Annotated in this window: 40 protein-coding genes, 1 rRNA gene, 1 pseudogene and 2 riboswitches (1 of these 44 running past the window's edge); of the genes and pseudogenes, 30 read left to right on the forward strand and 12 right to left on the reverse strand. The window is 47.0% G+C overall.

Going from position 1 to position 57,671, the window contains the following annotated elements; genetic code table 11:
- Positions 1–136 precede the first annotated feature (136 nt).
- From rrf to EL84_RS10775, 4 genes are all read left to right on the forward strand, one after another.
- A 5S ribosomal RNA gene (gene rrf / locus EL84_RS10760) occupies positions 137–253 on the forward strand.
- 198 nt (positions 254–451) lie between these two features.
- Complete coding sequence (locus EL84_RS10765) at positions 452–1,075, forward strand: deoxynucleoside kinase (protein WP_047841693.1); 624 nt, start codon at positions 452–454, stop codon at positions 1,073–1,075.
- Positions 1,072–1,728, forward strand: coding sequence for a deoxynucleoside kinase (locus EL84_RS10770; protein ID WP_036672670.1), 657 nt, complete (start codon positions 1,072–1,074; stop codon positions 1,726–1,728). Before EL84_RS10765 ends, EL84_RS10770 begins: the two co-directional genes overlap by 4 nt.
- 328 nt (positions 1,729–2,056) lie before the next feature.
- A complete protein-coding gene (locus EL84_RS10775; protein ID WP_053061447.1) occupies positions 2,057–2,539 on the forward strand; it encodes a hypothetical protein in 483 nt (160 codons plus the stop codon).
- Positions 2,540–3,099: 560 nt separating this feature from the next.
- Here EL84_RS10775 and EL84_RS10780 read toward each other — a convergent pair.
- The 7 genes from EL84_RS10780 to EL84_RS10810 all read right to left on the reverse strand — a co-directional run bounded on the left by EL84_RS10780 (position 3,100) and on the right by EL84_RS10810 (position 9,433).
- Positions 3,100–3,843, reverse strand: a complete 744-nt coding sequence (locus EL84_RS10780; RefSeq protein ID WP_047841695.1) for a MerR family transcriptional regulator — start codon at positions 3,841–3,843, stop codon at positions 3,100–3,102.
- 312 nt (positions 3,844–4,155) lie between these two features.
- Positions 4,156–4,821, reverse strand: a complete 666-nt coding sequence (thiE, locus tag EL84_RS10785) for a thiamine phosphate synthase (RefSeq protein WP_047841696.1) — start codon at positions 4,819–4,821, stop codon at positions 4,156–4,158.
- Positions 4,821–5,633 (reverse strand): bifunctional hydroxymethylpyrimidine kinase/phosphomethylpyrimidine kinase, encoded by an 813-nt coding sequence (gene thiD / locus EL84_RS10790; RefSeq protein ID WP_047841697.1) that lies wholly within the window; start codon positions 5,631–5,633, stop codon positions 4,821–4,823. Before thiD ends, thiE begins: the two co-directional genes overlap by 1 nt.
- Positions 5,630–6,442 carry a hydroxyethylthiazole kinase gene (gene thiM, locus EL84_RS10795; RefSeq protein ID WP_047841698.1) on the reverse strand — a complete coding sequence of 271 codons (813 nt, stop codon included), beginning with the start codon at positions 6,440–6,442 and terminating at the stop codon, positions 5,630–5,632. Before thiM ends, thiD begins: the two co-directional genes overlap by 4 nt.
- Positions 6,443–6,607: 165 nt before the next feature.
- Positions 6,608–7,681, reverse strand: a complete 1,074-nt coding sequence (locus EL84_RS10800) for an ABC transporter substrate-binding protein (RefSeq protein ID WP_047841699.1) — start codon at positions 7,679–7,681, stop codon at positions 6,608–6,610.
- Positions 7,682–7,848: 167 nt separating this feature from the next.
- Entirely contained in the window at positions 7,849–8,679 is an 831-nt protein-coding gene (locus EL84_RS10805; RefSeq protein WP_047841700.1) for an ABC transporter permease, read from the reverse strand.
- On the reverse strand, positions 8,669–9,433 hold the full coding sequence (locus EL84_RS10810; RefSeq protein ID WP_047841701.1) for an ABC transporter ATP-binding protein: 765 nt from the start codon (positions 9,431–9,433) through the stop codon (positions 8,669–8,671). The genes EL84_RS10805 and EL84_RS10810 overlap by 11 nt, the downstream gene beginning before the upstream one ends.
- Before the next feature lie 158 nt (positions 9,434–9,591).
- Positions 9,592–9,694: riboswitch (TPP riboswitch) on the reverse strand.
- A 217-nt stretch (positions 9,695–9,911) separates the two neighbouring features.
- On the opposite strand from EL84_RS10810, the gene EL84_RS10815 reads away from it, so the two are divergent.
- From EL84_RS10815 to EL84_RS10825, 3 genes are all read left to right on the forward strand, one after another.
- Complete coding sequence (locus EL84_RS10815; RefSeq protein WP_036606150.1) at positions 9,912–10,787, forward strand: radical SAM/SPASM domain-containing protein; 876 nt, start codon at positions 9,912–9,914, stop codon at positions 10,785–10,787.
- 265 nt (positions 10,788–11,052) lie between these two features.
- Positions 11,053–13,887, forward strand: coding sequence for an S-layer homology domain-containing protein (locus EL84_RS10820; protein WP_047841702.1), 2,835 nt, complete (start codon positions 11,053–11,055; stop codon positions 13,885–13,887).
- 339 nt (positions 13,888–14,226) lie between these two features.
- Complete coding sequence (locus tag EL84_RS10825) at positions 14,227–14,895, forward strand: pectate lyase (RefSeq protein WP_036606151.1); 669 nt, start codon at positions 14,227–14,229, stop codon at positions 14,893–14,895.
- A 180-nt stretch (positions 14,896–15,075) separates the two neighbouring features.
- Here the strand turns inward: EL84_RS10825 and EL84_RS10830 are convergent, their stop codons facing one another.
- Positions 15,076–16,029 (reverse strand): copper amine oxidase N-terminal domain-containing protein, encoded by a 954-nt coding sequence (locus EL84_RS10830; RefSeq protein WP_047841703.1) that lies wholly within the window; start codon positions 16,027–16,029, stop codon positions 15,076–15,078.
- Between the two features lie 165 nt (positions 16,030–16,194).
- A riboswitch (TPP riboswitch) is annotated at positions 16,195–16,305 on the forward strand.
- Between the two features lie 229 nt (positions 16,306–16,534).
- On the opposite strand from EL84_RS10830, the gene EL84_RS10835 reads away from it, so the two are divergent.
- The 10 genes from EL84_RS10835 to EL84_RS30795 all read left to right on the forward strand — a co-directional run bounded on the left by EL84_RS10835 (position 16,535) and on the right by EL84_RS30795 (position 30,607).
- The gene (locus tag EL84_RS10835; RefSeq protein WP_036672660.1) at positions 16,535–17,128 is read left to right on the forward strand and encodes an ECF transporter S component; all 594 of its coding nucleotides are present in this window, start codon (positions 16,535–16,537) and stop codon (positions 17,126–17,128) included.
- Positions 17,129–18,700 carry an ABC transporter ATP-binding protein gene (locus EL84_RS10840; RefSeq protein WP_047841704.1) on the forward strand — a complete coding sequence of 524 codons (1,572 nt, stop codon included), beginning with the start codon at positions 17,129–17,131 and terminating at the stop codon, positions 18,698–18,700.
- Positions 18,675–19,469, forward strand: coding sequence for an energy-coupling factor transporter transmembrane component T family protein (locus tag EL84_RS10845; RefSeq protein WP_047841705.1), 795 nt, complete (start codon positions 18,675–18,677; stop codon positions 19,467–19,469). Before EL84_RS10840 ends, EL84_RS10845 begins: the two co-directional genes overlap by 26 nt.
- Before the next feature lie 101 nt (positions 19,470–19,570).
- Positions 19,571–21,874 (forward strand): PQQ-binding-like beta-propeller repeat protein, encoded by a 2,304-nt coding sequence (locus EL84_RS10850; protein ID WP_047841706.1) that lies wholly within the window; start codon positions 19,571–19,573, stop codon positions 21,872–21,874.
- Between the two features lie 131 nt (positions 21,875–22,005).
- Positions 22,006–22,815 (forward strand): methionine ABC transporter ATP-binding protein, encoded by an 810-nt coding sequence (locus EL84_RS10855; protein WP_053061448.1) that lies wholly within the window; start codon positions 22,006–22,008, stop codon positions 22,813–22,815.
- Positions 22,812–23,483 carry a methionine ABC transporter permease gene (locus tag EL84_RS10860; RefSeq protein ID WP_047841707.1) on the forward strand — a complete coding sequence of 224 codons (672 nt, stop codon included), beginning with the start codon at positions 22,812–22,814 and terminating at the stop codon, positions 23,481–23,483. The genes EL84_RS10855 and EL84_RS10860 overlap by 4 nt, the downstream gene beginning before the upstream one ends.
- Before the next feature lie 46 nt (positions 23,484–23,529).
- Positions 23,530–24,387 carry a MetQ/NlpA family ABC transporter substrate-binding protein gene (locus tag EL84_RS10865; protein ID WP_082219176.1) on the forward strand — a complete coding sequence of 286 codons (858 nt, stop codon included), beginning with the start codon at positions 23,530–23,532 and terminating at the stop codon, positions 24,385–24,387.
- 424 nt (positions 24,388–24,811) lie between these two features.
- Positions 24,812–26,809: a methyl-accepting chemotaxis protein gene (locus EL84_RS10870; RefSeq protein WP_082218972.1), complete on the forward strand. Its 1,998-nt coding sequence runs from the start codon at positions 24,812–24,814 to the stop codon at positions 26,807–26,809.
- A 71-nt stretch (positions 26,810–26,880) separates the two neighbouring features.
- Positions 26,881–27,186, forward strand: a complete 306-nt coding sequence (locus EL84_RS10875) for a PAS domain-containing protein (RefSeq protein ID WP_036672654.1) — start codon at positions 26,881–26,883, stop codon at positions 27,184–27,186.
- Between the two features lie 178 nt (positions 27,187–27,364).
- A complete protein-coding gene (locus EL84_RS30795; protein WP_053061449.1) occupies positions 27,365–30,607 on the forward strand; it encodes a response regulator in 3,243 nt (1,080 codons plus the stop codon).
- A 21-nt stretch (positions 30,608–30,628) separates the two neighbouring features.
- Here the strand turns inward: EL84_RS30795 and EL84_RS10885 are convergent, their stop codons facing one another.
- The gene (locus tag EL84_RS10885; RefSeq protein WP_047841709.1) at positions 30,629–31,303 is read right to left on the reverse strand and encodes a response regulator transcription factor; all 675 of its coding nucleotides are present in this window, start codon (positions 31,301–31,303) and stop codon (positions 30,629–30,631) included.
- 134 nt (positions 31,304–31,437) lie between these two features.
- Positions 31,438–32,301 (reverse strand): helix-turn-helix transcriptional regulator, encoded by an 864-nt coding sequence (locus EL84_RS10890; RefSeq protein ID WP_047844096.1) that lies wholly within the window; start codon positions 32,299–32,301, stop codon positions 31,438–31,440.
- Positions 32,302–32,439: 138 nt separating this feature from the next.
- Between EL84_RS10890 and fabF the strand changes: the two genes are divergently transcribed.
- On the forward strand, positions 32,440–33,678 hold the full coding sequence (fabF, locus tag EL84_RS10895; RefSeq protein ID WP_047841710.1) for a beta-ketoacyl-ACP synthase II: 1,239 nt from the start codon (positions 32,440–32,442) through the stop codon (positions 33,676–33,678).
- Positions 33,679–33,801: 123 nt separating this feature from the next.
- Here the strand turns inward: fabF and EL84_RS10900 are convergent, their stop codons facing one another.
- On the reverse strand, positions 33,802–35,031 hold the full coding sequence (locus tag EL84_RS10900; protein ID WP_047844097.1) for a nitrate/nitrite transporter: 1,230 nt from the start codon (positions 35,029–35,031) through the stop codon (positions 33,802–33,804).
- A 426-nt stretch (positions 35,032–35,457) separates the two neighbouring features.
- On the opposite strand from EL84_RS10900, the gene nirB reads away from it, so the two are divergent.
- The 8 genes from nirB to EL84_RS10940 all read left to right on the forward strand — a co-directional run bounded on the left by nirB (position 35,458) and on the right by EL84_RS10940 (position 52,222).
- Positions 35,458–37,572, forward strand: coding sequence for a nitrite reductase large subunit NirB (gene nirB / locus EL84_RS10905; RefSeq protein WP_047841711.1), 2,115 nt, complete (start codon positions 35,458–35,460; stop codon positions 37,570–37,572).
- Positions 37,573–37,593: 21 nt separating this feature from the next.
- Entirely contained in the window at positions 37,594–39,726 is a 2,133-nt protein-coding gene (nasC, locus tag EL84_RS10910; RefSeq protein ID WP_047844098.1) for an assimilatory nitrate reductase catalytic subunit NasC, read from the forward strand.
- A gap of 342 nt (positions 39,727–40,068) precedes the next feature.
- On the forward strand, positions 40,069–40,488 hold the full coding sequence (locus EL84_RS10915; RefSeq protein ID WP_047841712.1) for a hypothetical protein: 420 nt from the start codon (positions 40,069–40,071) through the stop codon (positions 40,486–40,488).
- Positions 40,489–40,512: 24 nt separating this feature from the next.
- Complete coding sequence (locus EL84_RS10920; RefSeq protein ID WP_047841713.1) at positions 40,513–45,483, forward strand: DUF4132 domain-containing protein; 4,971 nt, start codon at positions 40,513–40,515, stop codon at positions 45,481–45,483.
- 661 nt (positions 45,484–46,144) lie between these two features.
- Complete coding sequence (locus EL84_RS10925; protein ID WP_047841714.1) at positions 46,145–48,856, forward strand: beta-glucosidase; 2,712 nt, start codon at positions 46,145–46,147, stop codon at positions 48,854–48,856.
- 142 nt (positions 48,857–48,998) lie between these two features.
- The gene (locus tag EL84_RS10930; protein ID WP_047841715.1) at positions 48,999–50,570 is read left to right on the forward strand and encodes a glycoside hydrolase family 30 protein; all 1,572 of its coding nucleotides are present in this window, start codon (positions 48,999–49,001) and stop codon (positions 50,568–50,570) included.
- A 154-nt stretch (positions 50,571–50,724) separates the two neighbouring features.
- On the forward strand, positions 50,725–51,189 hold the full coding sequence (locus tag EL84_RS10935; RefSeq protein WP_047841716.1) for an acetyltransferase: 465 nt from the start codon (positions 50,725–50,727) through the stop codon (positions 51,187–51,189).
- A gap of 46 nt (positions 51,190–51,235) precedes the next feature.
- Entirely contained in the window at positions 51,236–52,222 is a 987-nt protein-coding gene (locus EL84_RS10940; protein WP_036606168.1) for a WXG100 family type VII secretion target, read from the forward strand.
- A gap of 263 nt (positions 52,223–52,485) precedes the next feature.
- Here the strand turns inward: EL84_RS10940 and EL84_RS32520 are convergent.
- Positions 52,486–52,646: pseudogene (locus EL84_RS32520) on the reverse strand (transporter); the annotation flags it as partial.
- Positions 52,647–53,229: 583 nt separating this feature from the next.
- Between EL84_RS32520 and EL84_RS10950 the strand changes: the two are divergent.
- The 4 genes in view from EL84_RS10950 to EL84_RS10965 are tightly spaced (at most 30 nt apart) and all read left to right on the forward strand, a layout consistent with a single transcriptional unit that may run on beyond the window.
- The gene (locus EL84_RS10950) at positions 53,230–53,784 is read left to right on the forward strand and encodes a hypothetical protein (protein ID WP_053061450.1); all 555 of its coding nucleotides are present in this window, start codon (positions 53,230–53,232) and stop codon (positions 53,782–53,784) included.
- Positions 53,785–53,814: 30 nt separating this feature from the next.
- Positions 53,815–54,423, forward strand: coding sequence for a hypothetical protein (locus EL84_RS10955; RefSeq protein ID WP_047841718.1), 609 nt, complete (start codon positions 53,815–53,817; stop codon positions 54,421–54,423).
- Between the two features lie 3 nt (positions 54,424–54,426).
- Entirely contained in the window at positions 54,427–56,814 is a 2,388-nt protein-coding gene (locus tag EL84_RS10960; protein WP_047841719.1) for a discoidin domain-containing protein, read from the forward strand.
- 17 nt (positions 56,815–56,831) lie between these two features.
- Positions 56,832–57,671, forward strand: the start of a protein-coding gene (locus tag EL84_RS10965; RefSeq protein ID WP_152682995.1) for a hypothetical protein. The gene runs 1,557 nt beyond the window's last position; 840 of the gene's 2,397 nt are visible here — the first part of the coding sequence; its start codon is at positions 56,832–56,834; its stop codon lies off the right edge, out of view.

The raw sequence follows: 57,671 nt of genomic DNA on the forward strand, positions 1-57,671 counted from the left end.
GGGGGTGGAAGTGCAGCAATGCATGGAGCTGACCAGTACTAATCGGTCGAGGGCTTATCCAATAGCAAGTTGTAATTCGCATGTTTCGTTTCGAATCTAGTTTTCAGAGAACGATCTCTGAAATGTAAGCTACGCGTTTGGTGGCGATGGCGGAGGGGTTCCACACGTACCCATCCCGAACACGACCGTTAAGCCCTCTAGCGCCGATGGTACTTGGACCGCAGGGTCCTGGGAGAGTAGGACGCCGCCAAGCAACAGGAAGACACACTTGATGATATCGAGTGTGTCTTTTTTATTTTAATGTAATTCATTTAATGTATTCCTTAGTTCAGATTTGACTTGTTATATACATAAAATACTGGCGTTCCAATCCTTAAAGCTGTGATACAATAGGTGAGGTCTATATAGAAAACGGAAACACGCATAAGTACGAGGAGGAACAGTGAACACGATGAAATCAGCCCCGTTTATTGCCGTGGAAGGTCCAATCGGAGCGGGGAAAACAACGCTGGCAACGATGCTTTCCCATGAATTGAATCTTCCGTTAGTTAAAGAAATCGTAGAAGAGAATCCATTTCTGGCTTCCTTTTATCAGGATATCGACGAGTGGAGTTTCCAATTGGAAATGTTTTTTCTGTGTAATCGGTTTAAACAACTGGAAGACACGGGCGTTCATTATGTAGAGCAGAATACCCCAGTCATTTCAGACTATCATATCTATAAAAATATGATTTTTGCCGATCGTACCTTAAAGGGAACGAAACGGGATAAATATCGTCAAATCTATCATCTGTTAACAGATGATCTGCCAAAGCCCAATCTGGTGCTTTATATTGAAGCTGAACTCGATACGTTGATGTACCGCATTAACAAGCGTGGACGCTCATTTGAGCAGGACATGGACCCGGCATATATGGAACAACTCATTGCTGATTACAAAACAGGCATGGACTATCTGGCAAATAGCTCAAATCCGCCAGTAATCATTAAGGTCAATGCAGAGCAACTCGACTTTGTGGAACATCCTGAACACTTCAGGCAAATTGTTAATCACGTAAAGGAGTATATCATATGAATAACTATGGCATTCCAACGAATGCATTAATTACGGTAGCAGGTACGGTTGGAGTGGGTAAATCCACGTTAACGGCTGCTCTTGCACAGCGTTTGAATTTCAAGACTTCTCTGGAACAAGTCGATCATAATCCATATTTGGAGAAGTTCTATCATGACTTTGAGCGTTGGAGCTTCCATCTGCAGATTTATTTCCTGGCAGAGCGATTCAAGGAACAGAAAAAGATTTTTGAACTGGGTGGCGGATTCGTACAGGATCGTTCTATCTATGAAGATACGGGCATTTTTGCACAAATGCATGCAGATCAAGGAACCATGTCTGCTACAGATTTCGAGACATACAGCAGTTTATTTGAAGCGATGGTAATGACACCGTATTTCCCACATCCAGACGTGCTGATCTATCTGGAAGGCAGTCTGCCTTCGATTTTAAACCGTATTACGGAACGCGGACGCGAGATGGAGATTCAGACGGACCGTTCGTACTGGGAACACATGCACGAGCGCTATTCCGTGTGGATTGATCAGTTTACAGCTTGCCCTGTGCTGCGTCTGAACATTGATGAGTATGATGTGCATGATCCGGCATCGGTGGATGCCATTTTGGCACAGATTGCAGCTGTCATTCAGCCTTCCAAGGAAGTGCAAAGGTAAGATAGAGAGAGCTTTTCAATGTAGTTTTCTCGGTTACATTGGTTATATCTATGATACAGATATGGACAACATCCCTTCTACGGCTATTATGCTGTTGGAGGGATGTTTTTTTATGTGCCAAGGGAATGATGATGAGATGAATGTAGACAAAACTAAAATGATATATTCGAGTGAATAAGGGAAAGGATGTTTTATATATCTTTTCTATTATATAAATACATGATCACCAAAAGTAGAAAAATGTTGAATAATAGGACATTTTGTGGTTTCATAGGAAAGGTGAATTCTGGAAAAGAAGCATATGCATGACTCAGGAGGGAAAGACAACGTGGAAGAGAAACAAGGAGTTAAAATCGGTATGCCGATCATTGGTGGCTTAATTGCAGCCATTCTGGGAGGCATCGTATGGGCAGCTATTGCTGCAATGACCGATTATGAGGTGGGATTAATTGCGATTTTGATTGGAGCGCTCACAGGTTACGCAGTTGTGTTGTTCTCCAATAAACAAATTGCGACGGTACATAAGATTATTGCCGTACTGTTTGCACTTGTCGGCATTTTGTTGGGGAAATATCTGACGGTGGTTTATTTTACTTCCGAACTGTTTGGTGATGTAGGCGTGATGGAACTTGTGTTTGATAGCGAGATGATCAGTGCGTTTGTGGAAACCTTCCAGGAGTACTTCAGTCAACCGATTGATTTGTTATTCATCGTGCTTGCGATTGTGTCTGCATGGCAGATTCCTGGCCGGATGGCGAGAACCAGTCTAGCTACGGATGCATCTTCATCGGATCACGCACCAAGAGCTTAATCGGATAGACAGTGGACGCTTGGCAGTAAAATGAAGAACGTTTGACAGAAGAAACTTAATGCTCATCATCCTAAGCATCTGGTGAAACGATTATATCGAAGGGCTGGGAGCAGAAGAAAAACGTAGTAAAGAGCATCTACTTTAAAAGATATTTATAAAGTACTCAGAGTGAGCAGCAGTTAGGCTTGTTCACATTGCGGCTGAGATACTTACATACATAGGGACGATACGCCTGAGGGTGTACGTCCCTTTTGTGTATACACCAGGTAGGGGGATATTGCTCATAACTTTTGCAACAATTCGGATCGATTTAAATTACTTACCACATAACCCTAGTAAATATCCAGCATGTTCATAAGGTTATTTACAAGAAAGATATGTTCACCCCAAAAGGTAGGTTCAGTTATCCGAAGGGTCGTTTACTGCGAATAAAGCTGATGACGAGAGATTACTTTTATCACTAGAGGACAGAGCTCTAAGTTCAAGACTATCGTTTACAGTACACATCTGAGGACAATGAGAATTGAATAATACTGTATGTGGTCGAAGACAGGGCTATATTATTTGTTTTGGTCAGCAAATACAGCCATGGCATCTCTCATAAATACTGCCAAACCATCGCCAAACTGATCAATATTGCGTGTGAAGCGTTCATCGTCCACGTACATCTGACCAAGTCCTCTGAAGGCTTCAGGCGAGTAGCTTCCCATCTGATTCAGCCAGGTGTACCATTCTTGAATACCGGCCTGTGCCTCGGCAGATGCTGGTTCTGTGTGACGAAGTGCGGCTAGACGCTTGTAGATTTCGTTCATTTGATTGGATAGAGCCTCTTGCTCTGTGGTTGATTTACTGTGCAGCTTCTGATTTGCGTGATCGACGGCATGGTCTCCCCAACGGTCCCGCGCTTCTTGTTCATACGGATTCTGGCTAAAATCAAATCCTTCGAATTGTTCTTTGGCTGTCATTTTAATTTCTCCTCTCACGTGTAAAACCGTTCTATCAATGGTAGCAATCATCTGGTCCAAGCGTTGGCGCTTCTCCAGTAGTATAAGTCGATGCATTTTAAGTGCTTCTTCCGGATTGAAGGAGGGGTTGGTTATAATGCTTTTGATCTCCTTCAGAGAGAAGTCGAGTTCCTTGAAAAACAATATTTGCTGCAACCGTTCCAGGTTGGCATCTGAATATAATCGATATCCGGCAGAAGTTACTTCGTCCGGTGTTAACAATCCGATCTCATCATAGTGATGCAGTGTGCGCACACTGATTGAGGCAAGTTCGGCAACTTCTTTTACCTTCATGGCCATGTGTGAAACCTCCTTACAACACCGATTGTACAGTGTCACGTTACGTGAGAGTCAACCGTTGAAAATGAAAAAACAAGATGCGAGCATGGAAGCTGCATCTTGATCATGGATTGATGACAGGATGTGACTGGATTATTATAACATTCAGTCACTGTAGGGGAGCGGCTGTGCTTCTATGTCGAAGACATGGGTTGCTGCCGCGCCGCGGGGGTGTTTTGAGGCTCCTCTGTTATGGAGAGGAGCGTGAGCAGTTGTGGGTTGCACCATGTATTCGGTGCAGCCCACGGGGCTGGCAGTGCAGGGAGAGCAGGGCTACGCCTGCATCCCGCGCACTGCCGCAGCGAACTGCGCAGCCGCTGCGCGCACGTCGGCCGCGCCCGCGATGGCGGAGATGACGGCTACGCCGTCGGCTCCAGCCGCCATCACGGCGGCCGTGGTATCGGGCGTAATGCCGCCGATACCCACAATCGGAACTGCGATGCCTGCGGCGCGCAGTTCCGCCACCACTGCGGGGCCCAGCACAGCGTGGGCATCCGCTTTGGAGGGCGTCGGGTACATGGGCCCGACGCCAAGGTAGTCGGCGCCCGCCTGCACGGCACGGCGCGCCTCATCCACAGAGTGGGCGGATACGCCAAGCATCCGCCCATCTCCAATGCGGGCGCGTACCAGCGCCGCGTCCGCATCTTCCTGGCCGACATGCACGCCGTCGGCCTCCACTGCTACAGCCAGCTCCACATCATCGTTCACGATGAACGGGACCCCGTGCTGGCTGCACACCTCGCGAAGCCGCATCGCAAGCGTGATGCGAGCTTCGCCAACCAGGGCGCCAGTTCCCTTTTCACGAAACTGGAACAGCGTAATGCCGCCAGCAATGGCCTGGCGCAGCACTTCCACAGGGTTTTGCGTTGTATTGACGCTGCCCATCACCAAATACACCTGCATCGCGCGTCGTACCGCTTCTGCATCCCAAGGGCGCATCACTGCTCACCCCGCTGTCTGCGCTGATACGCAAAATGATTCGTCGGCCCATGTCCGGCCCCAATCCCGAGCTCATCTTCAATGGCTGCCTGAATGAATGCTCGCGCGGTCGTGACGGCAGCCAGAACAGGTGAACCTTTGGCTAACTCTGCGGTGATGGCAGCAGAGTATGTGCACCCCGTTCCGTGTGTATGACGTGTTACCACACGAACATTCTCCAGATAATGAAAAGACTGCCCATCGTAGAGCACATCCACGATCATGCCACTTCCTTCATCATGACCACCTTTGACCAAAGCATACGTTGAGCCCATCTGTACAATCCGTCTTGCGGCTTCTTCCCGCTGGCTCAGATTGGTGATAGACATCCCGGTAAGCAGTTCCGCTTCCGGAATATTGGGTGTTGTGATCAGGGCATGGGGCAACAGATCCGTAACCAACGCCTTTACAGCTTCCTGCTGGAGAAGGGGGGCGCCACCTTTGGCTACCATCACAGGGTCGATGACCAGATTTGACCAACGGTATTGCTGCCATTTCTCAGCCACTAGACGAATAATCTCGGCACTATATAACATGCCGGTCTTCGTTGCGGTTGGTTGAAAGTCTTCGCCGGTCGAGTCCAATTGCTGGGCAATGCCATCGTAAGGGATGGGAAAAACGCCCTGCACACCTGTTGTATTTTGGGCAGCAATAGCGGTAATAACCGTCATACCGTATACCCCAAGCTCCTGAAATGTTTTCAGATCGGCTTGAATGCCTGCACCGCCCCCGTTATCAGAGCCTGCAATGGTTAGCGCTTGAGCAATGCTCATACTGCACCTCCACGGGTCTGACGGATCTGTGCGCGTTCTGCCAAGAGATCAGGTGTCACTTGTGCCAGTTGATTCAACAACTCAATCTGGAAGCTGCCGGGTCCCAGGTGAGCCGTACGCTCTGCTGCCAGTTCAGCCGCTACACCATAAAAAGCGAGCGCTTCAACAACGCTGCCTAGAAGATCGGCTCCTGATTCCGCTATGGCTGTAAAAGCACCAATCACCGAACTGAGCAGACAGCCAGCACCTGTGACCTGAGTGAGCAGGGCATGACCATTACTCGTGAGAAATGTGGATTGTCCATCAGTAATGATATCTTCTTTTCCGGTAATGACCACGACACAGCCAAGTTTATGCGCTGCCCGCTCCGCAATGCCGATTCGGTCGCCCTCACCTGATCCTGCATCCACACCTTTAATACTCCAGCTCTCACCGATGACATTGGCGACTTCCGCCACATTACCGCGCAGTACCGTAAGACGAATTTCACGAACGAGCATCTGCACGGTTTCTGTACGATAGGCGGTTGCGCCTGCGCCAACGGGATCAAGCACTACAGGTACGTGATGCGCATTAGCCGATTGGCCAGCCAGACGGATCGCCTGAACGACTTTGTTATCGAGAGTACCAATGTTGAGTACTACAGCTCCTGACATCTTGGCGACATCAGCGACCTCTTCATGAGCATAGGCCATAAAAGGGGACGCACCGAGTGCAAGCAGACCATTGGCAGTGAAGGGAGCCACGACAAGGTTGGTAATGTTATGGACGAGCGGATTTTGCGTACGAACACGTTCCAAATAAGACATATAGTTTCCTCCTTGTTTTGAAGTAACACCATCGGTAGAAGACCGGTATGAAGGGTCACTCAGCAGAATAATAGGATATGAGTCTCCTTGTTGAGTTGGGGCGCAGAGTCTAACAACAGCCAGATCATTAATGCGGGAAAAGCAGAAACGTAAAATCTAAATCAGTTACTCTCCTTGCAGAGTAATAAAAGCATCCTCGGCTTTCACCGATTCAGGAATCAACTCCTGTTCAACGAGCCATGCACGTACATTTTCCCACGATTCCATTTCCTGCCGACCAAACGGTTGGCCTTCTTCATTCATGAGTGGCAGTAAAATAGCCAGGCTTTTGGTTTCGATCTCCGGGTCAAGCGGTGATGTTTCATTCTCATGAGCGAGCAGAATATTCAAGGCTTCTTTTGGATGCTCAGTCACATATTTTTGTCCTTCCTGGACCGCTTTGACGAACCGGGTAAGTTGGTCTCTTTTCGCTTTAATGCCAGCTTCACTCGCAGTCAGGACCAATTCATAATAATCAGGCACGCCATAATCGGTGGGGTTAATTGATTTCATGGCATATCCTTCTTTCTCCAAAATCAATTGTTCATGGTTAATGAAACCACCCATAATTGCATCCGCCTGTCCGGAAGCCAGCGAAGGAATCAGATCGAACCCAACGTCAACCAGATTCATGTTGTCGGGATTGCCGCCATCCTTGCTAATCATCGTGCGTACCATCGCTTCGTACAGAGGAATGGAGGAATAACCAACAGTCTTTTCTTCAAGATCTTTGGGTGAACTTACGTTGCCATTCGCTTCGGTCAACAGATGCACAAGCGGGTGCCGAACAACAGCAGCAATGGAACGTACAGGAATGTTCTCGCCACGCGCGAGCAAGATTTGGGGCTGATAACTTAGGGCCAGATCAATTTTTCCGGCAGCAACAAGTTTGAGCGAATCATTGGTATCCGCAGGCATCTGAATATCGAGATCCAGACCTTGGTCTGCAAAGTATCCTTTTTCCTGAGCCACATAGATGAAGGAGTGTACTGCATTCGGGTACCAGTCGAGCATGATAGACAGTTTATCTTTGGTGTCTGATGCTGGTTCGGTTGCAGACGGATCTGTTTGCTGTACATTAGTTGCAGAGTCTGTTGTTGGCTTGTTTTTGCTAGTATTCATGGTGCTGCATCCGCTAATGATCAGGAAAAGGCTAATGAGCATGATGGGAAGCAGGGAGTATATACCTTTGTTATTCATAAATGAAGTTCCTCATTTCATCGTTTTGATTTGTAGAAAATGGGCAACAGCATGTTAACGACAATGTGACAATGAACTGATTGAAGATGTTGCTGAAATTGTGCATAAGATAAGTTTTGTTTTGAAGATTGTAACTACTGTATTTACATCTAATTTCTGTCTAAGTATTATCCAACCTTTCTTTTGCCTCCATGACGATGACGCCGTATGCTAAACCGTTTCTCCAGCCAGGTAATCAGTACAAACAAAACGATCCCAAGCAGGGATAACAGCAAAATGGCGGCAAACATCGCATCCGTGTTCATGTTGCTGGACATACGACGGCTGAAGTACCCTAGACCTTTGCTACCACCAAGCCATTCGCCAATCGTTGCCCCAACCACGCAGTACACCACAGACATCTTTAGCCCCGAGAAAAAAGAGGGAAGTGCCAGCGGAACCTGGAGTTTGCAAAAAATATCCCACTTGTTGGCGCCCATGGTGAGCAGTAGTTCACGCTGCTCCGGATCGCCTTGGCGGAGTCCATCGTAGGTACTGACCACAATGGGGAAGAATGCGATTAAAAATACCACCGCGACTTTGCTCCACAACGTGTAACCAAACCACAAGATAAATACGGGGGACAAGGCGATCAGCGGGATGGTCTGACTAATTACAATGAAGGGATATAGGGCCTTTTCAATCGACCGATTCATATGCATGCCTGTTGCCAGCGTAATTCCAGTCACTATGGACAAGCCAAAACCAACAATAACCTCCATAAAGGTAGCAGGCAGATGGATGGTCAACAGCAGACGACGATGTTCAACCAGTGAGCCTATGATGGCCTTGGGTGCAGGAATGATGAAGGAGGGCACCCAACCCATACGCACACTCACTTCCCAGATCGCCAGTAATAAGAACATGAGCATAATAAACAAACCATATTGGGAAAACCATTTCGAGAGCCACTTCGAACACCACGTCCAGACGCTAACCTCAGCTCTATCATTTTGCATGCAATTGTTCCTCCAGTTGTTGCCTCATCTGCACGAGAGCCAGTTCGTAGATCATGTCCGAATGCCTTGGGCGTGGTAAAGGAACCGTCATCTCCCGCAACTGCTGACCTTGCCCCCCTGGAGTTAACAGAATGATACGGTCACTTAACAGCAGGGCTTCTTCAATGTCATGTGTAATGAACAGCACGGTTTGTCCAAAGTCCTCCCACAGCTCCAACAACCAGCGATGCATTTCTCGTTTGGTTAAGGCGTCGAGTGCACCGAAGGGTTCATCCAGTAACATGAGCTGCCCGCCTGTAAGCAAGGTACGCAGCAATGCCACCCGCTGCCGCATGCCGCCGGATAACTCATCCGGGTAGGCCTGCTCATAACCTGACAGGCCGAACCTTGCCAACCCAGCTAGGATGTTTGCCCGTAACTTGTCCCAGTCCTGTCGGCCTGGTGCAAGCTCGGCAGGCAGCATGCAGTTCTCCATGACGGTACGCCAGGATAACAGCAGATCTTTCTGCGGCATATAGGCGATTCGTCCGAGCCGTTGTCCTTGCGGTACATCAGCTATATCGATGGTGCCAACGGTTGGCTCATGCAAGCCTGCGAGCAGCTTGAAGAGCGTGCTTTTACCTGACCCGCTGGAGCCAATGAGCGAGACAAATTCTCCTTGTTGGACCTGAAGCGACACATTGGCGAGCACGGGTGAATCCTTTTTTTCAGGAAAAGCGAAGCTAACGTTCTCAATGGTTACATGGTTGTTCATCTGATCCTCACCCCCTTGATGTCAGACTGCTGGAATAACAACGGCATCCTATACTCTGCAAAAGGAACAAAAAAGACCCACCCATTTCCGGAGAAATGAGTGGGTCTGTAAGTTAAATCCGCAATTTATCTTCACATACATGAAAAAAATCCGCTTACTAAAAGGCCGCTCCACTTCCCTCCGCTGGTATGATCCAGATCAGGTTCAAAGGGTCCGAATAGTCATATTCGTCTCAGCCGCAAGGCTCCCCTAGTGCAAAAGTTCAAGATATGCAGTTGTGTGTTCAGCATATATCACTTGAACATGAACTGTAAAGAGGCAGCATGATGGATTTCTTGAGATGAGCGTGGAGTCAGACCCGAACAACTGAACAATTTACCTGGGCTCCCTAACCCGATATAATAGTGGTGGCGCATATTGGCCGGATCACAAATGCAGGCGGGATTGTTCTCCCTCCGAAGCAGAATGGGGACCCGAGTTGAAAACGTTCAAAAAAGTATATATTGAGATCACGAGTATCTGCAATCTGGCATGCAGCTTCTGTCCGCAGACACAGCGTGCCAAAGGATTCATTGACCCTGAAGTCTTCAACAATATACTGGATCAAGTTAAACCACACACCAATCATATTTATCTACATGTCAAAGGCGAACCCTTGTTGCATCCCAAAATAGATCTGTTGCTCGATTCCGCACATGAAAAGGGACTCAAGGTGAACATTACAACGAATGGTACACTGTTACCCAAGACTCAGCATAAATTGCTTGGCAAACCAGCGCTGCGGCAGATGAATTTCTCTCTGCACAGCTTCGATGGGCATGAAGGTTCAACAGACCGTGACGGATACCTGCGTCATATTTTGTCCTTTGTACACGAGGCCGTTAAGCACAATGTCATCATCTCATTTCGGTTGTGGAATCTGACACAGGATAACTTCACAAATGCTCAGATGAATCGAAATCGGGAGACCCTTGAAGTATTGGAACGTGAATTCAATCTGGATTTCCGCATTGAGGAAAAAGTAGTTCCAGGCAGCGGGGTCAAAATTGCCCCGAATGTATACCTGAATCAGGACCATGAGTTCCAGTGGCCAAGTCTGGATGCACCTGAAGATGACGGTAAAGGCTTTTGCCATGCACTTCGCGGTCAGGCAGCTGTGCTTGTAGATGGAACGGTGGTTCCATGCTGTCTCGATGGCGAGGGTGTGATTAACCTGGGTAATGTGCACGAGAAGTCATTCTCGGAGATTATTGAGGGTGAGCGAGCGAACAATCTGGTATATGGCTTCTCCAAACGCGAAGCTGTGGAAGAGTTGTGTCGAAAGTGCGGTTATCGTCAGAGATTTGGAGCCTAGAATATATAAATTTACTTAAAAACGAACCTACCGAAAATATTTGTTTCGGTAGGTTCGTTTTGTCTTTATTGCGAAATTATTTAGATAATAAGAATTGAAATCAATTCAGGATAAAAACTTTTTTGTAAAATCATAGTTTATTAATCTTGTTTTTATGAATTTGCATGGTATTATTATCCTATTGATTAGGAGGTGTATTAGTTCTAAAGATTCATATATTAGTGGATTTACCTACCAGAAGCCTACTGAGGAGTGTGTTTTAGTTTTGAATTCAAAATGGAAAAAGTTTAATCACAAACTATCGTTAATGCTTTCTACGTCGCTGATTGTTTCTATGTTATCTATCAATTTATCTGTATCGGCAGAAGTGGCTACATCTAAAACTTCTTTTACTGATATTGATAATTCGTATGCCAAAACGGAAATAACCAAATTAGTAGAACAAGGAATACTCACAGGATTTACTGATGGGACATTTAAACCTTCCGATTCGGTAACACGAGCTCAATTAGCAAAAATTATGGTCGGTGCGCTTAATTTAAAGCCTGATAATGTCGAAGCAAGTCAATTCAGAGATGTAAAGGAAGATCAATGGTATGCCGGATATGTAGGTGCACTTGTCAAATCTGGAATTGCTCAAGGTACCTCCAAAGATAGCTTTTCGCCTAATAAAAAAGTGACAAGAGAAGAGTTGGCTGTATTTTTTGTTAGAGCCTTTGGTTGGGACAATCAAGATGTAACGAGTCAAACATCCAAACCACAACTCTCCGATTTGGGTCAAGTATCCAACTGGGCGAAAGATTCTGTAACACTAGCCTATCAATCTGGTTTTATCAAAGGATTAGTCCAAAAAGATGGAACAGTAAAATTTAATCCATCAGGCATAGCAGATCGACAGGCGCTAGCTAGACTTGCATATGAGTTTGTGATAAATAAGTCTACATATGATAGTTACATGGCTCCTACCAAGACAGAGATTGATACTGAAGATTCAAATGAAGTAAAACCTGAAACAACAAAACCTTCTGAAGGTAACAGTAAGGGAAATAGCGGTAGCAGCTCCGGAGATAAAGGGAACGGAAGTAACAATGGTGGAAATAGTGGAGGCGGGGAACAAGCCCCTAGTAATAATCTCTCTGCTCCAGGTACATATACTCTTGGTAATGTAACTGGAAATGTAACCATCAGTTCTCAAGGTGTCGTTCTAAAAAACACCAAAATAAATGGTAAGCTAAAGATACTTGAGTCCGTAGGAAATGGTGACGTGACTCTTGATAATGTTAATGTCACGGGAACTACTGAGATTCAAGGCGGAGGACCAAATAGTATTCATGCAGTGGACTCGATTCTTGCAACAGTGATTGTTGACAAAGCGGACGGCAGTATTCGTTTGGTCCTTGAAGGTGGAAGTGATGTTCAGCAGATTGAGATTAGATCTGGTGCAATCGTACAGAATGGCTCCACAGGTGATGTCGGACCGATTGAAATAGCAGAGTCGATTCCCCATAATTCTTCGGTAGTGCTCAGTGGAAGCTTCGACTCTGTTATGGTTCATGCAGAGCAAGTTTCAGTGGAATTTGGAGGTAACTCCACCATTGGTAATCTCGAAGTGTTCCAAGATGCATTGAACACCGTGTTTAAAATTAACCATGGTGCTGTAGTGAATCGCGCTATATTAAATGCAATTGTACAATTTTCTGGAGCTGGAACGTTATCCTCGGCTCTGGTCAATGCAGAAGGCATCGATTTCAGTCAACTTAGTCAACTCCCAACTATTGAGGCAGATCCTACAGTTACTAGTGTAGTTTACGCTCCTCAAGTAACAGAGTTGTCGGCAATTGATTCGACCCGTCAGATCGTATTCACGGGGATCGCTTCCCCAGCGAAGAAAGATATCACTTCATTTGCAAGATGGGATGTTGAGAATAGCGCTATTGCCACTGTTGACTCAGGAAAGATTCAAGCTAAAAGCAACGGTACGACAGTGGTAAAAGCCAAATACGGAAACTTCGAAATCAATGTTCCAGTAACCGTTGCAGTCTATAACGAAGGAACAGTCTATCCGACACTCAAAGGGATTCAAGTTACAAATGGAAGTGCAAAGTTGAATTTTTCTGAGGGTTTGGATGTTTCTGAACTGACTGCAAATGATTTCATAGTTCGTGCCTATTTTGATGGGGCAGAACAACAATTGAATAACTTGCAGTACCGCAATGGCGAATTTACTTTTGATGCTATTGATAGCTATGGAGCTACACTGTACATCACTGTGGAGTCAGATGTTAATAAAACACATTTTGCAGGAAGCCAAAGTGGTGCAATCAAACTTACAGGATTCGGTGGTCACATCAAGGATGTAGCTGGAGCACCGGTTGCAGATTTAAGTATTTCGTTTAGAAAAGGCTTGGATAACAAAACAGGTGAAATTGTCGGTACTGTCAAAACGAATACTCAAGGAAACTACTATATCAATCTTCCCCCAGGCATCTACACAGGTGAACTTGGAGGTGGAGATACAAAATATATTACAACTTATCTCATTGGTGTCTCGGCAGTAAATGTGGAGAATAAACGTGAGAATCAAACTGCTATTGAAATACCTACACAAGATGAAACACGCTTCGTGTTAACTTGGGGTAAAGATCCAGTGGATCTGGATTCACACCTCGTAGGTCCAGCAGGTGATGAGGGAATGTTCCATACGTACTACTCTGATAAACAATATTATAATAATGGCGAACTTATGGTTGATTTGGATTTGGATGATGTAACGTCTTATGGACCTGAAACGACAACCATTCGTCATTTACTTCCTGGAACGTATACATTCTATGTTCATCATTTTTCTGGATCAAGCACAATCAAGAAATCTGGTGCAAAAATTGATGTTTTCCATGGTGCTGTAGCTACTCCAAGTGCAACGTATACTGTAGCAGATGCCAGTGGTAATGAAATATACTGGGTCGTTCTCAGAATGATCGTTTCTGAAGAGGGCGTGGTTACTTATGAAACAGTAAATGAATTTACCAATGTTGACCCACTGACTTTACTTCAACCATCGGATGAAATTAACGAAGATGAATTGGAACCTCTAGAATAAATAGAGGATTTAGATTAGTTTTAAATGTATCATGTAGAAACCCTGTCTTAAAAAGACTAAGGGTTTCTTTTTTTCGTGTCTAAATCTTTTGGAGGCTTAAATAGAGCATATCCGAAGTTGATATCGGTACATTACAAGTAGATCGATAACGTTAAGCATGCTGAAACATCAGGCTCTATGCCGGAAAATACAAACGTGATCTAATGATTATTCTAGTTACCTTCCTTATTTGGTAGGATTAGGTTGTGGGTCGGACAGAGGTGCACCTCTGACGAACTTCCAGTACAAGCCCAGGCTGTACACTACCAAAAAACGAGAGAATAAGGGAGGAATAAAGTTATGAAAAAAATGTTGACGTTGTTACTGTCCGCTGGTTTGGTTGCTTCTATATTTGGTGCAGTTCCGGCTGCGGCTGCGCCTACGGTTGTAAATTCAACTATTGTTGTTCCAAAGGGCACGACCTATGATGGTCAAGGCAAAACATTTGTAGCTAATCCTTCCACACTGGGCGACGGATCTCAAGCAGAAAATCAGAAGCCAGTCTTCCGTCTGGAGGCAGGGGCTACGCTCAAAAATGTAAATATCGGATCACCAGCTGCTGATGGTGTTCACTGTTATGGCAACTGTAATATATCGAATGTGGTCTGGCAAGACGTGGGCGAGGATGCACTGACATTGAAGTCTGCCGGAACGGTTAACATTACCGGTGGGGCAGCGTATAAGGCTTATGATAAAGTGTTCCAGATGAATGCAGCTGGAACAATTAACATCAAAAATTTCCGTGCAGATGATATTGGCAAACTGGTTCGCCAAAATGGTGGAACTTCCTTCGCAGTTAACATGACGCTGGATAACTCCAACATTTCCAATGTGAAAGATTCGATTATGCGTACAGACAGCAGTACATCACAAGGCAAAATTACGAATACCCGATATTCCAAAGTACCAACGTTGTTCAAGGGGTTTGCTTCAGGAAAAACGAGCCAGTCTGGGAACACGCAATATTAGACAGGAGATTGAATCGCCGGAGTTGGTAAAAGTTTAAGCTCCGCTTGTAATTTGAAGTTAAAATATAACGCCAAAAAGAGCGTCCCAAGGTCATTGCCACAATGCCTTTGAGGGCGCTCTTTGTAATGCAGATGTGATAATATATTTCTGCTGAGCAATGTCTTATAGAGGATGCTCAGACTATTTCTCTCCCGGAACTTCAACGATGACTTTGCCTTTCTCGGGGACAACAGAACCGGTATCAATAGAGCCCAATTTGTTCATGATCTCGTAAGAGGTTTCTTCAAGCATGCGAGAGTACTTGAATGATACGAGTGTTTGACCTGTTACGGAAGGACGAGTCCCTGCTTCAGCAACGGCTTTGTTTTTAATAAAGAACAGGTCACCGATGGTTCCGGCATTTTTGCTGATGTTAGCCTGCCATTGTAACAGTGCACTTCCATTTTTAAGGATATAATAACTGATCAGATCGTTATCCTCAACAACGAAGAAACGATCTTTTTTACCTTGCTCAAAGATGTATTCAATGGATGAATCCACCGGACCCAAAGGATTGCGAATGTCCAGACGTGCTTGTCCCAGTTCAGAGAAGCGTGGCAGATGCAGTGCGGCTTCACGCGCCACAGTCAGATCGGAACTGTTATATTCTTTTACAATCGTAGCATCGGTAGTGTAAATGTAGGCTTCCTTGGCCTTCTGGTTCCACTGCACCTTGGCACCAAAAGCTTCACCGATGGCACGGAGCGGAAGCATCGCTTTACCATTCACCAGAATCGGCGCTGAGGATAATGTCGCATTCTGACCGTTTTTCTTCATTGTTTTGCTGTTAGGTGTAAGGACATACTTATCGCTGCCTGTGCTAATGCTGATCTCTTTTGTTTTGTTATTGTAACCAAACGTATAGTTGCCGAGGAATTGAAGCTCCGTCAATGCCACGTACGTAATACCCTGCCGTATGACAACATCATATTGAGCTTGAACATTGTTAATATAAGTTGTCGGTTTAGGTTTAGTTGTTGCGGCTTCCGCCACAGTGGATGAGAGTAAGGCAGGTGCCGTGCCTGCGGTGAGTATCGAAGCGGCAAGGACCATTTTCCATGTTTTAAGCTGCCAAACAGAATTGTAATCTTTCATCACTATCAATCTCCCTTCTAATGTTTAAGACGGACTACATAACCTAAATGTTTCATATTATGGAAAGTGAACCATCAGATACGTTCCCCTGTTACCCCAGATGAAGCATGATGATTTTTCTAGGGATTGCCACAAATACCCATCTGATGTACATTAGAAGCAATGAAATAAGTGAACCGGGAGCTCAATGAAGTTGGGCTGAGAGAGTGGCCTTGTGCTGCTGACCGTACATCTGATCTGGGTAATGCCAGCGTAGAGAACATGGATTTGCGATATGTAAGGGTGAATTGTGGGAATGAACGTGGATGAACAACAGACCTCTTTGAACTGTGGTGGTGTATCTGCCAGGGCGGAGGGGTGCTGGTTAATATTCCGTATTTTCGACATCCATCCAATACATCATTGTGAAGATTGTCCACTGTGCGTGAGGCCTGCCCGGAACCGGGGAGGCTTTTTCGTTTATTTTTACAACCCCCACAGGGAACAAAGGAAGGACGTAGAGAACATGGCAACAACAGCAGGCAACAAGCGATTGAAACTAACGGATATTCTGGTAACCATCGTGATCGCAGTAGTGTTTGGGGTGATTTACAAGATATGGGGACCTACATATGACTTGATGAAACCATTTGGCGTTCATGCGGAGCAGATGATCTACGGCATGTGGTTTATGGCGGGCACGTTTGCTTTTGTTATCATTCGTAAACCAGGTGTGGCTATTCTTGCCGAAGTTGCGGCTTCAACGGTAAGTGCTTTTCTGGGTAGTGAATGGGGCATGTCCACACTTGTATACGGTCTGTTGCAAGGATTGGGAGCCGAGATATTCTTCGCCGCATTTTTGTATCGTAAAACCAATCTGTTTGTCACCTGTCTTGCAGCCATAGGAGCTGCAGCGGCTTCGCTTTTGCTGGATTATCAGTACGGGTATATTGATTCACTCTCGGCGTGGAATTATACGCTATTTATCGGATTCCGCTTCATTGGAAGTATTCTGATTGCTGGAGTGTTTGCTTATTATCTTGCCAAAGCATTGGAACTAACCGGTGTAACGCGTTCACTCAGACCGGTATCCAAACAAGATTATGAGGCACTGGATTAGATGAACGGGGAAGGGAATTCGCAAGCGGTAAGTGTCACCAATCTAAGATGCAAGTTCCCAGGAGAGAAAGCCTTGGTATTTCAAGGCTTGTCTCTTTCTGTGCGTCAAGGAGAGAAAGTGCTGTTGCTTGGCCCGAGTGGCTCCGGTAAATCGACGTTATTGCAAATTTTGAGCGGTTTAATTCCACGTTCGGTTGAGATTCCGATGAAATGTGATGATATTCAGGTTCCCGCCAAAGCAGGAGTGGTCTTTCAAGATCCGGATACCCAGTTCTGTATGTCCTTTACGGATGAAGAGATCGCATTTGTTCTGGAAAACCGAAATATTCCGCGTGAAGAGATGCCTGCTCTGATTGAATATTATCTGAAACAAGTGGGGTTATCCTTTGAACAGAATCGTGTATTGATCCAGTCCATGTCTCAGGGGATGAAGCAGCGTCTTGCGATTGCTTCGATGCTTGCCATGGACCCGGAGGTATTTTTTTTGGATGAACCCACTGCACTGCTGGATGATGAGGGGACTTCCCAGGTATGGGATACCGTCAAACGGATCGCCAGTGACAAAACGATAATCATCGTTGAACACAAAATAAACAAGATTGTGGATATGGTCGACCGCATCATTGTGTTATCACCTGAAGGAAAGATTGTGGCGGATGGGCCAGCACAGCAGGTATTTACAGATGAACGGGGCAAGCTGAAGGCTTATGGAATCTGGTATCCGGGTGTGTGGGATGAGCACGAGCAGGCAGCTAAGGAAGAAGAGGGAAGTACTTCTGGAGAGCTTCAAGTGTGTGTGGACCACGGCATCTCAAGTTTGGAAGCACAGCAATTTTCTGGCTTATCCGATACACCGGGTATATCCCTCATCTCTCACGTCTCATCCTTATCACCTGTATCACCCGGCTATCAGCCTGCACTGGACTTGCAGCAGTTCACCGGATGGCGTGGGAAAACACCCTTCATTCAGGTAGAACAGGCCAAAGTATGGCATGGGGATTGGATTGGTATTGTCGGAACTAATGGAGCTGGCAAGAGTTCATTGTTGTTATCTCTGATGAATATCCTGAAAACAACAGGTCATTATGAGGTGGAAGGTCAGCCTTCTGGCAAAACGGAGCAGCTTGCAGATCGAATTGCGTTTGTATTTCAGAACCCGGAGTTTCAATTTGTGACCAACACGGTCGCGGAAGAAGTGGAATTCTCATTGCTGGGGGGCAGGCATACAACGGAAGAAAGACTTGTCAGGACTGATCATATGTTGAATCAATTTGGACTAATCGACCTGTCCGAGCGTCATCCCTACCAATTATCGATGGGGCAGAAACGACGCTTAAGCGTTGCCTCTGCACTGGTGAGAGAGCAGCGAATACTGCTGTTGGATGAACCTACTTTTGGACAGGATGCCCGCAATACGTTTGCCATGTTAGCACAACTGGAGCAATTGCGGAGAGAGGGAACAGCTATTGTTATGGTTACCCATGATCGTGAAATTGTAAAAAGATATTGCACCCGAATCTGGACGGTAGATGAGGGGAGGTTAACTGATGCAACTGTCGTTTCCTCACCGTGAAACCTGGCTTCATAACGTCAACCCGGGATTAAAGATGATCATTCTGACGATGATGTTTGTCATCGTTATCCTCATTCACAATCTGAATGTAATGGCCAACGTTGCGTTGGCGATGATGCTGTTACTGTGCTGGACAGGTCATCCGTGGTACAGATTGATGCTGTACGCATCACCATTCATTCTGGTGTTTATCTCCACGTCTACAGGCATGATGATGTTTGGTAAGGGCGAGACCACATGGTATAAGTGGGGATTGATCCACATAACCGAAGAGAGTTTCTATCGAGGTCTACACTTGGGTTTTCGCTCGTTGAGCATGGCAGCGGCTGGCTTGCTGTTTGGACTGACAACGAAGCCGGTAAGGCTGTTTTATTCCCTGATGCAGCAGTGGAAGCTTCCCGCAAAATATGCCTATAGCTTTCTGGCCGCGATGCGCATGATCCCGATTTTGCTGGATGAATTCCAGACGCTCCGTTATGCGATTCGTATACGTGGAACAAGGCAGCGGGGTTCTCGCTGGAACGTGTATGGTACGCTCAAGCGTTACGCTATTCCGCTGCTGGCACAGAGTATTCGCCGTGCACAGCGAATGGCGGTAGCGATGGAAGCGAAAGGGTTCACAGATGGCGCGAGCCGCACGTATTACATTCAGATTGGCTATTCGCGAGCTGATCTGTGGTTTGTATTTTATTATATCCTCACCTTAACAGCTGCTTATTACATCGGGGTTACCTTTCCTTATCATGCTGCGATGGTGGACGTAAGGTAATATTGGGAGATAGATAGAAATATATTGAGGTAAACGGTAACTTTTTCCTTTTTTCTGCGTCTCTATTGGAAATAACTTCTAATGAATGGGGATGAACGAGAGTGAAGACGGGTCCTGACTGGCAGAGAACGGGGTACAAATGGATTACCATGACTGGATTATCAGCTGTGCTGTTGACGGGCTGGATGCTGCTGGATTCCAAAATGGTCGCCCTTGAAGGACAAGCTTCGGCTACAACGCCACAAGCATTGGGGGCAAGTTCCCAAGTCTTAACTGCAAAGTTAGCTTACAAACAAGGAGACACCGTTACGCTTATTAATGACATCCCTCTGTTCAAAAACAGAAGGGACGGCAGTGTGGCTGCTGACCAGATGGGGATTGAATACTATACAACAAAAGACGAAAAGTATACGTTGGCCTCGGTTCGAGGTGAGTGGGTGCAACTTAAGTCAACCGAGCATGGAGACTTTTGGCTGCCAAGTTGGTATGCCCTGAAGGAGAGCAGAAGCATGACGGAAACAGCTCCCCAAAGCTTCACACTCCAATCAGGCAGCAAGCTGTATCTGGCTCCGGATAGTTCTACAACTTGGTCTTTTGAGAAAGCGCTAACAGATAAGGCTGTTATTGTTGCAAAGTGGAAAGGCTGGTATGGGGTCTCCATTGCCCCACGAGTCTGGAATAAAGAATCCTTCACCTATCGGCCAGGACTCTTCTGGATCAAGGCACAGGCTATAGAACAGCGGATGAATGTGGCGGATGGTTGGTTCCAACGGGATGCATCGCTGCCAACTTCGGTTATACGCCATCTGACAGATATTAAGCTGAACAAGGCAACCACCTCCAAACAAGTGGCTGGGTGGTTACGCGAGCCGGATTGGAAAGAGAGTTCAAGCAATCTAAATTTCACGGGTTATTCAATGAGTATTGGACAGACCTGGAGATATGAGCGGGAAGATGCGCAATTTTTGGTCACATTCAACAAGAATGGCAGACTGGTCAGAACACGCTGGAATTTAGCACAGGATAATCGAAATGCTGTCGTTTCCGATTGGAACATCAGTCGGGCGGATGAATATGGGTTCACAACAAAAATCTATGGCACAACACTGCCAACGACAATCCCTTGGAAACCGGTATGGACCAACCAGGGGGATATTAACTACACTTTTTTACAAGCAGCCACGGATGATGTGCTCATGATGAAAGGGGATGACGGTGGATTTAGCGGGGATTACTACGAAGGTTCCATATATGCCCTTGACCGACATTCCGGCCAGCAATTATGGGAGATCAACGGGGGTTTTGGAAGACAGCAGGCAGAGATGGATGCAGAGCGCAAATACGTTACAATCTACACCGATTATGACCCTGATAAGAAAAAATACGTGGATCGTATTCGTCATCTGAACTTGAAGAACGGAAAGGTCACGTGGACGTACACTCCTAAGCAAAATTTTAGACTAAATGGCATCACCGCTGCGAAGAACGTTGTGGTTGTGGATAACCCGGTTGTTGAGAGCTCAAGCAACAGTTGGTTAACGGTTCTGGACAGTGCAAACGGAAAAACATTGTGGACGCGAAAACTGGCTACGGGTTATGAATTATTGAACAAGAGTGCAGATGACCCCTATGTGTTGTATTGGGAAAAGAATAAGCTGGTTGCAGTCGATCCGCAATCGAATCGAACCGTATGGAGCTTAAAGGGCAAACGATCCACCATAGAACAATTTTGGAATGATCCATATACTGGTGGAATTGAACGTCTTGATCCCTTTACAACCACGAATGCTGAAAGATGGTTATCACTAGATAATCAGTGGCTTCTGCTTGATCTGAACACGGGGAAAAAGCTTGCCCAATTCCCTGCTCGGGTAGGACAGAGATTTGAGGAGCTGAATGATGGCATGTTGTTGATCCGTGAGAACAAAAACGGCGATCATTACGGCGAATATGAAGATTTTACAACCACCCTGTATGATGCCAAGACAGGCAAAACACGCTGGACGATCAAGGGCAAGATTGAACGAGGACTGGTGGAAGAGGATCAGTTGTATGTGATTAAGAACGGTTATCCAGCGGCTGTGGATTATAAAACGGGGGAGACGCGTTGGAATGCCAAAGATACGATTGCAACACTAAGGCATCCGACGAATCAGGGAAGTTATCTGGTCATTGATGATCAGTTGCTGTTGCCCATGGACGAAAATCTTCTCGTGATGAATAAAAAGAATGGAGCACTGTTAGGTCGTGTACATGACGTTGTGATGGGAAACCCGGAGCACCGGGACCGGGATGCGAAGAATGGAATGATTAACCGGATCGGTAATGAAGTGTATGTGGGTTCGTCCAACGGACGTTTTCGTGTATATGAAGCCAGCCGCCTGCAGGAGGCAATCTCACCTTAAAAGCTTGTCTCGTAAGGGATGTTGATTTATTATAAATGAACAGGCTTGCTCGCGCTCCGGTTATCGGCTGTGCGGGCTTTCTTCATGTGTTCTTGAAGAACCATGCATGATCATTCACGGGAGGACTCTCCATGATCTCATTATATGGTGTAAGCAAACGTTATAACGAGCGCGGTTCCCGTGCAGATCAGGGATTCGAAGCATTAAGCTCGGTGTCCCTCGAAGTGGGACAAGGAGAAATACATGGCATCATCGGATCAAGTGGTGCAGGCAAATCCACGCTTCTGCGGATGCTCAACGGATTGGAAAAACCGGATGATGGTGAAGTTGTTGTGAATGGGCAGCACTTGACCCAGATGAATGAACAGAGTCTGCGTCAGGCACGAAGATCCATTGGCATGATCTTTCAACACTTCAATCTTGTCAGTAACCGAACGGTGAGTGGCAATGTCTGCATGCCATTGGAGCTTGCGGGTATGCCCCGTGCGCAGCGAGTTGAACGTGGACTTGAGGTGCTGCGGTTTGTTGGACTGGAAGACAAGGCGGGTCAATATCCTGCTCAGCTTAGCGGAGGACAGAAGCAGCGTGTGGCGATTGCACGAGCGCTGGCCAGTCGTCCGGATGTGCTGCTCTGTGATGAACCGACCTCTTCGCTTGATCCACAGACCACGAACGGTATCCTGGATGTGCTGCGTCATATCAATGAAACGCTGGGCGTGACCATTGTTGTAGTAACGCATGAGATGGAAGTGGCTCGCAGACTATGTCACAGGATATCCGTCATGAAGGATGGGCGACTCGTTCGTACGTTGTCTAAAGCGGAAGTGAGCAGTATCCCTGCTCCGCAGCCTGATCTGCTGACCTCCTTGCTTGCGGGTGACGAATACGGGATGACAGGTTCGTCTCTGTTCCGTCAGGCAGAACAGGAGGACAAGTCATGAGGTTACCTGAGTCTGTGCTGAAATATCAGCATGAGATATGGCAGGCGATCGGAGAGACTTTTGTCATGGTGGGTATCTCCATTGCGGCAGCTGTTCTGATCGGGTTACCTCTGGGTACACTGCTGTACTTATTCCGGAGAGGACAACGGTATCAGAATCAAACGCTGTCCTTTGTACTTGGCAGTGTCGTTAACATCGTTCGTTCGTTTCCGTTCTTACTGCTGGTTGTATTCATGATTCCATTCACACGGATTGTTGTGGGAACGTCCATAGGTACGCTGGCGGCAACCGTGCCACTCTCGGTCATTGCAATTGCCTACTACGCCAGACTGGTGGAACAAGCGTTGTTGGATGTACCGAGGGGAGTGGTTGAAGCGGCTGCTTCCATGGGGGCATCGACGATGCAACTTGTGGTGAAATTCTTGTACGTGGAGGCACGATCTGGTCTTGTACTGGGACTCACGACAGCTACGATTAGCTTCATCTCCTACTCGACGGTGATGGGCATTGTAGGTGGCGGCGGGGTTGGCGATTTTGCCATTCGCTACGGTTATCAGCGCTTCGAAACGGAGATTATGGTATTTACGATCATCATTATGATTATCCTGGTACAGATGATCCAATTCACAGGCAGCAGACTGTCCCACTGGCTGGATCGCAGATCCTGAACGGTTGGACCGTGCATTATTACGAATAACCAATACAGATTATACGATGAGGGGTAGACATGAAATGAAAATGAAAATGATGCTTATGTTGCTTGCAGTAATGCTGGTTGTAGCTGCTTGTGGCAAAAAAGAAGAAACACCTGCGGCTGAAGGAACAAAAGAAGATACACAAGCTGCACAAGAAGTTACGCTGAAGGTAGCCACGTTGATTCCACCGATGACAGATGTGCTCGATATTGTTAAACCGCTATTGAAGGAAGATGGCGTTAACCTGGAAGTTGTTGTGTTATCAGATAACGTACAGCCGAATACGGCACTGGCGAACAAGGAAGTGGATGCAAATTTCTTCCAACACGTGCCTTACATGACCCAGTATAATGAAGCGAACAATGCCAATCTGGTGGCTGTACAGCCTATCTATAATGCCATTTATGGCGGCTACTCCAAAAAGTACAAAACGATTGAGGAATTGCCAGAAGGTGCAACGATTGCAATTGCAAACGATCCTTCCAACATTGGTCGCTCTCTTGTGATGCTGGAGCAGAACGGATTGATTAAGCTGAAAGAGGGTGTAGGTTTTAACGCCACACAGGCAGACATCACCGAGAATACAAAGAACTTCAAGTTTGAGGAAGTGGACTTGTTGATGCTGGCTCGCATGATGGATGATGCTGATCTGGTAGCCATGACTCCGGCATATGCCAGTCCGCTCGGTCTTACACCGAAAAAGGATGCATTGTTAACCGAGAAGGATGATTCCCATTTTGCAATCACCATGGTTGCCCGTGAGGATAACAAGGACTCCGAAGCGATCCAGAAGCTGGCCAAACGCATGGCGGGTCCAGAGGTCAAAGCCTTCTTCGAAGAGAAATATGCAGATATCGCGATCCCGGCATTTAAATAGAGAATACGTTGGTCCAATGTAAATAACCTTTAGATCTGAGCGATAACGCTTGGATCTTTTTTTTGTCGTCCGCGTGCTTATTAACAAGTATTTAGAAAGTTAACAATTTGGTCATATCCCCGGAACACTTTATTTAATAGTTTTTTCGTATAATTTGTTTGAAAATAGTTCTTTTGGATTATAAATTAAGAGATTTGTTCGAGTTTTTTAGTGTAAAGAGTGTTTTTCACAAGAAGTGAGACCTAGTTTTTTGAAAAGATGGTTTACAATCTATGAGAGCTATACAAGAGCTATATAAGTTGTATGAATCATTCAGCGATTGGAAGGTTGTTCTGTCATCGGAGTGGCAAGTGTAAATAATCACTAGTTCAACTTATAAGTAGATCAAGTAAAACTAAAATTAATCTGGAAGAGGTAGAGAAATTTGTCCCGAAAAAATAGCAAATCGACCTGGTTCAACAAGATGCATAAGAACTTTAAGACCAAGCTGGTGGTGTCCTTTATTGCTTTCCTGGCCATTCCTTCGTTCAGTATTGGAGTTTTATCGTATAACAGTGCAAAAGATGAAGTGGAGAAGCAAATTTTACATAGTGCGATGGAAAATGTGAACCTTGCCAGTGCAACGATAGATCTTTCAGTCAATGCCAAGCGGAATCACATTGAATATTATGCGAATACACTTGCAGAGCAATTACGACAAGAAGATGCCGAGGTTCGGGTTGTGAACGAATTGAAGGGGTATGCCGCACAGAACAAAGATATCATCACCATAGGTGTAGGCACAGAGGCAGGTGTGTATCTGATGTCCTCTGATGCGGAGATGCCTGAAGATTACGATCCGCGAACAAGACCATGGTACACAGAAGCGATGGGTACTCCACAGCAGGTCATTGTTACAGACCCTTATGTTTCTGCCGAGACAAAAGAGATTACCATTACGATTGCGAAGGCACTGGCAGACCAATCTGGTGTGGTCCAATTGGATCTCAATCTGGCGGACATTAGTCAATTGGTTAGCGGAATTAAAGTAGGAGAAAAGGGACATCTGATTCTGCTGGATGCCAGCGAAAAGTATATCTATCATCCGACGATGGAACCTGGAACAGATGCAACAGAAGATTTTTGGACACAAGTGTATACGAATGAATCCGGTAACTTCAACTATACCTATGATCAGGTTGATAAGGTCATGTATTACGCCACGAATGCATCCACGGGATGGAAGGTTGCAGGTACGATGTTCTCTTCTGAAGTAGAGGATGCCGCTGCGCCTATTCTGAATCGAACGATTATGGTGATCGTTTCCTGTCTTGTCATCGGAATTTTGATCATCTGGCTCGTTATGCGATCGATTGTTAAACCGATTCGTCAATTGAAGGATCAGGCGATTCAGGTGAGCGAAGGAGATCTAACCCAGACCATTACAAGCACAAGTAATGATGAAATAGGTGAACTGAGTGAGGCTTTTGGCAAAATGCAGAGCAATCTGCGTGTGTTGATTCAAAATGTGGAGAACAGCGCCAGTCAGGTAGTCATCTCATCGGATGAAATGACTCAGAGTGCGGAGTCAACCAGTGTAGCCAGTGAGCAGGTAGCGCGAGCCATTCAGGAAATTGCGAGTGGTGCGGAGAAACAGACCGAAGGTATTGAACATAACCATCAGGCCATGAATGAAATTACGATTGGTATTACAAGAATCGCCGAACGTTCCATACATGTCGCTGATTTGGCGAAACATACAACCGTACAAGCAGAAGAAGGCGGCAAAACCGTCAAACAGACGGTGAGTCAGATGCAATCGATTCAAGAGACGGTAGAACAGACAAACCAATTGATTCAGGCGTTATATGAACGATCACACCAAATTTCAGCGATCACGGAGTTAATCGGAAATATAGCCAAACAGACAAACTTGCTCGCGCTGAACGCATCCATTGAAGCTGCTCGTGCAGGTACACATGGCAATGGATTCGCCGTTGTAGCAGCAGAGGTTCGCAAGTTGGCAGAGCAATCCGGGCAGTCCGTCAATGAAATCACCGTGCTGACTACGGCGGTACAGGAAGATATGGCTGCTTCCGTTCGCATGATGGAGAAGGTGACTTCAGAGGTTGGAGAGGGCATGGACATCTCTACAGAAGCGATTCGGAAGTTTGAACGTATTCTGGATAGCATGCGGGAAACGACACCTCAGATTGAAGAGATTGCTGCCACGTCGCAAGAGATCACAGCAGGTGTGCAGGAAGTATCTGCTGTATCCAATGAGTTGGCAGGTATTGCGTCAGGCAACGCCGCAACTTCCGAAGAAGTGGCCGCTTCCTCAGAGGAGCAACTGGCAGCGATGGAGCAGATTTCTTCCTCGGCTCGTGGCTTGTCTACCCTGGCTGAAGAACTGCAGCGCCTGATTAGACAGTTTAAGTATTAACGGGATCGTAGAAGAGAGATATCACACAGGGACAGCATCACATCATGTTTCATTAGAGGGAGTGGACAACCATGCAACTGGAACTCAAAGCCTTCTTACTGCTAACGGATGCGGTCATGATTACAGATGAGGAGGGTGTGATTCTGGATGTGAATTCCGTTTATGTAACCAAAACAGGATTCTCACGGGAGAGCACTATAGGTCAGCCTGCCCGATTGCTAATGGATACCCACTGGAGAGGCAATCAGACCTGGTCCGGCGTAGCCAAACTGATGAAGGCTGATCAGGAAGTGTGGGAAGCCCAAGTTACGATTACATCGGTTCATTTGGATGATTCTCTTTTTTATATCAGCATATTTAATGATGAATTTTCATGAAAAAAAACGTTGTTTGGTGATAAGGGGATGTTAGCTGAAAGCAGTAATTATTTTCGAAAAAATGGTCAATATCGTCAATTGAATAAGGGAGCACGGCATACTATGATTTGTGTACTGAGGAACTGCGACCATGAATCTGACAACATTCATTGAATGCATGAAATCCTGAAGTCGTAATGTGGACGGTGACCATTTGCTACGCGATCTTGTATTAAATTTCACGCTAATTTTGATCTTTGTTTTCCTAATTCATCACTATTTGAACCATACAAATGCTACCCGTTCAACATCCATCACGACTCGAATCATTATTGGTATTACGCTGAGCATGTTGGGCACGGCGCTCTATTATTTCTCTATTGTGCTTGAGGATGGTACATTGTTGAATTTCCGGGCCATTGTGTATCTGCTTGCTGCTTATTTTGGTGGGAGTGGCTCTGCTTTCGTTACTTTTGCATTCATGTGGATGTTTCGGATTAATATGGGGCGTAATCCCTTGTTGGAGAACTGGCAGTATGCGTTGACAGAGTTGTTATTTGTCGTAGCCATATGTCTGATCTTTAAGTATATCAGGGGATTTATACAGAAGTGGTTGTCCGGAGCGTTGCTGTTGATTACTGTGTATGAGTTTTCTGCACTAAAGACAAATTCCCCTTCTCTGCTAATGATGGGGCAGATTCTCTTTTTTCAATGTATCTGCCTGCTGTCCGTCATATTATTCCTGTATTATCTGAACCAAAATCATCGATATAGGAGATTGGTCATTCAGAGGGATCAGGAAATGCTGGAGATGCTTCGTATGCAGCCGGGTTTTACTTTTAAAATCCGAAAACAGAACGGAAAATTCGAGTATCTTGTGCTTGAGGGAGAGATGCTCTCCCGACTGGGCTTGGATATGAGTAGTCTGAAGCAAGATTACAAACTGGGCACATTGGATATTTTACCTCAGGAAAAGGTAGAATTTCTGCGAAAGCAGTTTAACCGGGCATGGGAAGGGGAATCTTTTTTTTACGAGATTGAGCATGGAGGTTACTATTCGCTGGTGAACGTTCGCCCTCTGCGAGAAGAGGGTGTGGTGAAATATGTCGTGGGATATGGACTTGATATTACGGAACACAGAGCGGTTAAACGAAGGATTCAAGAAAGTGAAGAGCGATATCGAACACTTGAGCGAGTGTCGGCAGACTGGTTTGTCGGTTTGGATAACAACAGATGTATTGTTTCAGTGAATCAGAAATTTCTCGATGTTCTCGGTCTCGGCAGGCAGGATGTGATTGGGCGTCAGCTTGAAGAATTGTTGTTCATTGAGCAGCTGGAGAACTGGTTGTTCGTTTTCCAAAAAGCCTTACATCACAATATAGCACTGGATACGGAACTGAGTTTCATTGTTGGAGAAGGTCGTGAGCAGCATGTTCGGGTTCACCTATCCCCTGTTAAAGTATTAAACTCGAGTGAGAAAATCAAGGCAGTCATTCAAGACATTTCGGATCACTATAGACGTGTTAAGGCTGACAAAGCAAGCCAGGCGAAGAGTGAGTTTCTCGCATTCATGAGCCACGAGATTCGTACCCCACTGAGCGGTATTATCAACTTTTCGTTGTTGCTTCAACGAACAGATCTATCTCCACAACAAAAGGATTATTTGAGTAAAATCAATGCGTCCTCCCAAACCTTGCTTACCCTCGTAAATGATATTCTTGATTTTTCGAAAATTGAGGCAGGCAAGCTGATGTTGGAGAAGGTCTCTTTTTCACCAGAGGATGTGATCAAACGTGTGGCAGATCAGATCGGTGTGGCCATCGGGCACAAAGATATCGAAGTGATCTTTACAACCGATCCCGATCTGCCATTAACGGTGATTGGTGATCCGTTCCGACTTGAACAGGTGTTATTGAATCTGCTCAGTAACGCGATTAAATTTACGGAGCATGGATATGTAACGTTGCAGGTAGAGGTTCTTTCATTGGAGGCGGAGCGAGTTCATGTCCGTTTTGAGGTACAGGACACGGGAATCGGAATGTCACCCGAACAATTGGAACGGCTCTTTGTCCCGTTTACTCAAGCGGAACCCTCGACGTATCGAACATATGGTGGCTCTGGTCTTGGGCTGGTCATCTGTTATCTTCTGGTCACCTCTTTGGGAGGAAGCTTGCGGGTGGATAGTGTGCTGGGAGAGTACAGTCTGTTTTCATTCGACTTGATATTTGAACTTGCAGATTCAGAAGAAGAAGAGAGTTTCTCCCTGCAGACACACCCTCTCCTATATGGTGCGAATGATGTGGTTATCATTGAAGATGATGAACGGATGGGCGCAAATCTGAAGCAGCTGCTCTATTCATTCGGGATGAATCCGACGCTGTATACTTCCTTGAACCATATGATGGAAAGTGATTGGTATGTCCATCATGTAGATGGGGCAAGTTCGATGTTGATCATGTTGGATATGGATGCAGAGGAGACCGTCAACGGATCGTCATGGGACAGTTTCATGAAGCGAATGAATCAAACCAAATTTCAAATGGTGGGTTATACCCATGCTTTTAGTGAAAATGCCCTGTGGAGTGAGGAGAGATCCTTTCGCCCGGATCTCATGATGATCAAACCGATTACACGTCTGGGATTGTTCGAAGTATTACTTGCACTTCAGGGTGAAGGGCCATTGGAGAAAAAGCGGATGATAGAAGGCGATGAATCCTACTTGCTTAAATCCAAAGGGCACATTCTGATCGCTGAAGATCATGAAATCAATCAACTGGTCATTCGGGCCATGCTGGAACATACCGGATTCAAGGTGACACTGGCAGACAGTGGCACAGAGGTTTTGAAGAAATTGGACGAACAAACATGGGAACTGATTCTGATGGATCTCTATATGCCAGATATGAACGGAATTGATGCAGCGCGACACATTCGCAAGATGAGGAAATATGATCGTACACCTATTATTGCGCTTACAGCGAATAGTTTAAAAAGCGACCATGAATTATATCTTGAAGCAGGCATGAATGCCATACTGACTAAGCCCATACATGAACAGCAGCTCGCAGACATTTTGGAGATATGGATTGATCTAAAAGGCATAAGAGAAATCAATGGAATTGATGCAGATAAGGCGATTAGACAGATGGACGGCAAGCCACATATTCTGCAATATGCGCTCACGAAATTCAGAATGGAGTATGGCTCGTTTCAAAAAAAACTGGCGATTCAGCTTCAGCAACAGCAGATTGCTGATGTCATTCGTAGTGTTCATTCTCTTCGAGGCGTAGCTGCGAATCTGCATGCAGTGGACCTGATGTGTGCAGTTCTCCAATTGGAATCGCTCTTGTTCCGTCCGTTGTTCAAAGAAGAGGAACAGCGTTCAGTATTGGAGAAGGTACAACAGGAAATTGATAAAATTACCGAGTCTCTTCCATGGTGATCGGAATGAAGCTGTGTTGTTTTAAGGTGTGAACTTATATCCGACCCCCCAAATGGTTTGAATGTATTGGGGGTTTTTTGGATTGACCTCAATTTTTTTGCGAAGTTTGGTAATGTGCACATCGATGGTGCGATCATTAATGTAGGCATCAATACCACGAATGGCTTCAATTAGGGCATACCGACTGTAGACTTTGCCAGGATTGAGAATAAACAGCTTCATGATCTCAAATTCGGAGAACGTCATCTCCACGCGCTGGTTATTTAACAGAACAGTTCTTCGGGCCAGATCGAGAGATATTCCGGATTCCTGTTCAGTGACAACAGAGCTGTTCAATATAGAGTAACGACGCAATACGGCCTCAATACGTGCCTTCAGCTCCTGCATACTGAAAGGCTTACATACATAGTCATCAGCCCCGTCTGTTAATGATCGAATCCGCTCAGAAACCTCGGTTAAGGAAGAGATGACAATGATGGGGATTGCCGTATGTTGGCGCATGAGAGAACTAGGATTCTTATTACCCGAATCAGGGAGCATCAAGTCAAGAAGCAGGATATCAGGCCGCGCTTGAAGCTGTAGAAGACCATCTCTTGCGTTATCGACACGGATAACATCATACCCTTCACCTTGCAAATACAAGGATAATGTATCGCCTAACATGTTGTCGTCCTCTATGATAAGCACTTTCGTCATGATATTCCTTTCTGAACCCCCTTCTTGTAGAAGGACTAAGATCCATGGATTACTTAATATACCTGATATTTAAAACATGCAACATGAGGATGTCAAGACTCTAACATGACTCCAAGAAGGTGAGAGACTCCGATTTAATGTTTGCCAAGATGTGAATCGGTTTCACGCTCGATCAGGCGCATCAGTTTGCGCTCGGTAGCGCTCTCTGGCGCAGGGGTGTAGACACTGCATCGCAGATCGGAACTACCCTGAACCTGCAACGAAGTCAGATCAAACAACATTTTGCCTGCTTTGGAATGCCTGAACTCGATTAATACGTCCGGGGCACTGCTGACGCTGCTTTGTTTCCAAAAGGTATGAAAATCGGGATGTCTGTTCATCATGTCATCCAAAAATAAATTATACCATTCATCATCAACATACTGGCCATAGTAAGCACGAAAAATCGCCAGAAATCCGTTAACAAAATCCTCCCAGTTTACCGCGAGCCTGCGAAACTCCTTTCGATCAAATAACAGACTGATCATATTCCGCTGTTCGGGGGCAATCTGTTCAAAATCGATAAAAACATGCCGGGCTGCATCATTCCAGCCGACAATGTAACAACGCCGATCCGAGATCACGGTAGGGCAGTGATGAAGTTCTTGCAAAATTTTCTGTAAGGAAGGGTGAAGTTGAACCGGTTCTTCTTCCAGTGTGGGCAGCTCCGTATGATGCTCCATGGCGAGCGAAAACAGATACTTTCGTTCATCGGCAGTAAGCCTCAGTGCCGAAGCAATGTTATCCAACACGGAATGGGATACCTGAATATCCCGACCTTGTTCAAGCCAGGTATACCATGTTGTACTCACTCCTGCCAGTTGGGAAACCTCTTCTCTCCTCAGCCCAGGCGTTCTTCTCCGACTTCCAGTGGGTAAACCGACCGATTCGGGAGAAATTTTGGAACGCTGTGTTTTCAGAAAAGTGGACAATGCCTGCAACCTGACATCGTAGTTCAATCCATCACCTTCAATCATCGTTATCATGGTAGTCATTATACTATTATAATTGACAACTTGTAATAGGATATTCAAAAGTGCACTATTAGTGGCAGAGCGTAAGAGTAAGGTAGACAACAGCGCTGAAGGAGGATGGACATGGAACGAGTCGTGATTACAGGAATGGGAGTTATCTCTCCTTTGGGAAATGATGTAGATACATTCTGGAATGGATTAATTGAGGGTAGATCAGGTGTATCACCTATAGAACATTTTGATACAGCTTCGTACAAAACCAGAATGGCAGGAGTGGTCCGTGATTTTGATGGTGAAGAGCGTTTTGGACGCAAGGAAGCAAGACGTATGGATCGATTCGTTCAATTTGCTGTTGCTGCTGCGGATCAGGCTGTATCACAATCGGGTCTTGTGATGGATGAAATGGACCGTGAACGGGTAGGTGTATATATTGGTTCAGGCATAGGCGGCATCCAGACATTGATGGAACAAGGCAAGGTCCTGTCAGATCGGGGACCTGCGCGAGTCAGCCCAACACTGGTACCGATGATGATCTCCAATATGGCGGCAGCTATGGTCAGTATGAGGTTTGGTTGCTGGGGACCGACATTATCGCCAGTAACAGCTTGTTCCATTGGAAATACAGCCATTGGAGAAGCTTTCCGGTTAATTCGTCATGGCGGAGCCGATGTCATTATTGCTGGAGGGACAGAAGCGGCTGTAACCGAAGTGTCACTGGCAAGCTTCGGTAATGCGACAGCGTTGTCTACACGAAATGAAGCGTTCCAAGCAGCCAGCCGTCCATTTGATGCAGGGAGAGACGGTTTTGTCATGGCGGAGGGCGCCGGAATTCTGGTCGTGGAATCACTGTCTCATGCACTGGGAAGAGGGGCGAATATTCTTGCCGAAGTGATTGGATATGGTGCCAGTTCAGATGCGTATCATATGGTAGCTACCCACCCGGAAGGGCGGGGTGCATATCTGGCGATGAAAGCATCACTGAAAGAAGCTCAGATTGGACCTGAGGACATTGATGTGATTAACGCTCATGCCACCAGTACGGAAGCAGGTGATCTGTCTGAGACAAGAGCGATTAAGCAACTTTTCGGGACAGGTGCCTATGATATTCCGGTCACAGCGAATAAGTCCATGACGGGACATATGCTTGGTGCAGCAGGTGGAGCAGAGGCGATCTCACTTATTCAAAGTCTGCGGCATGGCATCATTCCTCCAACCATCAATCAGGAGCAGAGGGACCCTGAATGTGATCTGGATTATGTACCAAACGAGGCAAGAAAAGCAGAGTTGCGGATTGGGATGTCTAATTCCTTTGGTTTTGGCGGTCATAATGCGGTTATTGTTCTTCAAAAGTATTCATCTTAAGCAAAAAAGCAGCTTTAAGCAGAAAAAACAGCGTAGCCCCATCGGGCTGCGCTGTTCTTTGCTTACTTTGACTTCGGGATCATCCACATACACCGTACCATTGGTTAACGGCCGAGTGGTTGCTCAGGAAGAAAGGGATGTCGATTCCGCCATGCCTTTGTTACCTCGGCTCAACCAGCTCACACGCCAGCGGGATTGCATGAAGAGAACCAGGAACAGGGAAGCTGCTGCAATCAGGCTAAGAATGACAAAACCTGGTGTATAGGATTGATAGCTGCTATACAGTTGACCGAGAATCAGCGGCAGTGCATACCCGCCCAATCCGCCAGCGGCACCCACAATACCTGTCATCAGGCCAATCTCATTGCCGAAACGTTGGGGAACCAGTTGGAACACAGAGCCATTTCCGGCTCCCAGACACATCATACCGAGGAACAGCATGACTACTACCACAGGAAGCGGTGGCATGAAGGATACTCCGATCAACATGATGCAGGCTCCAGTGTACAGGAAAGTCAGCATGCGGGTTCCGCCAATTTTGTCCGCCAGATAACCCCCTACAGGCCGGAAGAAACTGCCTGCGATTACACAGAAGGTGGTAATGTCAGCGGCACGAACTGGAGAGAGCCCATACTGGGTGTTGAAGAAGATGGTGAGATAGTTACATAATCCAACGAAGCCACCAAAGGTCACACAATAGAAGGCACAGAATACCCAAGCATCTTTTTGTTTAAGCAGACTTCCATATTGGGACAATTTCTTGGGTTCAGGCCGGTTAGGGCTATTCTTGGCAAAGATAGAAAAGAGGATGAATACAATAACGATCGGTATAATAGCAAGTCCGAACACAACTTCCCAGCTGCCAAAATGCGTAGCCAAGCGATTGGCAAACAACGTCGCGAGTACGGTTCCGCTGTTACCCGCCCCGGCAATACCCATGGCCAGACCCTGATGCTCCTTGCCATACCATTGGCCTGCCAGAGGTAGCGCAGCAGCAAAGGAGGCGCCTGCAACACCAAGCAAGAGTGCCACCACGTACAGTTGGCTTAAAGAGTCGACCCATAACCAGCCGAGTAACAAAGGAACTAAGGTGACGAGCATCCCGATCTGTGCGGTCAGTTTCGGACCAATATAATCAGACATGAAGCCAAGCACAAGGCGCAGGATGGAACCGCCGAGAATAGGCAATGCGACCAGATTGGCCTTTTCCAGTGGAGTCATCGGATAGTCCAATGCAATGACAACTGCGAGTGGACCAAGCATCCCCCATATCATAAAACTGATGTCAAAATACATAAACGCCCCGAAGAGGGTGGGCTTATGCCCGCTTTTCCAAAAACTTTTGCTCTCCATCATCCATCATCGCTCCTCATCCAATTGAGATCTTCGTGATTTGTCTATGTGCGTGTTGAGGCAGAAAAAGGCCGCAATTCGTCCAGATCTGAACGATTTGCGGCCCCGTTGCCGACAGGCGGTACACGTCATTGTGTTCCCGCATCTGAGTTGATCACAGCACTGTGATTTTGATTCAAATTATAATCAAGCGAAAATGTATATGTCAATAAAAATTACATGTAATTTTAAATAATTCATTTTTTAAGCGTTATTCGCAATTTTAATGTTAATTTAGTTGACATTATATTGAGATTCCCTTAATCTGAATCTAATATGAATCCACACAAAGGCGTGTGGATTCCGGAGGCAACGGTGCCCTTTTCCGAATCATGGAGAAGGGATTTTTCTGTTTATTTTCAGGTGAGAGAGATAGGGGGGCAGCCCATGAGCAGAAGCAAACTGGTGATTATCGGGAATGGCATGGCTGGAGTGAAGTGTGTCGAAGAGATTATCGCACTGGAGCCTGATACGTATGAGATTGTAATCTACGGCAATGAACCCCGTCCCAACTACAATCGGATCATGTTATCAAAAGTGTTGCAGGGTGAGCATTCGTTACAGGATATCATTATCAATGATTGGACTTGGTACGCCGAGCATCATATACGGCTATGTACAGGTGAAACGGTACACCGCATTGATACCCGTGGAAAATATATAGAGACGGAATCCGGACTAAAAGAAACCTATGATGTCCTGATTCTGGCGACAGGGTCTTCACCTTTTATCCCACCGATTCCGGGAATTGATAAAGAGCGGGTCATGTCCTTCCGAACGATTGACGATTGTGCGCGCATGTCTGATTATTCCAAAACATATCGCAAGGCCGCCGTCATTGGTGGTGGATTGCTTGGGTTGGAGGCTGCACGCGGGTTGCTGCATCTGGGCATGGAAGCTGTGGTGGTCCATAACGCACATTACATTATGAACCGGCAGTTGGATCAGAAGGCTGCCGCGATGCTTCAACAGGAACTTGAAGGGCAGGGTATGTCCTTTCTTTTGGCTAAAAATACGCAGAAAATTACCGGACGATCACAGGCTCAGGGCCTTCAGTTCACAGATGGTTCCAAGCTTGAAGCACAGGTTGTCATTGTGGCTGTAGGAATTCGGCCAAATGTGGACCTGGCCAGACGAAGTGGAATCGCCACCAATCGGGCAATTATGGTAGATGACTATATGCGCACCAGTGTACCGGGTATTTACGCAGTTGGGGAATGTGCTGAACATCGGGGAATCAGTTATGGTCTGGTGGCCCCCTTATACGAACAGGGGAAGGTACTCGCACGTACACTCTGTGGACAGGAAACGCCTGAATACAAAGGATCTATTCCCTACTCACAGTTGAAGGTATCGGGGGTTGATGTTTTCTCGGCCGGCGAGATCAGTGGTGAAGGCATGCAGACCGCAATTCAACATCTGGATGGCATTCAAGGCACATATAAAAAAGTACTGATGCAGGCTGGCAAAGTGCGTGGAGCCATTTTATTTGGAAATACAACCGAAGGAACGGCGTTGCTTGGACTTGTGCAACGAGGTGCGGATGTGGCGGAATTGGCTCCGCGTGAAGGGGCTCGGGACCCGGCTGAGATGGCTGCTGCGGCATTACCGGCTCAGGAGACCGTATGTGCCTGCAACAATGTGACCAAGGCTGCGATAATGAAGGCCATTCAGGAACAGGGTCTCGAAACGGCAGATCAGGTGAAGGAGCAGACCAAGGCGTCAGGTTCATGCGGTGGCTGTCGCCCGATGGTGGCTGCTCTGTTGAAACATACGCATAACCTGAAAAATAACGGGGGTACTGGCGTGGTAGCCACACCAGACAAACCTGCTCCAATGCCTGTGTGCAGTTGTACGGCGCTTGGGCATGCAGAACTGAAGGAAATACTGGCTGACATCGATGTTCTGGCGACAGGGCTACCAGAGATATCTTTGATCTTGCAGAAGCTGGGTTGGGGTTCGGAGCTTGGTTGCACGGTATGTCGCCCCGTAATTCATTATTACTTACAGGTATCCGGTGGAACGATGGTTGTTCGAGAGCTGGAAGGTCACTCAGAGATTCAGGTACGCTGGGATGATCAGATCCCGCTTTCATCCTATGCAAGAGATGCCAGGGGGCTGGCTGCACAGCTTCGTGCGAGTTGGATCGGCGCAGCAATGCCGTCGCCCGTGAATGTAGGAGTCGCACCAGGGCCGGGATCATTGGTGAGCGCACTGGTGCAGGATATCGGCTTGTTGGCTTCACCAGCTGGGTGGGAGATCTACGCAGGCGGTCATGCAGAGCATCCAGTCAAACAAGGTGGCCTGATTGGGGTGGCTGAAACAGAGGTGCAAGCGGCCACACTCGCATCAGCCTGTCTTCAATGGTATCGCCAAACCGCTTGGTATGATGAGCCGTTATGGGCATGGACGGAACGATTGGGATTCATGTCGATTCGGGAAACGATGTTGGATGACCAGTTACAGAAGGAACTTGCAGCTACACTTCAAGCTGATATATAGATGAAAGGCGGGGATGGAAAGATGGGATTATCCGTGAGTTCAGAACCAACAGCCTCCAAGCTGTATGTAAAGGAAACCCAGTGTCCGTATTGCAGTGTGCAGTGCAAGATGACTGTTGAAGAACTGGCTGCACCTGTTCCAGGCCAGCGTCGTGGTGAGTATACGGTTCAGGGTGTCCCGAATGAAGCCTCTCAGGGCAGGTTGTGTGTGAAGGGTATGAATGCTCATCAACATGCACTCAGTGGTCAACGATTAATGCATCCACTCATTCGTCGCAACGGTGAGCTTGAACCCTGTTCCTGGGAGGAGGCCATTCAGACCATCGCAGAGCGGTTTCAGAACTTGAGAGATTTATACGGAGCAGATACGGTTGGAGTCTACGGAGGCGGATCTTTGACCAATGAGACAGCCTACCTGCTCGGAAAATTTGCCCGGGTTGCATTGGGGACAAAATATATCGACTATAATGGACGGTTCTGCATGTCAGCTGCGGCTTCAGCTGGAAGTAAAGTGTTCGGGATGGATCGTGGATTGACGTTCCGACTGTCCGATATTCCCAAGACAGGTTGTATAGTACTCGCAGGTACCAATATTGCAGAATGCCAACCTACCCTGTTGCCCTACTTCAATCAGGCCAAGGAGAACGGGGCCTTCATTATCGTTATTGATCCACGCAAAACGGCAACCGCTGCCATTGCGGACCTTCATTTGCAGGTGAAGCCTGGCATGGATGCTCTGCTGGCAGATAGCATGTTGAAGGTGATTATGGATGCCGGATTGGTGAACCCTCATTTTATAGACAAACGAACGCATGGTTACGAGCAATTGATACAAGGGTTGGCTGAGCTGCAACTCGAACAGGCGGCACAAGCGTGCGGGGTTGATCTGGCGCTGATTCGTCAGGCGGCGATGGCATACGGTGAGGCAGAGACAGGCATGATCATGACAGCACGTGGTGTGGAGCAGCAGACGGATGGACATATGGCAGTGAGACACTTTTTGAACCTGGTGCTGGCAACTGGCAAAATTGGTAGAGAAGGCTGCGGATATGGTGCCATCACAGGTCAAGGCAATGGGCAGGGCGGACGGGAGCATGGGCAGAAGGCTGACCAGCTGCCGGGCTATCGATCCATTGAAAATGAAGCCGATCGTGCCTATGTGGCATCCGTCTGGGGTGTGGACCCTGCAAGTTTGCCAGGCAAAGGGGTATCCGCCTACGAGATGATGGAGAAGGTCCATGATCAGGAGATTCGGGCGTTGCTTGTAATGGGCTCCAACCCGGTCGTATCCAACCCCAATGTGCGTTTGGTGGAAGAAGGTCTGCGCAAGCTGGACTTTCTGATCGTGGCAGATATGTTCCTGTCGGAGACAGCACGCATGGCTGATCTGATTCTGCCGGTTACATCTTATATGGAGAATGAAGGTACACTGACCAATCTGGAGGGGCGTGTTCTGCTCCGTGAACAGGGGCGGCCTGCACCGGGAGAAACGCTTGATGATTGGGATATATTATGCCGGATTGCCGCGCAATTGGGTAAAGCTTCTTACTTTGAATATGACACTGCTGAGGATATCTTTAATGAGCTTCGGGTGGCGAGCCGCGGCGGAGTCGCTGATTACTATGGCATTACCTATGAGCGTTTGCGTAACGAGAAAGGGGTATACTGGCCGTGTTCTGCCCTCGAAGATCAGGGAGAAGGACTGCTGTTCGGTGAACGATTCGCTCACCCGGACGGCAAAGCGGCGTTCACATTTGAATCCAGCCCGGGCTGGAATGATATATCTTCGGAGTTCCCCTTAATTCTCACCAATGGGCGTGTGCTGCCTCATTATCTTACAGGGGTGCAGACACATCGCAGTCCGGCACTGGCAGCTCGTGAATTGGAGAACTTTGTTGAGCTTCACCCGGCTACCGCTGCCCGTTATCGTATTCACGATGGAGAGTGGGTAGAGATTCAATCGACGTACGGAAGCTTCACGGTTCGTTCACGCATCAAGGATTCCATTCGAGAGGATACCTTGTTCGTGCCGATGCATTGGGGCGGCATTCAGAATGTGAATCGGGCCACCAGACCAGAGCTAGATCCGTTCTGCCGGATGCCTGGGTTCAAGACAGCAGCTGTAACCATTCGACCGTTGCGTCTGGCGAGATGATTCATACAGGTTTCAGTTTATAAAGGTTCTCAGGCATCATAAGCTGTTCTAATGGTAGCTTAGCAGCTGCACAGTCCATATTTATATGACACTGTGCGGCTTTTTTTGCGTATATGTACGCAAGTAGGCCCTAGTTCCGTGGTTCCACGTAAACATGAGGATTGGCTCATGAATATGGATTGAATTTTAGTTATGATGTTCATTAGGGGTACATATGTACGTATTTTATATTTTATTTAGAGACAGATAATCATTTCGAGTTTAGGTTATTCCGCATCGTGGTATAGATATCGGGGCTTATGGAAGCTTCTTCAAATAGAGCAGGACAAGGGAGGTAATGCAGTGAATGTATGGATAACGGTAAAAAGTCTGGGCAAGCGCAAGCCGGTACTTGCCAAGCAAGCTGCCGAACTTCCGGAAACAACTCATACGTTAAGGCAGCTCATTGAGAACATGGTGGCTCTACAAGTAAAAGCTCTTCAGGACAAGAAACAACAGGCAGAATTGCTCGCCTACCTGATGCCGGATGAGATTGAGACACAAGGAGCGGTGGGGAAAGTTGGGTTTGGCGCAGTATACAATGAGGGTGTTCCTGATCTGAATGTTGCGATGGAGACAGCTATAACCGCATATGAGGATGGGTTGTACAAAGTGTTTCTCAACGATGAAGAATTGCAGGAGCTGGATGAGTCACTTGTTGTAAAAGACGGAGATAACGTGGTGTTTATTCGTTTTACAATGCTTGCCGGACGTCTGTGGTAGAGCGCGATGAAGGAGGAGAACAGGATGAATCAGGAAGAGCAAGTACAGGTGTATATGGATGGATTGCAGGAAAGAGCCAAGTCGTTAACAGGGGTACAGTTTGAGCTGGCAGGCTATGTTGTGGAGATCGCCGGGTCTACCTATTTGCGTGGAGACGAAAAGATGTTTTTGAATACTGATAAGTTGCTTGGAAGGTTGGCTGCAGAAACGCAGAAACCATTATTCCAGCCACTATTGGATGTGCTCCAGCATCTGACGAGCGATTCATTGGTTGCACGATTCCGTTATATTGCAGAGCGTGCGACTCGTTTCCCATACAGTAACAACTATGAACGCCGCCCTTTCCGCACATCCGATCCGGAGCAGCATGTAGAACAGGTCATTCGCAAACTGATGGGATTGTTCCGTATGGAAATGAAAAATTTCTCCCTGAAAGAATATGTGTCACTTCGTGAGTACAAGCTGGATTATCTGCATGAGATCCGTTGGGTTCTGGCAGATTGTATCGCTTATGAACTGGATCATCAGGGCGGAGATATGAAGCAGGCGCTGCATGATGTTATCTATGGTGACAATCAGACGGCGCTGTTAACCCATGAAATGATCAAAGGTATATTCATGAGTGATCAGGCGGATGCCTATCAGATGGTGGGTGAGCTGCTAGTTGCAGCAAGGTTGCAGGAAGGGCTGCGCCAAAGCATTGTGGAGCGGATGGATGAAGGGACACTGGAAGCCTATATTTACATATTAAAAATCATTATCGACAACAACCTGATTCGCTTCAGTTCCGTGGTAAGAGCGCTTGCCGTATGGACGGGGATCGGTATAGAAGCAGCCAACCAGCGTGTTGCCGCACAGTTGATTGAACAGGCCTATCAGGCGCTTGTGCAACCAGAAGTACGCGAGGCCTGGCAGCAGGAAGCTAACGCCAACAAACTCTTTATCAGTCTTTGGGCGACAGCGGTCATTGAAGAGAATGAATTGAAGAGCAAGATAATCGAGATTATGGATCAAGGTCAGTTATATCAGAAGATTGTTGCTCAATATGTACTGGCTAACAGCCAGAACAGGGAGCTTCGTTTGGACATTGCACGTCGTTATCTGGAGGCGCAGGATACCGAGTTGATGCACTGGATTGTGACCAACTATGATGCGATGTATATGTACAACTGGAGTTTCGAGAATGGAGAGAACCAGCGTAGCGTCTACGTGTGGCCATTGCCTGCTCTTGGAGAAAAGGGCTTGCGGCGTCAGGATTTTGATCGGTTCAAACAGATGCTGGCTGTCATTCCAAAAGGAGGGTCAGGTGGACCATCGGGTGTACTTGAGTATGTTCACTACCGGATTGATACGGATGATGTAGTCAAGAAAATGTTATATTTGGCCGCTTATGATATGGACCCGGAATGGATCGGGGAGGTCATCGCAATCAAGGACCGTTTAAGCCCGGAACTGCGCGGAGAACTGTTGTCCCAGTTTGTTCAGCATCCCGATAATGAGGTGCAAAGACAGTTTGTGTTTGAGAGTTTGTCTGATAAAAGCATCAGTAATCGGGAGAGTGCACTCGCCAAAGCGAAGCTGCTCACGTTGACGGTTGATGAGATGAAACAGATGGAGGCGTTGATGAAGCTCAAAACAGGCTCACTTCGTCAGAAGGTCATTCATGTATTGTTACTGCAACCCGTGGACCAATTGGCGATCTCGCTGAAGCGACTTTTGCAGGCCAAGAGTGAACTGCAGCGCTTGGGTGCGCTAGAATTATTGACCGAGATTGCGGCAGATCCAGAGCGGATAGATCAGCAGGAGCAATTGCAGCCATTGGCGCAGCTGATTGAGACACCCACTGCCAAGGAACAGAAACTACTGGATAAACTGACTGATCAGGGGAGTCGTTACACAGTTTCTAATGGATTTGGTTTATTTGATTCGAAGCGACGTGAGCCATTGCTGGATGAGAAGCGTGATCTCAAGGGCCATAATCCGAAGGATATCTTTACACTCTCTCTGGATAAGACCAGACCATTTCTGGAGGGACTTAGTGAATTAGTGCATGAACACAGGGATTATGAGTATCAAGTGGAATACTACGCTGGCTATAAAGACACATTGTTAGTCGGAGCGAGTCTTCGCTCCAAGGTTCCATATGGAGAGCGGAATGAAATGAAGCAGATGGAACAGTTCCCACTTCATGACGTATGGGAGAACTATATTCAACATGCCGGGTTCAGCAGTGTGGAACTGATGCAGCTATACATGGCTATACAGCTCCGGGAGTTCAATGGCAATTTGAGCGACCATTACAGCTATTTCCGTGAGCAGTATGACTATGACGAATTGCATAAGATTCCGTTATTGGAAGGCTGGCGCAAGTCGTTTGCCCAACAGATCTATCCTCTGGATGACATCGAAAAGCTGCAGCAGATGCTGGATTCGTTAACGTATAAGGATCAGGTAGTGGCACTGATATCGGCGGCATTTCTGGATAGCGATCCGATCGACACGTTTGAGATAGCTGAGAAAACCTGGGCCTCCATCATCGCAAGTATGCCTGCTGATCGACTCGAACAAGAGTCAGGCATGCTTCATATTCTGACTGGACCTTGGAATTATGTAGTTCGGGGCAAAATCCATGACGATAACAGCTTCAAACGTTTCTTCCAGACAGCTTACCAGTTCACCAGTCTTGTAGAGAGTAGTCAACCGCTGTCTTTACTGTCACTTGAAGATTTCCTGCGTGCGTACCAGTTGAACCTGATTGATGATCAAGAGATATATCGACAGGTGCTGGTCGGTGGGAATCGTCAGTTGTTTATTCGGGACTTAACATCCACTCGTACAGAAATGATCGCGAGTGATCCGAAGCTTGTTCAATTGCGAGATGCGGTGGTCGATCGCATTCTGGAGATTGAGCTGACCCGGGGAGAACTCTCTACAGAAGTAAGCACACTTGCCATGAAACTGGATCGAATTGAAGGCATGGAACACTGGGTACATCTGGTCTCGGCGATGGATCAGGATACATTTGTCCGTGGATATATCTATAGTTATGGGGACAACACAACACGTAAAGAGACGTTTAGCTATCTAATTCAGAATTGTCATCCACGAGATGGAGAAGATGAGAAGCGTCTTGGGGAATTGCTCCAGAAGTATCCGGTGAATGAGAAGAAATTGCTGGAAGCAGCCATGTACGCCCCGCAGTGGATGGAGATTGTAGCGAAACATCTGGGATGGGAAGGTCTACGCAGTGCAGCTTGGTACTTCCATGCTCATATTAATGAACGCTTTACTGCGGAGAAAGAAACCATCGTGGCCCACTATTCTCCAATCTCACCACAGGACTTTAATGAAGGTGCGTTTGATATCGCTTGGTTTGAAGAAGCCTATGCTGCTGTCGGGGAGGAACGGTTCAATCTGTTATACGATTGTGCCAAGTACATTTCCGGGGGATCTAACCACCGCAGATCCCAATTGTTCGCAGATGCTGCACTGGGCAAGCTTCGATTGGACGATATGCGTGAGTCCGTGTCAGACAAGCGAAACAAGGATCATTTGTTAACCTACAGTTTGATTCCATTCGCTGTAAATCGCGAACAGGATCTGCGTGAGCGATACGACTTCATTCAGAAGTTCCTGATGCAGAGCAAACAATTCGGTGCGCAACGCCGTGCCAGTGAAGGTGTGGCATCGCAGATTGCACTGGGCAATCTTGCTCGTAATGCAGGTTATGCCGATGTTACGCGGCTGATGTGGGACATGGAAGCACGTAAGTTGGATGAGATGAAATCCTTTTTTGAACCTCATGCATTGGATGCTGATACGACAGCGCAATTGGTCATCGATGAGGAAGGTCAACCCGAAATGGTTATCGTTAGTAAAGGTAAGACACTCAAATCTGTACCTGCCCGGTTCAAAAAAGATGGATATATCGCTGAACTGAAAGAGCTGAAATCGGATCTGGTGGATCAGTATCGCCGGGCACGACAGGAGCTGGAACGTTCGATGACTGCTGGAACATCCTTTACACGTCAGGAAATTGCCAGTCTGATGCAAAATCCGGTTATACAACCGCTGGTAAGAACACTTGTATTCCAGTCAGGTGACAAGACGGGAAGATTCGATGTATTATCCAATGGTTTGGTTGCACCAGGACCGGAGGGTACGGTCCATGCACTAGCGGAACAGGATCAACTGTTGATTGCTCATCCGCTTCATCTGTATCAGAGCGGAAGCTGGAGTGAATTCCAGCGGGATCTGTTCACCCGTCAGGAGCGTCAGCCGTTCAAGCAGGTATTCCGTGAGCTGTATCTTCCTAACGAGGACGAATTGGCTAATGGTACGGTGTCCCGCCGATATGCGGGGTATCAGATTCAACCGAAAAAAGCAGTAGCTCTGCTTAAAGGACGCCAATGGACTGTCAGTTATGAGGAAGGTCTGCAGAAGGTAAGTTATGAGCATAATCTGATCGCGAATCTCTATGCCATGGCAGATTGGTTCTCACCAGCAGATACCGAAGCACCTACCTTGGAGACGGTGCAGTTCTACGATCGCAAGAACTACAAACCTGTAGCGCTGCAAGATGTGCCGCTGACGTTCTTCTCGGAAGTTATGCGTGATATCGATCTGGTGGTCAGCGTTGCACATGTGGGAGGCGTAGATCCGGAAGCCAGCCTGACAACCATCGAGATGCGTCACGTCATTGTGAACGAGTCGTTGCGTCTGCTGAAGATCGACAATGTACGTCTGGACGGGAATTACGCACGAATTGATGGTGAATTGGGTGAGTATGCTGTTCATCTGGGGAGTGGTAATGTGTTTAAACAAGCCACAGGTGCACTTCATATTGTTCCGGTGCACAGTCAGCATCGGGGTCGAATCTTCCTGCCATTCCTCGATGAAGATCCGAGAACAGCTGAAATTCTGTCCAAGGTGATGTTGCTCGCCGAAGATAAAAAGATCAAGGACCCGCAGATTCTTGCACAGTTACAGAATTAGAAGTGAACGAACTAGAATTGAACCGCCCCGTGGGGCGGTTTTTTTATTTGTTACTCCGATTTTTAAAGTAACTTCAAATCTCAATATAACGAGTGTAGAACAAGAATCATGGACGGAGTGAACAATATGGAGCAATTCCAACATAAAGGCAGCTGAAGAACCTGTTAAAAGGGACCTCAGTTGCTTTTATATTTTTGGATATTTCAATGGACCGGATTGGTTCCGTTTTCAAATAGACTTAGGACCCAGAGTGTGTCGACATATTCCTTAATCTGATAATTAATTGCATTAATTGGTTGATCGGGAGTGGGTCGAACCGACTGTTTTTAAAAGTAAAGAATTTGTTCGAAAGTAGTTACGGAAATGTAAATAATTCGTTTTCTTGTTTTGTTATCTGAATTATTGATATGGTGATTCCAAAGAACTAGGCTTATTCTAAACGGTCATTTACCAAATTTAAGGGGATGTAATTCATGATCATGTCGGCTATCGTTAGGAAGCGAAATCTGCCGACTTGCTTGCAGGCTGCAGTTTCAGAAGCCATGTGCAGGACGACCTGAATGCTTGAAAGACTGGGATCAAGCCAGTTCGCATTCCCTTGTATACATGTATTCAACATGTGCACAAGAAAAATGATCAAGAGAGAAGGAGAACTTACAACATGAACAGAAGACTCAATCTGATTTTCCTCAAACGATGGTTTATGTTATTAATCATCGTGGCGGTTGCGGCTATGCCGCTGCACGCCTTCGCCGCGGAGGCGGAATCTGGGGCCAATCGGCCTTGGATGAACAAATCTCTATCAGCGGAAGAACGCACCGAGCTGCTGCTCAAGGAGATGACGCTGGAGGAGAAAGTTGGATTCGTAACCGGTAAAGTCAATAACTATTATGGTTTCTATAATGATGGATTGGAGCGCCTCGGCATTCCGGCATTACAGATGGCAGATGGACCCGCAGGAGTACGTGTGGCTAACCCGGATGTGCAGGACAAAAAGTCCACGGCATTGCCTGCACCCATCGCGCTTGCCGCTTCCTGGGATACCAATCTGGCCAAGAAATATGGCGATCTGATCGGTCAGGAAGCACATGATACAACACATAATGTAGTGCTCGGCCCTGGGCTGGATATTGCACGTACACCATGGGGTTCCCGGAACTTCGAATCTCTCGGGGAAGATCCGCTACTGGCTTCCGGCATGGGTGCAGCGTATGTGAACGGGATTCAAAGTAATCCAGTTATCGCTACAGCGAAACACTATATCCTGAACAACCAGGAGACGGAACGTTTCACGACCAATGCAACAGCCAGCGAACGTGCCATTCAGGAAGTCTATGCACGTCCGTTCCAGGCGATGGTCGAAAAAGCGGATCTTGGTTCAGCAATGTGTTCATTTAACCAGGTGAACGGTACATATGCTTGTGAGAACAAGGAGATGCTGACCAATGTCCTTCGGGATCAGTTTGGCTTCGAAGGGTTTGTCATGAGTGACTACGGTGCAAACTTCAGCACAGCCAATTCCGCCAATGCGGGTCTGGATCTGGAGACACCGGGAGAGCCTTACGGCAAATGGGGAGACAAATTGCTGGAAGCCGTGAACAATGGCGAAGTCAGCGAGCAAACCATTGATGAGAAGGTTAGACGCATTTTGCTTCAAATGTTCGATAAAGGGCTGTTCGATAACCCTGTAACGAATACACAAATCAATGCCAAGAAAGACGGCAAACAGGCACGTGAAATTGCAGAAGAGAGCATGGTTCTTTTGCAAAACAACGATAATGTGCTGCCGCTGTCCAAGAAAAACGTGAAATCCATCGCTGTCATCGGTCCGGATGCAGATAACGCATCTGCTGCTGGTGGAGGTAGCAGTCTGGTTAATCCGACGTATACCGTAAGTCCACTTCAAGGCATTCGTAACCGTGCCGGTAACGGTGTGGATGTAAAATATGCTGCAGGAACCGATCCTATCTCCGCAGGAGATGCATTTAATGGACCATCCGCCGTACCTTCTACTCTTTTATCACCAGCGGATGCTCAGGAAAGTGAAAGAGACTATGGTACAGATCGTGCGGAATACGGTCTGCGTGCTGAATACTGGACGAATAAAGATATGGAGGGTAATCCTTCTTTGGTCCGTACAGATCATCAGGTCAACATGAATCTTGGATTCTACAACTATGAAGGTTTTAACGCACAGTCTTCCAAGCTTCCAGTGACACCAACGAAATTCAATGCCAAAATGTCTGCTCGTTGGACAGGGGCGATAACAGCACCTCAAACGGGTGAATATAAACTGTCCCTGACCAGTCTAGGTTCTGCGAAACTGTATGTGGATGATAAATTACTCGTAGACAATCAAGGTGAAACATTGAGTACAACGAAGAAAGAAATCACATTCAAAGAAGGTGAGTCCCACAATATTCGAATTGAGTATCGTACGGATTTCCCGGTACAGACCAATCATGATATGGGTGCACAGGTTCGTTTCGGCTGGGAAGCTCCAGACGACGCTGTGGATATTAAAATGCAAAAAGCAGTTGAGCTGGCGAAAAAATCCGATGTTGCCGTCGTGGTAACTCGTACGTATGACAGTGAAGGTTACGTCGACCGTTCCGACCTGGAGCTGCCGAATAACCAGGAGCAGCTGATCCGCAAGGTAGCAGCAGCCAATCCCAAAACGATCGTGGTGCAAATGAGTGGTCGCGCTGTTGAAATGGATTCCTGGCAAAAAGAAGTGCCATCCATCGTTCAGGCTTGGTATGCAGGTCAGGAACAAGGTAATGCAGTGGCACGTGTGCTGTTTGGTGATGTGAATCCATCCGGTAAGTTGCCGGTGACGTTCCCATCAGATGATTCCCAGACCCCGGTATCCACTGCGGAACAATTCCCGGGTATTAACGGGGTGGGCAACTATTCCGAGGGTATTTTTGTAGGGTATAAAGGATATGACAAAGAAGGCATGACACCGGCGTTTGCTTTTGGACACGGGCTGTCGTATACCGATTTTAATTATCGTAATCTACATGTGAAAAACACTGGCAAAGGTGATAAGGAAACCGTAGAAGTATCCCTGAATCTGCGCAATACCGGTAAAGTTGCCGGTGCAGAAGTTGTACAGGTCTATGTTGGCAATCTGCCAACCAAAGTTGAGACACCAGAGAAACAACTTGCTGGTTGGGCAAAGGTTGATCTGAAGGCAGGCAAGCAGCAGCGGATCAACATTCAACTGGATCGCAGCGCATTGTCCTACTGGGATGAAACATCGCATGAATGGGTAATGCCTAAGGGTAAAGTCCAGGTGTATGTCGGCAGTGCATCGGATGATATCCGTCTGACAGGCAGTGTGAATATCGGAAGCAAGTCCGGTAAATAAAAGTTCAATAAGGGAGATTGGAAGGTTGTTCTCCCAGTGAAGTTATTTCGTTAAATGCAGTTTGTTCTACTTCATATAGATTAGGAAAATGAGTCGTGGCATAGTGGCCGCGGCTTTTTCCACAATGGAAGGAGAGTGAAGCATGATAAACATAAGTTGGCGAGAATATCTCAAACGATGGATGATCCTGTTGATCGCTGCTGTTTGTTTTGTCGGTATAGGAATCTGGCTTATCTTCAACCGAAGTGAACAACCCGCTCCGCCACCGGTTGTGGACAAACAGAGAACGGCCGAAGTTTGGTTAACCACGGGAGATCAGCAAAATCTGCTTGCACGACAGAAGCCCATTCCAATTACCGATCACCATGATGCAGACACAAGTTCTTCAGTTTCTTCAACGCAGGAGCCAGACATTTCTTCGTCGGCGTTCACCATACAGATTGACCCGGACAAGACGTATCAGACCATGGATGGTTTTGGCGCAGCGATGACGGGTTCATCGGCACATCTGATCAACGAGCTCCCAGAGGAACAACAAGAGCAACTGCTGAAGGAACTGTTTACAACAGAAGGGCTGAACATGGATATGGTGCGTCATACGATTGGTGCCTCCGATTATTCGGTAGATGAAACAGGTGTGGCTTCGAGTTATACCTATGATGATATCGAGTCTGGCAAGGACTATGACATGGAATCCTTTTCGATCGAAAAGGATCAGGAAGTTGTGAACATGCTGGAGCGTGTAGCTGATTTGAAACCGGATCTTAACGTACTGGGCACACCGTGGACGGCCCCGGGCTGGATGAAGTATGGGGAGAAGAGCACTAACGGTTGGTATCTGGATTACAACGATCCTCAGGTGTACGAAGCGTACGCAAGATATTTTGTGAAATATATCAAAGCTTATCAGACAAAGGGCATTCCCATCTACGGGATCACGTTGCAAAATGAACCGGAGTTCACCTCGGACAAATATCCGAGTATGAGTATGGGAGCTGAAGAACAAGCGATGTTCATTCAGGATTATCTCGGCCCGGCTCTACAGGATGCGGGACTGGACACGCGAATCATTGCGTATGATCATAACTGGGATCAGGCGGTTGAATATACCGACAAGGTGCTTGGTGATGAGCAGGCTGCTGCTTATATCGATGGATCTGCTTTCCACTGTTATGCAGGTAATCCATCTGCCATGTCGGAAGTGCATGAGCGCTTCCCGGACAAAAATATCTATTTTACCGAATGTAGTGGTGGGGAGTGGAGTCCTGATTTTGGCGAGAATCTGAGCTGGCAGATGTCCAATCTCATTATTGGTGCACCTCGCAACTGGGCAAAAAATGTGCTGTTCTGGAACATCGTACTCGATCCGCAAGGTGGACCCACGAACGGTGGCTGTGAGAACTGTCGTGGGGTTGTGACGATTGACCCCGACAGTGACGAAATCACCAGAAATGTGGAGTATTATGCGTTAGGCCACATCAGCCGTTATGTACGTCCGGGAGCTGTGAGAGTTGATTCCACGCAAGAACAGGGCAAGATCGAGAACGTAACCTTCCGCAATCCGGATGGAACGATGGTGCTGGTTGCAGCTAACACGGGTGAGGCAGAAGTTTCCTTTGATGTAGTCATGAGCGGAGATTCGTTTCGATATATACTGCCTTCCCAATCGGCAGCAACCTTCCGTTGGAAGCCAAAAACGGAGGTAGAACGTTGACTCAAGCTTGGAAATTATGGGTACAGATTGAATGATGAACATGATAAAATAAACGTAGAGTTATTTCAAATTTGATGTATTAAACAAGTCCGATCCCAGGATCGGGCTTTTACATAACCATTTACTTTTAATAGAGAAGGAGCATACGTTGGACATGTTAGTCGCTGCATATCGGGAACAGGATCATGACAAGTTGGTCGAGATCTGGGAGAGTGCTGTTCGGGCAACCCATACGTTTTTGGAAGAGCATCACATTCAGTTCTACAAAAAAGTGGTGAGTGATGTGTTGCAACAAAGACAAGTCGAGGTTTGGGAAGTGCTCAATACGAAGCAACAACCCGTGGGTTTTATTGGTGTGGATGATAACTTTATCGAGATGCTGTTTGTAGATCCGAGCCAACACGGACAGGGTCTGGGACGTCTGCTAATAGACCATGCCTTCAAAATCAAAGGCCGTCACCTCAAGGTAGATGTTAATGAGCAGAATACTGGAGCAGCCCGATTCTATGAAAAGATGGGATTTGTACAGACAGGTCGTTCCGAATTGGATAGTTCCGGTAATCCGTTTCCGCTGTTGCATCTGGAGATCAGACAGGAAGAGGCCGAGAGATTGTCGTAAGGGATAGACCATGAGTTATAAATGACCAGGATGAGGAGTGTGCAGGATGACACAGATCAAGGTGACACCGGAACAACTGGAGACGGTCAGTGGGCAGTTCGCTCAGGCACATCAGCAATTATCGGGATTCATGTCCACATTGGACGGCAAGATGAGTGTCATGCGCAGCAACTGGGATGGCATGGAGCGTGAGCGTTTTTATAACGATTATTCAACGGCTCAAGGCACGATGAAATCTGTTCTGGAACTGGTTCTGTCCATTCAGTCGGAGCTTAAGAAGATTGCCGAGCGTTTCCGCACGACAGATGAAGAGGCGGTGAGCCAGGCAATCATGACGGCGCTGACCGCAGCGCGGGCGCTATCAACCATGGGCAAAAATAAAGGCGATGATCTGGACAAAACGCCAGGTCCACCAAAGAACATGGATGAATGGGATGAGAAGGATGCCGAGAAATACCAGAACTATGAGGAAATGCTGAAGAAAGCCAAAGAGATGGGTGACGAAGAACTGGCGCAGCAGATTCAGGCCAGCATGAACATCATTCGGCTTCAGTATGAAGATGTAATCTATCAGACTGACCCCAATACTGGCAAGACGGTAAAAATTACCGAGGATTCCATCGTAGGTACGTATCAGGTGAAAAGCGACAAGGGCGAAACGACCACCATCAGTCTGGATAAACAGGGCAATGTGGTGGACTATAGCAAGGATACGGAAAAGTATAGGTATTCGGAGCAAACGCACACGACCAGTCAAGGCGAGCATCTCTTTGGCAAAGCAGCACAAACGGCTACAGCCTACGGGATTGGTCTGCTGCTCACAAGCAAGACGGGCTCTGCCTTTACAGAACATGCCACTGGACTTGGTTCTTCGTTCGTTGCGGACAAGTTCCTGTTCTCTGTGCCGGAAGAAGGCGAGACACGTACGATGATCTACCGTACCAATAAGGACACGGGTAAAATTGAGAATATGATCGTGGTCACGCGCGGCGACAACGATATTGAATATACTCCGTGGCGGGAGTACTTCTAAGCCACGGTTGGGGTTGGCAAGCGGGCAACACAGGGCTACCTGATTGCGGCCTGCTTGCCGACCCACCGCATGGAGCCATGTGGTTGTGTATCACATGGCTATGCGTGTGGAGGGCAGGCGGCTTATCCATGAGCCTGCCCATAGAGAAACACCCCGGCAACCTTCTCCCTGAGATGGGAAGGTTGCCGGGGTGTTTTGTGTTTTCCTTACCGATTCGCCACGGTCGAAGGACCGGGCCGGAAGGAGGTTTTTTTTGCCAGAGATTAATGTGTCTCTTCATCCAGAAACGGTTTGTTCACCGCATAATACATAAAGCCCATCAGCAGCACACCACCTACCAGATTACCGAGCGTCACAGGAACCAGGTTATGGATCCCCCCCCTTCAAACGAGATGGTTCCCAAGTGGTTCAGTACACTGGACAAGTCTATGTATCAAGTAGCTGAGGACTTGCAGCAGACAAAGATTATTCTTGCTGAGGGCATGTTCTACAGCGGTGATATGATGCGGACAGGTCAGCGACAGACTTGATGAACTGAACAACGTGGATCAGCTTAATAAGGTAGGACTGCCTGGCGGGGATAGAGCGGTCTGATCCGGACAATAACGCGTTCATCGTATTCTATACGGATGGTTGATGCAGTTTACAAGAGTATAGTAGACACTTGCCTTACAACTGCGGCGACTGGATTCATTTACGCGACGGAGGACAGATCTACATTCCTGAAAATGCGAGAAATACCAGAGTTAAGTTCGCCCGAAAGCAGGTACGACAAATTATTTTCCGTTGCTGTCCTCTGCTAGTGTTAAAAACACTCCGTAACTCCTTATATTGAGAGGTAGTTTAGTAGGTGTTTCTATGTTCAGAAAGGTGATCACGTTGAGAAGGACATCCATAGCACCTGTGATCATTGTGACTACTTCCGAGTGAATGTTATCTCAATTGGATTTGAGGTGGACTGGTGGACAGTCCAAGTGGTCATCAAACAAATATAAGGAGTGATTGTAATGGCTGACGTTAAAGTGCCAGTGCCATTGGCATCGTGGTACAAGCCGACCAACGGTGATGAAGATCAGCTTACCCGTTGGGATATTGGCGTTGTAGATGCTTCCCAAGCATCTGAGATTGACACTTTCTTGATCTTTAACAACCGTAAGGGTCTCGAAGATGTACCGGACATGCAGAATGCGGCAATCATGACGAAAGACTCGAATGGCGGAAATACCGGAGAATTGGTAGAAGGTCAGTGGATCGAAGTCAGAGTTGACGAGATAGATACTGGATTCAACAAAATTGGGTGGGACTCCATCGAAAACGTTGCAGTTTCTCGGCCAATTAAGACCACCGGTAGCACGACAAATGTAGACGGTACGTTTACACCTAATGTCGGTTCACACACAACAACGAGCGGTGAAGTCAGCTTGCTCGGAGTCAAGAATGACGGAGATCTAATCAACGCCAAAGGTAACTACGTCAAAGTGCAACTCCTCTGCCGAATTCCAGGTAATGCTTCGGCTGGTCTAATTAATTTTCGTACTCGGATAACTTACCAGTACGTGTAAGAAAACATCCAATGCAATGGAGGTTACCCTATGCTGACAAAAATTAATCCATACTCTTTTGTGGATCAAGACTATATTTGGATGGGTGAGTATTCCGATGGTACTCACCTTTCTGAGTACCACTATCAAACGAAAAAACGAGGAGATTTCAACACGATTAGAAAGGAGTCGCTCATTCGCTTCGGTCTTATCGGAAACGGCATGAGACTTTATCACGAAGTGCTTGGCGGTTTCTTCCATCTAAGAGGTCAGATTTACGAGATTGTCTACAAGGTAGGCGATAAAGAATACTACCTGACAGGTCAAAGCCAGCTTTATAACGATATCATTACGTACAAGGATGCGGAAGCGTGGGCGAATTTTAATCAGCGAGATAATACGAATTTCCCAAGCAGGGTTACTGCTTTCAACACTGGATACAAAAAGAGCCTTAAAATTGATGGGATCAACTTCAACTTTAAGGCCATTATTAGTGTCCCGTGCAACAACGTACCAATTAATTTGACGGTAAGGATTGTAGCCGACACGGATCTTGACGGTAGGTTGGTGATTAAGCGTAACGGAACGCAGGTCGCTGAGTTCGATGCTCCCCTGAGAAAGGGTATGGGAGGGCAAGTCATGTGGTATGTGAGGTGGTAACGAATGGCTATTTACTCAGGTAAGTCTACACTCCACGACTACTTGGTGGGGGAAGACATCCCAAATGGTACTCATGTACTTGAAGTCAATGGCGTGAATATAGACATTGAGATGTGCAACTACTTGGATGACTTTGAAGTAGATACTCAGGCGGTGGAAAACATCGTACCCGTGCTAACCAGCAACACTGCCAACGTAAACTTCAAGGCATCTGCAAGTTCAGAATATACCGTATCCCCTGGCTACCTAGCATGGAGAGCATTCGTTAACGGTGTTAATGGGACACTCTGTTGGGCTACCGCGCAGTTCAATACTACGGGCTGGCTTCAAATGACCATGGTTACAGCTAGACGTGTGTCTCTCTACTATCTGTGTGGGCAGACAGGTAGACCCCTGGGTAGTCCTAAAAACTGGACATTTGAAGCATCTGACGATGGGGAGAAATGGACTGTGATAGACACCCGTGAACATGTTACAGGTTGGGTGGACAATACTTGGAAGGGTTTCGCTGTACCTGTTCAAAATATCGGGCTGTATAAAATGTATAGGCTCAATGTGACAGCCAACAACGGGGATACCAATTTCCTGACCATTGGTGCTATGCAACTGATTGACTCATTTGGAGATGAGACCCTTGACTCTAAAATGCTCGTGCTTAAGTTCCATAAAAACCTAACGGTCAATACTGGCGCTACCCTCATACCGAGGGTTAGAAAGAAGGGCATGACCGTTTACGTAGGAGGCAAGCTAACCAACAAAGGGACGATAAGTATGACGGCCAAGGGAGCTATAGCAACCGGACAGAACGTCTACCTTTATCAGAACAATGACGGGTCATTTGAGTACGTTCCAGCTATGGGGGCTGTCGGCGGTACGAGCGTTACAGGTGGAGCACAATCGGTTACTAACGCTGGCCGGACAGGTGTAGCGGGCACGGCAAGAAGAACCGGCGGTGGGGGATCTGGTGGTGGAGGAATGTCAAACCCACATACAGGTACTTTCATTACAGGCAGGGGCGGTACTGGAACATCCTATTCCGGTGGAGCAGGTGGCGGTGGAGCATGGTGTTACAGTGGCAACGCTTGGGCAGGAGCGGGTTCAGACATAGGCGGTGCTGGCGGTAACGCTGCATCAACCTACGGAACTTCTCGTCCTGTTGGTGGCGGAGCAGGTAACGGAGGAGGCGCAGCTCTCGGCGGTTTAGTAGGTGGAGCAGGGACGGGAGGTCTCCTAATCATCTACGCAACTATTTTTGATAATACAGGCACCGTTTCTTCTATAGGATCGGTCGGAGGGGCTGGCGGTAACGGGGGCGGTGGTTCGTCAGGAGGTGGCTCGATCAACGTCTTCTACACAACCCTGGTTAACAGGGGAACCACGAATGCTAACGGGGGAGCAGCGGCTACTGCTGGTAGTACAGGTGGAGCAGGGACGATTACCTTCTCTCTCATGGAGAATACAACAAGATTTGATGGCGGTCTGGACGTGACATCTACACACACTAATGACGTACTTCTTTCAGGCATCATTAATGACACCATTGGGCTAGATGTACAGTACCGAATCACCGTAAACGATGACCAAGTATTTCCTCAAAGTGGATTTACGGACTTAGCCCCAAGAGATCTGCATGTTAGGTATGACATAGCGAATAGCTTACTCCGTTATGGGATGAATACGGTCAGATTGTTCGTAAGAAACAGCAACGGCAGAGAGTTAGTTTACTTGTATACTGTCGCTCTAGAAAGCGTAGAGCCAAGTATTACGGCTTCAATGATAGGGATGCGACTGGATGTTGTTGTGGAAGATCCTGAGACGGACAGAGTTAGAATTCAAGTAATTCTAAATGGGGTTATTATCTACCCTGAGCAGGGCGGGTACTCCGAACTTACTGAATCCCCGCTAGTGTACGGCAGAACGCTGTACAGTAACGAAGTTGTAGTTGATGCGGATAATACGATTGAGGTCGTTGCTATGGATTCGTATGGGGCACAGACAAGTACTTCTCTGACATTTACAGGCTCCTACTCAGGAGTCATGTTTTCGGATGAAAACGGAGTCTTTTATTCGGATGACCTGGGCAATGTACTTAACTACCTTAACATCGGATGGCTGGCTTTCGGAGAGACGTCGGCAGTACATGCAATAAATGTCATTAACCGGACAGGAACCGTGCTAGGGGGATTCGCTCTCTCGTCGAATATGGACGAACTACCCGCTGGCGCAGCAATTGAGTTCTCACTAAGCAATGAACCATTTACACCTTCCGGATATATCTCTTACTCAGAAGCTTTGTCTCACGAAGACGTTGCAACGTTCTACGTCAGGATGGCCGCAGGGACAGGAGGAGATACGGGCGTTGGGGAATTTGAAATAGCAGTTGACTATTAATGGAAGGTGGCAGCGTAATGGACATCTCAGGAAATTTTGTGTACGACGATAACTACTGGAAGCGGTGGGTATCGGCTATTGAGGGGAATACAATTACTCTCGTTGCTGCGACAGGTGAAGTAGCTATCCAGCCAAACACTTGGGCATTAGTACATGTCCGCTATGGAGCAGCTACGGAAGCAGGCCTTTACGATTTCGTGTACATCACAGCCGTAGAGGATGACGCGAAGTTGACATTGCTTCGTCCTCCAGTCTCTGTGCAGAATGGACACATTTTGAATGCCACCTCCGTATCCATTCATGCATGTATTAGCGACAAGCAGGTTAATATCACCCAGGGTAGTATTGTAACAAGTAATAATCTTGTCGGCGGGTCTGCCGGAGGAATTATCCCCATTATTTGCGAAGAACTCAACCTTGACGGCGTTATCAACGTAACAGGAAAAGGTTATCGGGGGGGAGCGGCAGCTACTGCTTTATCTCAGGTCGGTATGCGTGGCGAGTATTACGCAGGAGGATGGAACTCCCGAAGCACAGCACAGCAAGGTAATGGTGGCGGTGGAGGTAGGAACAACTACAATGACGGATACATCGTAGGTACACCTGGAGGTGGTGGCGCGAATGCTGCCGCTGGTGGTTCTGGAACCACTGGTGGTGCAGGTGGTACAGCTTACCCAAGCCTGAGCGCTTACCGTGCTCCTTTTGGTGGAGGGGGCGGTGCAGGTGGATCTGACAATGGTCGTACCAGTTCTGGTAAAGGGGGGAACGGTGGTGGTGTCATTGTTATCCTTACTAAGCAACTGAATGTGGGAGCCGATGGTAAACTCGTCGCCAACGGAGAGAACGGTATCACAGCA

The organism is Paenibacillus sp. VT-400, from assembly GCF_001029205.1.
GTDB lineage: Bacteria > Bacillota > Bacilli > Paenibacillales > Paenibacillaceae > Paenibacillus > Paenibacillus amylolyticus.

What these genes read in the sequence shown, in the direction of transcription:
- EL84_RS10955 (WP_047841718.1), top strand. Translation starts at nt 53,815, where the DNA reads ATGCTGACAAAAATTAATCCATACTCTTTTGTGGATCAAGACTATATT.
- thiD (WP_047841697.1), bottom strand. Translation starts at nt 5,633, where the DNA reads ATGAGCATTGCTCAAGCGCTAACCATTGCAGGCTCTGATAACGGGGGC.
- EL84_RS10960 (WP_047841719.1), top strand. Translation starts at nt 54,427, where the DNA reads ATGGCTATTTACTCAGGTAAGTCTACACTCCACGACTACTTGGTGGGG.
- EL84_RS10875 (WP_036672654.1), top strand. Translation starts at nt 26,881, where the DNA reads ATGCAACTGGAACTCAAAGCCTTCTTACTGCTAACGGATGCGGTCATG.
- thiM (WP_047841698.1), bottom strand. Translation starts at nt 6,442, where the DNA reads ATGTCTTATTTGGAACGTGTTCGTACGCAAAATCCGCTCGTCCATAAC.
- EL84_RS10835 (WP_036672660.1), top strand. Translation starts at nt 16,535, where the DNA reads ATGGCAACAACAGCAGGCAACAAGCGATTGAAACTAACGGATATTCTG.
- EL84_RS10800 (WP_047841699.1), bottom strand. Translation starts at nt 7,681, where the DNA reads ATGAATAACAAAGGTATATACTCCCTGCTTCCCATCATGCTCATTAGC.
- EL84_RS10935 (WP_047841716.1), top strand. Translation starts at nt 50,725, where the DNA reads ATGTTAGTCGCTGCATATCGGGAACAGGATCATGACAAGTTGGTCGAG.
- fabF (WP_047841710.1), top strand. Translation starts at nt 32,440, where the DNA reads ATGGAACGAGTCGTGATTACAGGAATGGGAGTTATCTCTCCTTTGGGA.
- EL84_RS10865 (WP_082219176.1), top strand. Translation starts at nt 23,530, where the DNA reads ATGAGGGGTAGACATGAAATGAAAATGAAAATGATGCTTATGTTGCTT.
- EL84_RS10920 (WP_047841713.1), top strand. Translation starts at nt 40,513, where the DNA reads ATGAATCAGGAAGAGCAAGTACAGGTGTATATGGATGGATTGCAGGAA.
- EL84_RS10765 (WP_047841693.1), top strand. Translation starts at nt 452, where the DNA reads ATGAAATCAGCCCCGTTTATTGCCGTGGAAGGTCCAATCGGAGCGGGG.
- EL84_RS10830 (WP_047841703.1), bottom strand. Translation starts at nt 16,029, where the DNA reads ATGAAAGATTACAATTCTGTTTGGCAGCTTAAAACATGGAAAATGGTC.
- EL84_RS10810 (WP_047841701.1), bottom strand. Translation starts at nt 9,433, where the DNA reads ATGAACAACCATGTAACCATTGAGAACGTTAGCTTCGCTTTTCCTGAA.
- EL84_RS10825 (WP_036606151.1), top strand. Translation starts at nt 14,227, where the DNA reads ATGAAAAAAATGTTGACGTTGTTACTGTCCGCTGGTTTGGTTGCTTCT.
- EL84_RS10770 (WP_036672670.1), top strand. Translation starts at nt 1,072, where the DNA reads ATGAATAACTATGGCATTCCAACGAATGCATTAATTACGGTAGCAGGT.
- EL84_RS10885 (WP_047841709.1), bottom strand. Translation starts at nt 31,303, where the DNA reads ATGACGAAAGTGCTTATCATAGAGGACGACAACATGTTAGGCGATACA.
- EL84_RS10840 (WP_047841704.1), top strand. Translation starts at nt 17,129, where the DNA reads ATGAACGGGGAAGGGAATTCGCAAGCGGTAAGTGTCACCAATCTAAGA.
- EL84_RS10900 (WP_047844097.1), bottom strand. Translation starts at nt 35,031, where the DNA reads ATGGAGAGCAAAAGTTTTTGGAAAAGCGGGCATAAGCCCACCCTCTTC.
- thiE (WP_047841696.1), bottom strand. Translation starts at nt 4,821, where the DNA reads ATGCGCCCTTGGGATGCAGAAGCGGTACGACGCGCGATGCAGGTGTAT.
- EL84_RS10855 (WP_053061448.1), top strand. Translation starts at nt 22,006, where the DNA reads ATGATCTCATTATATGGTGTAAGCAAACGTTATAACGAGCGCGGTTCC.
- EL84_RS10930 (WP_047841715.1), top strand. Translation starts at nt 48,999, where the DNA reads ATGATAAACATAAGTTGGCGAGAATATCTCAAACGATGGATGATCCTG.
- EL84_RS10805 (WP_047841700.1), bottom strand. Translation starts at nt 8,679, where the DNA reads ATGCAAAATGATAGAGCTGAGGTTAGCGTCTGGACGTGGTGTTCGAAG.
- EL84_RS10780 (WP_047841695.1), bottom strand. Translation starts at nt 3,843, where the DNA reads ATGGCCATGAAGGTAAAAGAAGTTGCCGAACTTGCCTCAATCAGTGTG.
- nasC (WP_047844098.1), top strand. Translation starts at nt 37,594, where the DNA reads ATGGGATTATCCGTGAGTTCAGAACCAACAGCCTCCAAGCTGTATGTA.
- EL84_RS10860 (WP_047841707.1), top strand. Translation starts at nt 22,812, where the DNA reads ATGAGGTTACCTGAGTCTGTGCTGAAATATCAGCATGAGATATGGCAG.
- EL84_RS10845 (WP_047841705.1), top strand. Translation starts at nt 18,675, where the DNA reads ATGCAACTGTCGTTTCCTCACCGTGAAACCTGGCTTCATAACGTCAAC.
- EL84_RS10940 (WP_036606168.1), top strand. Translation starts at nt 51,236, where the DNA reads ATGACACAGATCAAGGTGACACCGGAACAACTGGAGACGGTCAGTGGG.
- nirB (WP_047841711.1), top strand. Translation starts at nt 35,458, where the DNA reads ATGAGCAGAAGCAAACTGGTGATTATCGGGAATGGCATGGCTGGAGTG.
- EL84_RS10950 (WP_053061450.1), top strand. Translation starts at nt 53,230, where the DNA reads ATGGCTGACGTTAAAGTGCCAGTGCCATTGGCATCGTGGTACAAGCCG.
- EL84_RS10925 (WP_047841714.1), top strand. Translation starts at nt 46,145, where the DNA reads ATGAACAGAAGACTCAATCTGATTTTCCTCAAACGATGGTTTATGTTA.